We start from the raw sequence: 45630 nt of genomic DNA, 5'->3' as shown, positions 1-45630 counted from the left end.
CCCCGCGCGCGGTCGCCCACCCCCCGGTTCCGCGATAGCCAGGCGGGGTGTCCACGACGGCCCGCCGGTCGCGTCGAAAAACCTTCTCCTTGAAAGAAAACGGTCCCTGTCGCACACGCGCAGGTTCGCAGGCGAATCCACTTGAAGCGCTGCGGTGACCGAAGTCGACAGAAGGAATACCTGAGGCCGACATGACCACCATCGCACTCGAACTGGTTCCGCCCGACCTCGACGGCGGTGTGCAGAGGGCCGTTGAAGAGGGTCAGAAGATCGCCGAGCTCAGCCGCAACTCGGGGCTGACCGGCCGCATCGGACACGTGATGATCCCGGGGATCATCCAGGAGGACGGCGACCGCCCGGTCGACTTCCGACCCAAGATGGACACCATCGACTTCTGGCGCACGATCCGCCCGGAGCTCGGCGACCTGCGCGGTCTGTGCACGCAGGTCACCGCGTTCCACGACGAGCGCGCGCTGGCCGAGCGGCTGCAGGCGCTGCGCGACGCCGACATGGACGGCATCGCCTTCGTCGGCGTGCCCCGGAACATGGCCGACGGCGAAGGCCCCGGAGTACCGCCCACCGACGCGCTCACCAAGTTCCAGGACGTCGTCCCGCACCGCGGGTCCATCCTCATCCCGACCCGGGAAGGGGAGCAGGGCCGGTTCGGGTTCAAGTGCGAGCGCGGCGCCACCTACGGAATGACGCAGCTGCTGTACTCGGACGCGATCGTGGACTTCCTGAAGGAGTTCGCGCGCACGACGCCGCACCGCCCGGAGATCCTGCTGTCCTTCGGGTTCATCCCGGGCGTGGAGGGCAACAAGAAGCTCATCCAGTGGCTCATCCAGGATCCGGGCAACGCGGCGGTCGCCGCCGAGCAGGAGTTCGTCGCCCGCACCGCCGAGCTCGGGTTCGAGCAGCGCAAGCAGGCGGTCGTCGACCTGTACAAGCGGGTCGTCGACGGCGTGCACGACCTCGGCTTCCCGATCAGCATCCACCTGGAAGCCCCCTACGGCTACAACGCTCCCGCGTTCGAGACGTTCGCGGCGATGCTGGAGCACTGGGAGCCCGGCAAGTAGGCAGACCACCCGGCTGGGAATCACGCGACCCCGCCCCCGCAGCGCGACACGCCTGCGGAGGCGGGGTTTCGTGCTTTCCTGGGCAGCGTTCGAGTGAGAATCCGGCTGCTCCGCGGGTTCCGCTCCGGTGCTCGGCGTCATCGCTTCGTCCGTCGGGGCGGGATCAGCGGCGGCGCTGCATGCTTTCGGGTGATCGCCTGAGCGGCAACGGGCACCGAACGAAGTGATCAAAACTCTTCCGGGGTTCAACGCGGGCGATGTCGGTCGTTCTCAACCGATCATTTCTTCGCTAAGGTCGATGCACTCGTCAGCGGTTACGATGACGAATCGTGCAACGGCGCACCGGTACGTGAATAACGCTCGTGCGTCCAACCGAAAACCCTCATCGCTGCAGTGTTCGGTGCGCGCACGCCGATCGCCGACAGCACCGGAAGGAACCCGTCGATGTCGTCGCCACCAGCATGTTCGTGCTCGTTCGCAGGACTGCCGGTTCACCGGATCGTCGGATTGCGAACCGGATTCGGTTTGGTCCGCAATCGCGCCTCGCGGACCGATAAGAAACTGATGTGTAACGCGAATGACCAATTCATTGTTGACGGGAAATAAGCGATGAGCGCAACAGAGACGCCATCCAGAAGTGAACTCACGCCACTCGACTGGGCCTTTTTGTGCATGGAGCACGAGGACACGCCCATGCACGTCGGCGCCGTCGCGGTGTTCCGCTCCGAAGGCCCGGTCGACCGGGACCGGTTGCGGCGGCTGCTGGCCGAGCGCGCGCAGCGCATCGCCCGGCTGCGCATGCGGCTGGAGCGCTCGTGGCTGCAGCCGCACTGGCGCGAAGCCCGCGACTTCGACGCCGCCGAGCACGTCTACGACCACGAGATCCCCGCGCCGGGCGGCCGCGAGGAGCTGGCGATCCTGGCCTCCGAGCTGATCGCCGATCCGCTCGACCAGCGTCGCCCGCTGTGGGAACTGCACCTGATCACCGGGCTGGCCGACAACCGGTTCGCGGTGCTGATGAAGTTCCACCACTCGCTGGTCGACGGGCACGACGCGGTCGAGGTCGGGGTCCGGTTGCTCGACGAGTTCACCGACCTCACCGACACTCCCGCGACGCCGCCGCCGAACCCGCTGGACGAGGCGTTCGGGCTGATCCGCCGGCCGGAGAAGCTGGTCGGGGCGCTGCGCGGCACGCTGTCGAAGTCGAGCGAATCGCTGGGGATCGCGGCGTCGGTGATGCGCAACATGCGGATCCCGGTGCAGTCCTCGCCGATGCACGCCTCGACGTCCCCGGCCCGCCGGCTCGCGCTGGTGCCCATCGACCTCGCCGACATCCGCCGCATCCGCTCCCGGCACGGCGGCGGCACCAACAACGACGTCGTGCTCGCGGTGATCGCCGGAGCGCTGCGGATCTGGATGGCCGCGCGCGGCGAGGAGTCCGCCGAGGTCCCGGTGCGCGCGCTGATCCCGGTGTGCCGCAGGCGCAGCAACCAGCCCCGCACCGGCAACAACCAGCTCTCCGGCTACCTGTGCGAGCTGCCGGTCGACGAACCCGATCCGGCCACGCGGCTGGCGTCCATCCGCGCCGAGATGAGCGGCAACAAGAGCGCCGGACCGCTGCGCGGACCGGGGGCGTTCCCGGTGCTGGCGGGCCGGTTGCCGCAGGTGCTGCACCACGTGGCCACACCGCTGGTCGCGCAGGGCGCGCCGCTGCTGTTCGACACCATGGTCACCAACGTCCCGCTGCCGACCTTCCACGCCGCGCTCGACGGCGCCGAGGTCGCCGAGCTGTTCCCGCTCGCCCCGCTGGCCTCCGGGCACTCGCTGTCGATCGCGGTCTCGCAGTTCCGCGGCACGGTGCACATCGGCGTGCAGGCGAACCGGGCGGCGTTGCCCGACTTGGAGAAGCTCGCCGAGGCGCTGCCGCAGGCGGTCGCCGAACTCAGCGACGGGACGTGAGGATGGACTCTGGAAAGCCGCCTTCGTTATCGAACTTCGGCTGGTTATACGGGGGCGTCGACCTCATCGTTCGAACCGAGCACGGCGCCGTGCGCGGGACCTCCGACGGCGATGTCATGTCGTTCAAGGGGATTCCCTACGCGGCGCCGCTGGACGGTCCGCGCCGGTTCCAGGCACCGGTGGCGCCGCAGCGCTGGGACGGCCTCCGGGACGCCTCGGGCTACAGCGCCTCGGTGCCCCAGGCCGTGCTGGACCCCGCGCTTCCCGCGTGCTGGCGGCCCGGTGACTCGACCGATTGCCTGACCGTCAACGTCTGGACCCCCGATCGCGGCGGTCACCTGCCGGTCATGGTGTGGTTCCACGGCGGCGCGTACCTGGGAGGAACCGCCTCGACGGACGGTTTCGACGGGGCGAAGCTCGCGCGCGACGGCGTGATCGTGGTGACCGTGAACTACCGCGTCGGCTACGAGGGCTTCGGCTGGGTGGACAACGCCCCGTCCAACCGCGGGATCCTGGACCAGCTGGCCGCGCTGCGCTGGGTCCGCGACAACATCATCACCTTCGGCGGGAACCCGGACAACGTCACGATCTTCGGCGAATCGGCCGGCGCGGTCTCGGTGTCGACCCTGGTCGCGGGCTCCGCGCGGCGCGGGCTGTTCCGCCGCGCCATCGCGCAGAGCCCGGCGGCGATGTACTGCGACGAGGCGGAGAACCGCAAGATCGGTGAGCTGATCACCGGGCGGCTCGGCGTGCCCGCGACCACCGCGGCGCTCGCGGAGGTCCCGCCCGAAGACCTGCACGCGGCGCAGACCCACGCGATGGCGGAGATCAGCCGCAACCGCGCGGCCTGGACCAACAGCACGCCCTACAACGTCGTCCTCGACGGCGAAGTGCTCTCCGAGCTGCCGTGGGTGGCCATGCGCGGTGGCGCGGCCAACGGCATCGACGTGATCGCCGGCTTCAACCGCGACGAGGCCACCGGGTTCACCATCGACCTGCCCGCCGAGGCGCGCGACGTGCAGCGACTGGCCGATGACCTGCACCTGCCGTCGACGACGGTCGCCGAGTACCGGTCGGCGTTCCCGGGCGTGGCCGATCCCGACCTCCACACCGTGCTGCTCGGCGACAGGCTGTTCCGGATGCCCGCGGTGTGGATGGCCGAGGCGGTCGCGGCGGCCGGTGGGCGCGGCTTCCTGTACGAGTTCACCTGGGAGACCCCGCAGCGCGACGGCCTGCTCGGCGCGACGCACGGGCTGGACGTCCCGTTCACCTTCGGCAACCTCGACGACCCGCTGGCGCTGGCGATGCTCGGTGCCTCGCCCGCCGGGTTCGAGGAGCTGTCCGCCGCGATCCGCGGGGCCTGGACCTCGTTCGCCGCTACCGGCGATCCCGGCTGGCCCGGCTACCAGCTCACCGACCGGCAGACCCGGATCTTCGACGTTCCGGTCTCGCTGGCGTCCGATCCGATCAGCGGGTCCCGGCAGATCTGGGCGCACCGCTTCCCGGAGCTCGGGTGAGACCTCCCGATCCACGGCCTGTTCACGGAGTTAGTGTGTGGGCGGTTCGTGAAGTGGGAGGTCATCGATGGTGGACAACTCGGACAACGGGGCGTTGCGGGCACTGCGCTCGACCTTGCCGGACGAGGTGGTGCTGACCGATCCGGACTCCACCGGACGTTTCTCCCACGACGAGGCGGAGTGGGCGCCCTACGGGAAGCCGCTCGCGGTCGTGCGCGCCCGCAGCACCGAGGACGTCGTCGCCGCGGTCGAGGCCTGCGCCGAGCACGGGGTGCCCGTGGTGCCGCGCGGAGCCGGGACGGGACTGTCCGGCGGCGCGAACGCCATCGACGGCTGCGTGCTGATCTCCCTGGAGGGCATGAACGAGATCCTGGAGATCAACCCGCGCGAGCAGCTGGCCGTGGTCCAGCCCGGTGTCGTCAACGACGACCTGCGCGCCGCCTGCCGCGAGCACGGAGCCTGGTACCCGCCGGACCCGGCGAGCTCGCCGTGGTCGACCATCGGCGGCAACGTCTCCACCAACGCGGGCGGCGTGTGCTGCGTGAAGTACGGCGTGACCCGGGACTACGTGCTCGGCCTGGAGGCCGTCGTCGGCTCGGGCGAGGTCGTGCGGCTGGGCAGGCGCACGGCGAAGGGCGTCGCCGGGTACGACCTGTGCGGTCTGTTCGTGGGTTCCGAGGGCACGCTCGGCGTGGTCACCGAGGTGACCGTGAAGCTGCTGCCGGGCCTGCGCGCGCCGGAGCGCACCGTGGTCGGCTACTTCGACTCGCTGGTCGCCGCGGGTGAGGCCGTCGCCGCGGTCGCGGCGGCCGGGGTGGTGCCCTCGGCGCTGGAGCTGCTCGACCAGCACTGCCTGCGCGCGGTCGACGAGTGGAAGAACATGGGCCTGTCCGCCGAGGCCAACGTGCTGCTGCTCGGCCGCTCCGACGCGCCGGGCCAGGCGGGGGAGCAGGAGGTCGACACCCTCGTGCGCTGCTTCGAAGAAGCGGGCGCCACCTGGAGCGCGCGCTCCACCGACCAGCAGGAAGCCGACGCCCTGTTCTCGGCCCGCCGCCTGGCCTACCCGGCGCTGGAGCGGCTCGGCCCGCTGCTCACCGAGGACGTCTGCGTCCCGCGCGCCCTGGTCCCCGAGATGCTCGCGCGCATCGAGGCCGCCGCGGAGCGGCACGACACGCAGATCGCCAACATCGCCCACGCCGGCGACGGCAACCTGCACCCGCTGATCATCACCCCGCCCGGCGACGACGAGGCCCGCCTGCGCGCCCAGCGGGCCTTCGACGACATCGTCGCCGACGCCATCGACCTCGGTGGCACGGTCACCGGCGAGCACGGCGTGGGTCTGCTCAAGCGCAAGGGCCTGCACGCCGAGCTGTCGCGGAAGGTCATCGACATGCACCACGACATCAAGAACGCCCTCGACCCGGTTGGGATCTTCAACCCCGGCAAGGTCTTCGGCGACCCCTCCTGACCTCGGAGGTCACCGACGCGGCGCTCCGGTCAGGCTGTGAGGCGGGTGCGGACCGAGAGCGCCGCGAAGAGGACCACCGCCAGGGCCCCGAGGGCGGTGGGCCAGGTGAGGGGTTCGGCCAGCAGGAGAGCGGCCCAGAGGATGGTCATCACCGACTGGGTGAGCTGGATCTGGCTGACCTGGGCCATCGGGCCGATCGCCAAACCCCGGTACCAGGCGAGGAATCCGAGGTTCTGGCTGATCACCGCCAGGTAGGCGAAGGCCGCCCACTGCACCGGCGTCGCGCTCGGCGGGTGCTCGGCCACCTCGATGCCCGTGATCACGATCATCACGGGCGCGGCCAGCACGAGAGCCCACGAGACCGTCTGCCAGGCACCGAGCTCCCGCGCGAGCAGTCCGCCCTCGGCGTAGCCGATCGCCGCGGCGACGACGGCGCCGAACAGCAGCAGGTCAGCGAGGTGCAGTCCGCCCAGTCCCTGCAGCGAGGCGAAGGACACCGCCGCGACGGCCCCCAGACCGGCCATGATCCAGAACGCCTTCGGAGGCCGCTCGTGCCCGCGCAGCACCGCCATCACCGCGGTCGCCGCGGGCAGGACGCCGATCACGACCGCGCCGTGACTGGCCGGGGTGCTGGCGAGCGCGTACGAGGTGAGGAACGGGAACCCCACGACCACACCGCCCGCGACGACCGCCGCACGCGCCCACTGGGTGCCGCGCGGCAGGGCCTGCCGGGTGACCAGCAGCGCGACGACGGCCATGAGCCCGGCGACAGCGCCTCGACCGGCTCCGATGAACAGCGGCGAGAGGCCGTCGACGGCGATGCGGGTGAGCGGGAGGGTGAACGAGAACGCCACGACGCCGAGGAATCCCCAGGCCAGTCCTGCGTGAGGCGGGGATAGCACCGGTTCCCGGAACGCTGTAGCGCTACTATTGGCTGTCATGTCGGACGATAGCAGTTCGCGGATCGTCGCGGAACTCCGCGAGTGGATGGCCACGGCCCAGCCGGGCGCGAAACTGCCCTCCACGCGCGAGCTCGTCGCGGAACACGGGGCCAGCCCGGTCACCGTGCAGAAGGCGCTGCGCGCCCTCGCTTCTCGGGGCCTGGTCGAAAGCCGCCCAGGTGTCGGAACGTTCGTCCGCTCGGTTCGGGTCGCCCGGCCGAGCGACTTCGGCTGGCAGACCGCCGCGCTGGGGTCGCCGAAGAACATCCGCCCCAGGCTGTCCACCGCCATGCGGCCCGCGCCCAACGACGTGATCGCGCTGCACTCCGGGTACCCGTGCCGGGAACTGCTACCCGAGCGGCTGGTCCGGTCCGCGTTCACCCGAGCGGCCCGCAGCGACGCCGTCATCGACCGGCCCGCCACGGCCGGCGTCCCGGAGTTGCAGGCGTGGTTCGCCACCGAGCTCGGCACGGCGGTCCCGGGCGACGTGGTGATCTTCCCCGGCAGCCAGAGCGGGCTGAGCGCGATCTTCCGCGCGCTGGTGGGCGCCGGTCGTCCGCTGCTGCTGGAATCGCCCACGTACTGGGGAGCGATCGTGGCCGCCTCTCAGGTCGGCGTGCAGACGGTGCCGGTCCCGAGCGGACCGGACGGCCCCGACCCGGACCAGCTCGCCCGCGCCTTCGAGCGCACCGGTGCGCGCGCCTTCTACGCCCAGCCCAACTACGCCAACCCCACCGGCGTGCAGTGGTCCTCGCGCCTGGCCGAGGACGTGCTCGACACCGTTCGCCGCCACGTCGCCTTCCTGATCGAGGACGACTGGGCCCGCGATCTCGGCATCACCACCGACCCGGTCCCGGTGGCCGCCCGCGACGAGGACGGGCACGTGGTCTACCTGCGGTCGCTGACCAAGACCGTGTCGCCGTCGGTGCGCGTCGCCGGGATCATCGCCCGAGGCCCCGCGCGGGAGCGGATCCTCGCCGACACGCAGTCCGAGGCCGTCTACGTCAGCGGCATGCTCCAGGCCGTGGCCCTCGACGTGGTCACCCAACCGGCCTGGCGCACTTACCTGCGGGATCTCCGCAAGCAGCTCGCCGCCCGCCGCGACCTGATGGCCGAAGCCGTGCGGGAGCACGTTCCCGGGGTGCACCTGGACGTCCCGGCAGGCGGGCTCAACCTCTGGGTGCGGTTGCCGGACACCACCGATCTGCCCGCGCTCGTGCGCGACTGCGAAACCGCGGGGGTCGTCGTGGCCCCGGGCGACGAGTGGTTCCCCGCCGAACCGACCGGCCGCTTCCTGCGGCTGAACTACGCCGGCCCGAACCCCGGCGCCTACCCGCAGGCGGCCCGGCTCATCGGCGAGGCGCTCGTCAGCCGATCAGCTTGAGCGCCGCGGTCTCGATGGTGTCCTCGTCGAGCAGCACGTGGTAGGCCGCCGCGCCGAGCGGGATGAAGCTGTCCTCGCTGGTCACGCGAGCGATCCGGCCGCTGAACCCGGCGTCGACCAGCGCGGTGACGACGGGTTCGGAAACCCCTCCGCTGCGGCGGGTCTCGTCCGCGACCAGCACGGTGCCGGTCGCTTCGGCGGCCTCGAGCAGGTCCTCGACCGGGAGCGGGGCGAGCCAGCGCAGGTCGAGGACTCGGGCGTGCACGCCCTGCTGCCGGAGTCGTTCGGCGACGCGCAGGCTCATCGGGACTCCGTTGCCGAAGCTGACCAGCGTCAGGTCCTCCCCGTCGCCGTAGACCCGGGCGCGACCGATCGGCACGTGGTGCTCGCCCGGTGCGGGGTAGCGGGCCAGCCAGCCGTCGTCGCCGGATTCGTGCAGGTCACGGGTGTGGTAGAGGGCGATGGGTTCGAGGAAGGCGCAGACCCGGCCGTCTTCGCGGGCGGCGGCCGCGCAGGTGCGCAGCATCGCCGCCGCGTCGTCCGGCCGGGACGGCGAGGCCAGGACGACACCGGGCAGGTCGCGCAGGGCGGCGACGCTGTCGTCGTTGTGGAAGTGCCCGCCGAAGCCCTTCTGGTATCCGTAACCGGCGATGCGCACGACCATCGGGTTGGTGTAGCGGCCGTTGGAGAAGAAGCTCAGCGTGCTCGCTTCACCGCGGAGCTGGTCCGCCGCGTTGTGCAGGTAGGCCAGGTACTGGATCTCCGGGATCGGCACCAGACCCGCCAAACCCGCGCCCAACGCCGTGCCGAGAACGCTCTGCTCGTCCAGCAGCGTGTCGAAAACCCTGCTGCCGCCGAACTTCTTGCGCAGACCGCGAGTCACGCCGTAGACGCCGCCCTTGCGCGCGACGTCCTCGCCGAAGACCACGACTCGGTTGTCGCGCCCGAGCTCCTCGGCCAGGGAGCGGTTGATCGACTGCGCGAGCGTCAGCGGTCCCTCGTCCTCGGGTGCGGTGCCGAAGGTCGTGGCGCGGTTCGGCGGGGTGTCGGCGGTCCGCGCGGCGATGGCGTCGGGGGAGTGGGCGTGCACGGAGGCCATGACCTCCGCTGCGCTGCCGAGCTTGCGACGGCTCAGCGCGTCCTCGGCGACCTCGGCGACCTCCGCTCGGATCGCCTCGTAGCGGGAGCGGACTTCCTCCGGAGTGCGAACGCCTTGGGAGACCAGTGCTTTCGCCGTCGCCAGCAGCGGGTCGCGCTCGTGGTCGGCGGTGATCTCGGTGCGCGACCGGTACGCCGATTCGACGTCCGAGCCCGCGTGACCCATCAGCCGGACCGTGCGCAGGTGCAGGAACGCCGGTGCGCGGTGCTCGCGCACCCAGTCGGCGGCCTCCCGGGACACCCGCAGGCACTCGACCGGGTCGGCTCCGTCGGCGGTGAAGTAGCGGAGGCCGGGCCGGTCGGCGTAGGTCGAGGCGATCCAGCCCGCTGGCGTGCGCACGCTGATCCCGATCCCGTTGTCCTCGCACACGAGCAGCAACGGCAGCGGAAGTCCCTGAAAACCGCAGTGCAGCGCGGAGTTGATGGCGCCCGTGGCGGTCGAGTGGTTCGCCGAGGCGTCACCGAAGCTGCACACCACGACCGAGTCCGCGGGCCACTCCGCCGGCACCCCGAGCTTCGCGCCGCGCTCCAGCGCGAACGCCAGGCCCACCGAGCGCGGCAGGTGCGAGGCGATCGTCGAGGTCTGGGGGATGACCGACAGGTCGGCGTTGCCGAAGACCTTGTGCCGACCGGCCGAGATCGGTTCGTCCGCCGACGCGACGACGCCCAGCAGGACGTCCCTCAACGGGGTGCTCCCGGCGACCGCCCTGGCCCGCTGGAGGTAGAACGCCCCGGACCGGTAGTGCAGCAGCGCAGGGTCGCTCACCCGCAGCGCCGCCGCCACAGCGGCGTTCGACTCGTGCCCGGACGACCCGATGCTGTAAAAACCCACACCCCGTTTCCCCAGCTCACGAGCCTTGAAATCAAGGTGACGACTCCCGGCCTGGGAGTCGAACAACCCCACCAGATCCTCGCCCGAGACACCGGTCGACCCGATTTCAGTGGAACTCGGAGCTCCGATTTCCACTGAAGTCCGGTCATCGAGGTGGGTGAGCGACTGGAGGAAGTGGTCGTCGACGGGTTCGGTCATGGTTGCTCCCACTCGGATGCGACCGCTGTGCAGGACTTGGCGAGGAATTCCAGGGCGACCGGGAGCAGCGGGTTGGTGTTCTGCTTGCGGTAGAGGACCTTGACCCGCCGGTGCGGTTCGAACCCGATGATCCGGGCCACGCCCTGCTGCTCCCGGGGGATGGCGAGCGCCGGTAAGACGGCGACGCCGAGGTCCCGGCGCACCAGGTCGCGGATGACGGAGTAGTCGTTGCTGCGGAAGGTGATGCGCGGCGCGAAACCCGCCGCGGCGGCCAGCCGGACCAGCGAGCGGGCGCCCGCGGTGTCCTGGCGGGTGCAGATCCAGTTGTCGCCCGCCAGGTCCGGCAGTTCCACCCGGCCCCGGCCCGCAAGCCGGTGCGAGGAGGGCAGGACCACGCGGAGCGGTTCGGCCAGGAGCTCCTCCGCGCACAGCTCGATCGGCCACTGACGCGGGTCGAGGTCGTACTCGAAGACCAGGGCCGCGTCGAGAACCCCGTCCAGGAAGCCGTCGACGACCTCGTCGGGTTCGCCCTCGTCGAGCTGGACCTCGGCGTGGGGCCGCTGCGAGATCACGGCCGCGAGCACGTCCGGCAGCACGCGGGAGTTGGCGGTGGCGAACGACGCGAGGCGGAGGCTGCCCTCCTCGCCGACCACCATCGCCCGCACCTCGCGCTCCAGCGAGTCCAGCGCGCCGAGCGCGTCCCGGCTGCGGTCGGCCAGCCGCAGCGCGAGCGCGGTGCTGCGGGCCGACCGGGCCGAGCGCTCGAACAGCGGCGCACCGATCGCCCGCTCCAGCAGCACCATCTGCTGCGACACGGCCGAGGCCGTGTAGCCCAGCATCCGCCCGGCCTCGGCGAACGAGCCCGTGCGCACGCACTCCTGCAAGGTCCGCAGGTGAATGGGGTTGAGCACGCCGACTCCTCAGGTGGTTCAGGCCGGGACCGGCAGGCGGCCGCGCAGCCGCATCGCCTCGCGCACCCGCTGCTGGGCCATCTCCAGGGCGGCCGCGTGCGGGAGCGCCCCGGTCTCCGCCGCGGTGTCGAGCACCAGCAGGGTGTTGCGCCTGGTCCGGATCGCGACCTCGTCGAGGATCCTGGCGGGCTCGGGCCGGAACGCGGAATACCGCGCGTCCATCGCGAATCCGGCCGCGATGGCGCCACCGGCGTTGGCGATGAAGTCCGGCACGATCTCCACCCCTCGCGCGGCCAGCGCGGCGCGCGAGGCCGGACCGGTGGGCAGGTTGGCGCCCTCCACGACCAGCCCGGCGCGGATGCGGGACGCGACCGAGGAGTCGATGACGTCCTGGCGGGCGGCCGGGATCAGCACGTCGCAGTCCACGGTCAACTCCTCGCCGTGCGCGATGCGTTGCGCCGGTGCGGCTTTCGCGACGCAGGTGTCGCCGAACTCCGCCTTGGCGGCCAGCCACGCGGGCACGTCGAGACCGTTGGGGTCGTGCACCGAACCGTCCGCTGTGGACAGCGCGACCAGCTGCGCGCCCAGCTCGTGCAGCCGCGCGGCCGTGGCCGTCCCGACCGCTCCGAAGCCCTGCACCGCGATCCGGGCCCCGGAGACCGGCTTGCCCGCTCGCTCCAGCGCTGCCACCGCGGCCTCGGCGACTCCGTGCCCGGTCACGCCGAGCTGGTCGTAGGGAACCCCGCCCAGCGCCTCCGGGACGCCGACGGCCGCGCCGCGATCACCGAGCTCGTCCTGGATGATCGCCGCGTCGTGCTCGGTCATGCCCATGTCGAGCCCGGCGACGTAGCTGGCCGGGATCTGGTCGGCCAGGCGTCGCGCGAACGCGCGCACCACCGCTTCCTTGTCCGGCGAATCGGGATCGGCCGCGATGCCGGCCTTGGCGCCGCCGTGGAAGAGGTCGACCGCTGCCCACTTCCAGGTCATCACCCGCGCCAGCCGGGCGATCTCGCCGATGGTCACGCCCGGGGCCATCCGCGTGCCGCCCTTGCCGCTGCCGCGCGCGGTGTTGTCGATGACCAGCACGCCCCGCATCCCGGTGCGCGCGTCGGAGACGCAGACGACCTTCTCCGGGCCCCACTCGTCGATCTCCTGCAACAGATCAACCACGGTTGTCCCTTCCTACACGCAGTTGTGCTCGGGCCGGACCTCGGCGCCGTCGAATCGGCGCACGTCGAGACCGGAGACGTCGATGGGTGGTGTGCGACCCAGGACCAGGTCCCGCATCACCTCGCCGATCGCCGGGCTCTGCAGGAAGCCGTGCCCGGAGAACCCGGTCGCGTAGAAGAACCGGCCCACGTTGCCGACCAGCGCGTTGTGGTCCGGAGTGATCTCGTAGAGCCCGGCCCAGCCGTGCGCCACGCCCGCCTCGGCGACGCGGGGAGCGCGGTGCGCGACGGCCTCGCTGAGCCGCCCCAGCCAGCGGTCGTCGGTGCCCAGCCGGAACCCGAACTCCTCGTCGGGATCCGACATGCCCACCAGCAGGCCGGGGCCTTCTTCGTGGAAGTAGAAGCTGGTGGCGAAGTCGATGGTGAACGGCAGCCGCGTTGGCAGGTCCGGTATCGGCTCGGTGACCAGGATCTGCCTGCGCAGCGGACGCACCGGCAGCTCGACACCGGCGAACTCGCCGACCGCCGCCGACCACGCCCCGGCCGCGCACACCACCGTCGAGGTGCGCACGGTCCCGGCGTCGGTGCGCACGGCGCTGATCTCCCCGCCGGTCGTCTCGACACCGGTGACCTCGACGCCGCGCCGCAGCACCGCGCCGTGCTCGCGGGCCGCCCGCGCGTAGCCGCCGACGACGCCCTCGGGAGTGCAGTGCCCGTCGGTGGGCGAGTAGGCCGCCGCCAGCAAGCCCTCGGGCGAGACCAGCGGGGACAGCTCGCACGCCTCCTGCACCGTCAGCATCCGGCTCGGCACTCCCAGCGAGTTCTGCAGCGCCACACCGCCTTCGAAGGCGGCGACATCAGCGGGGTCCGACAGCAGGAACAGGTATCCCTGCTGCTTGAGGTCGATGTCGCCGCCCGGCCTTCGCGCGAAGTCCTCGAAGGCCCGCAGGCTGCGCTGCCCGAGCTCGATGTTGACGGGATCGGAGAACTGCGCCCGGACACCTCCGGCCGCCTTGCTGGTGCTGCCCGAACCGAGTTCGCCGCGTTCCAGCAACAGCACGTCCGCGCCGGCTTCGGCGAGGTGGAAGGCGGTGCTGACACCCACCGCCCCGCCGCCGACGACCACGACATCCGCTGCGGGCGGAAGCATTACTTCCCGCCGAGTTCCGGAGGCAGCCGGTAGTCCATCTCGGGCTCGACGGTGTCGACGTCCATCTGGGCCTTCTGCAGCTTGCCGGAGAAGTCCCAGTTCAACGACTGCCACCGGGTGAACTGGTCGAGCACCCAGATGCCCGACTGGCGACTTCCGTTGCCGGACTTGCCGTTCCCGCCGAACGGCAGGTGCGCCTCGGCGCCGGAGGTCGAGTTGTTCACGCTGACCATGCCCGCGCCGATGCCCTGCCGGAACCGGAACGCCTTGGCGGGATCGGTGGTGTAGATGGCCGCCGACAGGCCGTAGCCGGGCGCGTTGCCGAGCTCGATCGCCTCGTCGAGGGTCTCGTAGGTGGTGACGCCGACGATCGGCCCGAAGGTCTCGTTGCGGAAGATGTGGTCGTCGGTGCGCATCCCGTCCACCAGAACCGGGTGGTAGTACAGGCCCGCACCCGCATCGCCGTGAAAGCCCTTGCGCGGCTTGTCGTCGGTGATGCGCCCGACCGCATCCGAGCCGAGCGGCGTGTGGTGCGGCTGCAGGGTGTCGAGGATGGATTCGAAGTTGTCGGCGAACTTCGCATCGAGCATCGGCCCGTAGAGCACGTCGCCGCCGGGCTCGCCCACGGTGGCCGCGCGCAGCGCCGCGTCCAGTCGCGAGGTGAACTCGTCCTTGATGTCGCGGTGCACGATGAGGTTGCCCAGCGAGGTGCAGCGCTGACCGGCGGTTCCCCAGCCGGAGAACAGCGCGCCCTCCACGGCCAGGTCGAGGTCGGCGTCCTCGGTGACGATCATCGGGTTCTTGCCGCCCAGCTCCAGGCACGGGTTCTGCAGGTGACGTCCGCACAGCTCGCCGACCCGGGTGCCGACCGCGCTGGACCCGGTGAAGCCGACCTTGTTGACGGTGCCCGCCTGCAGCGAGGCCTCCAGGCCCTTGAAGGTCGCTTCGCCGTCGGTGTAGACGAGGTTGAGCACGCCCTTGGGCACGCCCGCCTTCCACGCGAGCTCGGCCACCGCGCGGGCCGCCCCGGCGGCGTACTCGGCCGGCTTCCACACGACCGCGTTGCCGCACAGCAGCGCCGGGACGAGGTACCAGGACGGCACCGCGACCGGGAAGTTGCCCGCGGTGATCACCACGGCCACCCCGACCGGCACGCGGAAGGTGAACAGCTGCTTGTCCGGCATCTCCGAGGGCACCGTCTGCCCGTAGAGCCTGCGGCCCTCGCCGAGGAAGAAGTCGCAGGTGTCGACGATCTCCTGCACCTCGCCGAGCGCTTCGGCGTAGGGCTTGCCGATCTCGCGGGTCACCAGCCTGGCCAGCGATTCCTTGTTGGCCTCGACCAGTCGTCCCAGGCCCGCGATGACGCGACCGCGCACCGGAGCGGGGACCTGCGCCCACTCCTTCTGGGCGCGATGGGCCTGCTCGGTCGCGGCCACCAGGGTCTCGGGGGTGCCCAGCGCGACCTTGGCGACGACGTCGTCGAGGTTCGCGGGGTTCTTCGAGAGGTACTCGCCTCCGCCGTCGATCACCTCCGGGGCGTGCGGACCGATCACGGAGCTCAACGTCGCCTGCACCGACATGCACCTCTTCCTGCTCGGGACCACGCTGAGATCACCGTAGAACGGCGGAGCGCGCTCTGTTGAGAATCAGAAGAGTGATTTCTTGTCGCGCTGAGACCCAGCGTCGCTGGGGCTGCCTTCCGATGGGCGAACGGATGTGCCAACGTCGGTGCGCATGGACCTCCTCAGCGACGCGGACGTGGCCGCCTCCCTCGACTACGACGCGGCGATCGCCTCGCAACGCCTGGCCTTCGAGTCCCTTGGCAGGGGAGAGGCGCAACAAGCTGCGAAAACAGCGATCCGCACGGGCGAGGACACGGCCCTGTCGTACCTGAGCCGGCTCTCGCCCCGGCACGGTCCGGTGGCCAAGCTCGTCTCGGTCAACCCCGGCAACGCCAATCGTGGCCTGGCGTCGATCAACGCCACGGTCCTGGTGCTCGACGCGGAGACCGGTGCGCTCACCGCGACCATGTCGGGCACGACCCTCACCGAGATCCGCACCGCCGCGGGCAGCGCGGTCGCCCTCGACGCCCTGGCACCCGCCGACGCGGACGTGCTGGCGGTGATCGGATCCGGCGTCCAGGCCCGAGCGCACGTCCGGGCCGTCTCCCGCGTCCGCCCGCTCGCCGAGATCCGCATCCACAGCCGCGACGCGGCCCGCCGCGAGTCGACCGCCGCTGAGCTCGCCGCCGAGCTCGGGCTCGACGTCCGAGCGGCAGGCACCCCGGCCGACGCGGTCCGCGACGCGGCGATGGTGGTCGCCTGCACCCTGAGCTCCGACCCGGTGGTCGCGACCGCCGACCTCGCCCCAGGCGTCACCGTGGTGAGCGTCGGGAGCTTCGAGCCCCACCGGCGAGAGGTCGACGGCGATCTCCTGCGCGCAGCGGACAGGGTCGTCGTGGACGACGTCGCCACGGCCACCCACCACGCGGGCCCGATCATGGCGGCCCTCGACACCGGCGACCTCGACCGGGACGCCCTGACCCCGCTCGGCGCGATCCTCACCGCCCAAGCCCCGGGCCGAAAGTCCGCCGAGGACCTCATCTTCTACAACAGCGTCGGCATCGGAGTCCAAGACGCAGCAGCAGCCCTCGCAGTCCTGCGCCTGCTCTGAGGTGTCCCGCGTGGCTCATGCGGGTGATGGCTTACCCAACATCGTGCATAAAACGTCCTGGAGCTTGATCAATCGCTTCAGCTGGTCGAATCATGGAGCCATGAAGCTATCCAAGGTTTCAGGATGCGAGAATGACAACTGTCCGGCTGTGTACGTCTCTGATGCGGGAACGGCAGTGGTGCAGGGGTTTCCGGTGCACTCTGCCGATGGCCTTGACCTCGGGAAGGGAGAGGCGGCCGTCGAAATTCCTCCGGAAATCGTCCTCGCGTCGGTTGAAGCACTCCAAGGAGTCAAGAAGTGATCCTTTCCGACCTGCTGCAGAGCTTTGAGGACTGCGAACGCACCGCATGGCGGTTCGAGTGCCAGCCGACCTATGCAATTCCCAGGGAGAACAGTGGCTTCGCCCTCTGGAAGGCGGGGGAACCCAAACCCGAGGGCCACAACTCTGCGTGGCACGAGCGAGTCAGGGGCTACCTAGGGGCTGGGAAGACCCTGGGTCGCGTCCGCGTCGTGCGCCGTCCGCTGACGGTTTACCAGCAGTATCAACTCGACTGGGGAATCCCAGGCAACATCGAGGCGGGGGAAGACATCCGCATCCTCGACATGACCGAGCTCGACCTGGACTTGCCGAACCAGGACTTCTGGCTCTTCGATGACGCGACGGTTGTCCATCTCAACTTTGAAGAAGATGGCACTATGATCAACGTGGAACAGCTGGAAGATCCAGACCTGCTGCAGTACCGAAAGTGGCGGGATACGGCACTTGCTCACGCAATGCCTTTCAGTGAGTTTGATGCTCGAACCTGACGATGAGCGACGTGGCCGCCGGGATCTGGCGGACACGCTGAAGCAGTTACGGAAGGCAGCCGGCCTCTCGGGGGAGAGGCTGGCCGCTCGGGCTGCGATGTCGCAGTCCAAGATCAGTCGGATCGAATCCGGCAGGTCGTTACCCAGCGTCTCCGATGTCGAGCGGCTCATGAAGGCGCTGGACGTGCCGCCGGACGCGCAGCAGGACATCCTGACTGTTGCCAGGGCTGCCAACGTCGATTACGTCTCGGTGCGGGCGTCAGCCCGCAAAGGCATCTGGCGTCGTCAAGCTGAAATCAAGGCGCTCTGCGAGTCGTCGAAGTCGGTTCGACATTTCCTGCCCGCCATCCCTTCCGGTCTTCTCCAGACAGCGGATTACGCCCGTGCAGCGCTAACCCCGGTCATCGAAGGAAACCCCGCGCGTGACATCGAGCGCGCGGTGAGGACCCGCTTAGATGCTCAGAGCGTGCTGGATGACGAGTCCAGGCAGTTCCACTTCCTGCTGACCGAACAAGCGGTCAGGATCAAGCGCGCTTCGTCGGCGGTCATGGTCGAGCAGCTCAGGCACTTGGCTGAGGTATCGCAGAGGCCGAACGTCGACCTGGCAATCGTTCCCAGCTCAGAGCTGGTTGGCGCCAGTCCGCTGAACATCTTCGTGGTTTACGACGAGCGTTTGGTGACCGTCGAAATCTTCTCCGGAAGCGTGGCGCTTCGGGACTATCGCGATATCTCATATCACTTGAACGTGTTCGACTACTTTCGGGAGCGAGCCGTTTCGGAAAATGATGCTCGGCGGCTCCTGAGTTCGGTGGCCGACGAGTTTATGCGAGGTCCTGACTAGAACTGGAATCGCATTATCCACTGCGTCAAATTTCGCTTCATGGTGATGTTGAGCGAGGGGCGGCCCGGTGCCGAACAGCCCCCGAGGTCGCCGGTTGGATGCGAAAAGCAGGAGCGCACAACGGTTCTCGTCGACGGTCGCAGCTGGTTGGTGTGCCCGGTCGGTGGACCGACGTGCTTCCGGGTAGTCGCGGACATGGATCAGATCGCCGAGGACGCGGTCGACTTCCACGCGGAGAACCACTTCCTGGCGTGCGGCTGTCCGTGCTGCGGGCGGTGAGCGATGACCCGCATTCCGTGCCAGTGGTTGTACCTCGGCGGGTTCACCTTCCGGTGGGGGAGAGGTGATCCGGCGATCGACGTGCTCCGAGGTGACACGGGCCCCGTCCACGGCAACGGCCTGCGCATCGAGGTGATCCCCGTTGATCAGTCGTGGAAGGACGTCCAGGACCTGCAGCAACGCGCCCGGGTCTGGTTGCGGGTGACCGCGGCGAAGCGGGCCGGGGTCCGCGATTGAAGGCGCTCGGTGTGCTTTCCTGGGTGGACACGGTGTTGAGGAGGTCATGGGTGGGGTACGCGGCGAGGTTCGAGGCGGAGCTGGCGGAGTTGGAACTTCCCGGGCGCGTGGGCATCGCGAGCTGGGACCTCCGCGAGAACGCGCCGGTGCTGCGAGGCGCCGAGGTCGAGGTGCACTCGGCCAGCACCATCAAGGTCCTGGTGATGATCACCGCGTTGCGGGCCGTCGCCGACGGGCGGCTCGACCTGGACGCGCAGGTGGAGCTGCCCGCCGACCGGACGAAGGGGACCGGCGTGCTGTTCGAGGTCCCCAGCGTGCCCCGGGCGTCGCTGCGCGACCTGATCAACCTCATGATCGTGATCAGCGACAACGCCGCCACCAACGCCGTCATCGATCAGGTGGGCTTCAGCGCGATCGCCGTGTGCACCGCCGACTTGGGCTGCACCGGCACCCGCATCGAGCGCCACATCATGGACACCGATGCGCCCGGCGTCCTGCAGACCACGGCGCTCGACCAGGCCCGCGTCCTGACCGCGCTCGCCGAGGGCACCGCGCTGCCGCCCCAGCTGACCGCGCACGCCCTCACGGTCCTGTCGCGGCAGCAGGTCGTCGACCGAATTCCGTTGCTGCTGCCCGAGAACGCGCGCTGCTGGAACAAGACCGGCGAGATCAAGGGACTCCGACACGACGTCGCGCTGCTGAGCACCGACGACACCCCGCAGGTCGTCCTCGCCGTGCTCGTCGACCAGCTCACCGATGCGGTGTCCAACAAGGGCTACCGAGGCGGCGAGGGCGTCGAAGCCATCGCCGCCATCGGACTCGCCGCGTGGCGGGCGATGAATCAGCCCAGCACCGGATCCCAGGGCGTCGACGGCGCGTAGAGCGAGCGGATCCCGCTCATGGGCGCGTTGTGCCGGAGCTCGGAGTCGCGGTAGCGGGCCACCTGCTCGTGCCAGTTGAGGATGCCGGACAGCCAGTCCTTGAGCTCCTCGGCGTGCTGGTTCAACGCCTCCTGAGCCTCCGGCGAGACCTCCCGCTCCTGGTACAGGGCGGGCAGTTCCACGTCGATGACGTGCAGGAATTGCTCCATCCGAGCGTTGAACAGCCCGTGCACGATCTCGAAGGCGCGGTCCTGGTCGCAGTCCAGGAAGTTCTGCACCACCAGGACGGCGTTGTGCACCTCGCCCTCGAACTCGATCTCCTTGCGGTAGGAGAAGACGTCGTTGAGCATCGTCGCGCAGTCGATCGCCGAGTTCTCCAGGTTCTGCACCGCTCGCGTCTCGTAGAGCTCCGGAGGCACCACGTCGCCGTGGGCGAAGCGGGCCAGGCTGATCGTCATGTCCGAACCGAAGGTGGCGCGGCGCATCTCGACGTAGTCCACCGGGTCCGGAACGTGGTTGAGCGCCTGGTTGTCCAGCTCCCACACCCAGCTGTCGATCATCACCTCCACGGCGCTGCGCAGCGACCGCCGCTCCCGGGCGTTCATCGGAGCCGTGGTGCGCCGCCACAGGTCGGCCAGGCCGCGCTCCATCATGTTCACCGGCACGATCCCCGGCTCACCCGTGTCGGTCATGACCTGCTTCAACCGCTCGTTCTGAGCCTTGGCGCCGGCCACGTCGCGGACGTGCCCGTAGCGCTGCGGGTACAGGTCGTCGCCGTAGGTGCCCCACACCAGCCAGTGCGAGGCCAGGTCCAGCTCCTCCAGCGAGGCGTCCGGATCCAGCCCGGCGGCGCACAGCGGCAGGTCGTTGAACCGGACCGCCGCCTCGTCCCACACCGGCGGGGCGTCGGCGAACATCCCCATCTCCCGCGACCAGTCCACCGCGTGCTCCCGGGAGACGTCCAGGTGCGGGCACAAGCGCAGCTCGAACGGCACCTCCAGCTCGGGCCGCTGAACCGGGCCGACCGGCTGGAACGGCACCCTCGTGAAGCTCCGAAGGCGTTGCGGCGCGGTCGAGATCAGCGACTTGGCGATGTAGGCGCCCGCGGTTCCCAGACCCGTGGGTCCACCCAGGACCGACGAGCTGCCACCACCCTCGGGATATCGCCCGGAGGCCATGTGCCACTCGTGCCCGCCGGACTGCCAGTCCTGAAGACCCTTGGCATAGCCCAGCACCGCCATCCGTCCGGCCGGGTCCACCCCGCGCTCGTCGAGCAGCCTCGGCACCTCGGTCAGGGCGGTGTGCTCGAACTGGTGCATCCGCGAGGTCAGCAGGTCGTTGACGGTCTCGGCGGCCTCCTGGGAATCGCAGCCCAGGAACCGCTCGAAGACCAGCACGCCGTTGCTCAGCTCGCCCTCGTCGGTGACTTCGCGCTCGTAGGAGAACAGGTCGTTGCGCAGGTGCACCGCGTCGGAGAACGTGTCGCGCAGGACCTTCAGCGGGCGGGTCGCGGCGAGCTCGGCCGGAACCTCCATCCCCACGGCGTGCTCGACCAGGTTCGCCGACCACGGAGCGCCGCCGACCTTGCGGCGCATCTCGATGTACTCGATGGGGTTGGAGAGCCGGTTCTCGCTGATGTTGTGCAGCTCCCACAGAGATTCGTCGAGCAGCGCCTTCGTGCTGTCGGCGAACCGGCGTCTCCAGTCGGCGCTCATCGACGGCACCGTGCGGCGCCACAGGTCCGCCAGGCCGGCCTCCACCGGGTTGGTCGGCTGCTCGGTGATCGGCTCGTCCACCGGCATGAAAGCCCGCAGCCGGTCGAGGTGTTCGCGGGCGGCGGTCAGGTCCGGGTCGCGCTTGTAGAGCTCGACGAAGTGGTCGTCGAAGTAGAACACCCACACGTACCAGTCGGTGACCAGGTCGAGCTCGTCGCTGTCGCAGTCGGGGTGGGTGTAGGCGCACAGCAGCGCGTAGTCGTCGCGGTCCAGGTCCGCTTCGGACCAGATCTCCTTGCCCCGCTGCGGGACGTCGATCATCTCCATCTGGCGGGCCCACGCCTTGCTGTGCTCGCGGGCGCGCTGCAGGTTCGGGTTCAACCGGGCGGGGTAGGACAGGTAGAACTCGGGCAGTCGGAACGACATGGGTCAGCGGCCTCCCAGAGGTGTGCACCGTCGCCAGCTGACGGAACCAGTCACCCGGGTCCTCGCCAATGCCTCGTCGGAGTTGGCACACGATCGGGCAACGACATCGCCCGCCCGGCCCAGCGCCGAGTTCACCGCTGGTGCACGAACTCCCCGTCGACCACCGTCAGATCCACCCCGCACCCGGCGATCTCCTCCGGCGGCAGCGCGAACGGGTCGGCGTCCAGCACCACCAGATCGGCCGCCTTGCCGACCTCGACGGAACCGGTGTGCTGCTCGACGTGGTTCACCCACGCGCTGCCGACCGTGTAGGCCGCCAGGGCGTCGACGAGGTCCAGCGCCTCCTCCGGCCCCAGCGGCTCGTCCGAACCGGGTTCGCGGCGGTTGACCGCCACGTGCACGCCCAGCATCGGATCGGCCTCCGACACCGGCCAGTCGCTGCCGGCCGCCAGCACCGCCCCCGCGGTCCGAAGCGAGCGGAACGGGTACTGCCAGGACGCCCGGGTGTGCCCGAGCTTGGGCACCGTCAGCTCGGTCATCGCCGCGTCGTTGACCGCCCAGCGGGGCTGGATCGTCGCCGCCACCCCGAGCTCCCGGAACCGCGCGATGTCACCCGGGTGCACCACCTGCACGTGGGCGATCTGGTGGCGGAGCTCGGGTCCGCTCCCGGCAACGGCGTCCAGGGCGTCGCGCACCGCGCGGTCGCCGACGGCGTGGAAGTGCAGCTGGAAGCCCTCAGCGGTCAGCTGCGGCACCGCCTTCGCCAGCTCCTCCGGGCCCACGAAGGACAACCCCCGACCGTCGGGGCCCAGGTAGGGCAGCCGCAACGCGGCGGTGGCGTTCTCGCACACCCCGTCCTGCATGATCTTGACCGTCTCGGCGCGGAACCGCCGCCCTCGCGCCCGCTTGCGGCGCTCCAGCAGGTCCGGGATCTGCTCGACGCCGCGATCGCGGTCCCACCACAGCGCTCCGCGGACCTTGCCGGTCAGCAGCCCGCGCTCGTCGGCGAGCAGGTAGGTCGACAGCAGGTCGTCGTAACCGAGGTAGCGGCCGACGATGGCGTCGTGCCAGGACGTGACGCCGCGCGCGTGCAGGTGGCGCTGCCCCGCTGCCAGGGCGTCGAGGTACTGCTCGGAACCGGCCGCCGGGAGCACGTGCTCCATCAGGCGGGTGGCCCCCTCGTGCAGGGTGCCGTCGGGACGCCCGGCCGGATCGCGCTCGATGCGCCCGTCCGGCGGATCGGGAGTGTGCCGGTCGATGCCGGCCAGGCGCAGCGCCACCGAGTTGACCCACGCCCCGTGGTGGTCGCGGTTGACCAGGTAGGCGGGTCGGTCGCCGGTCACCGAGTCCAGCGCGCGCCGGGTCGGCGTCCCGCCCGGGAACTGGGCCATGTCCCAGCCGCCGCCGAGCAGCCACGGCGAGTCCGGGAACTCGGTGAGGTGCTCGGAGATCAGCCGCAGGCAGTCGCCGGCGTCGGTGGCCTGCGACAGGTCGCAGCGCAACCGCAGCATGCCGCCGAACACCGGGTGCACGTGGGCGTCGTGGAAGCCCGGCAGAAGGAGGCGGCCGCGCAGCTCCACCACCTCGGTGCGGGGGCGGATCCTCTCGCGCACGGCCTCGCCGCCGACGGCCGCGATCCGGCCGTCGCGCACCAGCACCGCGTCGGTGAACGAGCGCGCGGCATCCATGGTGGCCACCGGGCCGCCCACGAACGCCACCTCATCCGCCATGAGCTGATTGTCGCAGGCGGCGGGCGTCCCGTTACCGAGCAGTTCTGGCCACATCGTCCGGTCTGAAGGGACGAAGAGGCGGGACGGCCGACACCGTCCCGCCTCCGGTAGTGCGCCTCTAGCGGCGTTCGCCTGTGATGACCGAGACGGCCAGCTCTCGCTGGGGCTCGGTGACCTCGGGGAGCTGGAAGCCGAGCGCTCTGATGTGGTTGAGCAGGTCGGGCTCCGGGGCCACCCCGTGCTGGCGCAGGTAGTAGGCCACCGCGCCCGGCCAGATCCAGCTGCCGTCGGTGTGGAAGGTCATCGGGACCGACGCCGTGCGCTGCGCGTCGAGGCGATCGTTGTCGTAGCTGCGCGCGGCCAGCACGACCGGTGCCTTCTCCAGGTAGTCGGCCACCCGTTCGGCCTCCGCGCGGCCGATCTCGGCACGCTCGGTGATCGGGTTGCCGCGGTCGTCGAAGACCTCGGCGGTGCGCAGCGACGGCTTCGACTGCTCCGGTTGCGCGGTCCCGGCGGCCAGCCACTGCGGCGTCGCCTCTGCCGGCCGGGGGTGCCTGCGCAGCTCTTCGGCGTAGGCCGAAGGCGGGGGAGGGGTCTGCCAGTCCGGCTCGTTGTCGCCGTTGAAGTCGACGGCGTAGCTCCCGGGGCGCTGCAGCCGGTAGACCGCGCTGACCCAGGTGCCCCGGTCGGGCTGGTGCATGCCGGACCGCAGCCGTCCGAACAGGTCGGAGACCTCCGGAGGCGCGGCGAGCGGGATCGCGCTGCCGTTGGGCGCGATCAGCCGGCACACCGTCTCGACGTGATCGCCGAGCGCGCGGTACTCCGTGGTGGACTCCTGCCAGCCGGGGGGCAGCGCGCGCACGATCACCCGGCCGATCTCCTGGATCAGCTGCTGCTGCGTGGCCGCGTCCAGCGATCCCGGCGGGTCAGGTTGACTCATGACTCCCATCCTTCCAGTCGTGCAGCGTGGTCGATGCACGCCGTTCCCCCTGCTCCGAGCCTCGCCGATTTTTCTGGAATGACGGTTTTCGAAGCGGCGGTGAAGGCATCACGAGGCCTTCGCGCAGAAGCTTAGAACCAACGCGCCCCCGGCGGGGCCGGGTGAGTTGATCTCGTTACGCACCAACCGGATAGGGCCGTTTTACCTGCCGTCATGCACCCGTTCCGACGCCGTAACGGTTGTCCGAACCGACGATTGTTGACAATCTCACTTCCCCGGCCTTAGCTTCGAGCCATTCCGGCCAACGCGGGAGGTGCTCATGCGAACCGAGATCAATCGACTTCCGCGTCCGGCCGGGTCCGTGGATCTTCTTCCCGCAATCGGACTCTTCGAGTTAGCACATATCTGATCGGGCTATTCCGACAACCAGGGCGGTAATCCCGCCCTATGTCGGCATAGCCCGATTGAGTTACCCCGCCTCGTATGCGCTCTGAAAGGAGGTATTCGCCCATGGGACTCGTCGGCGGCGAACCGCTCATGAAGGTGACTTGGACGGATCCGGTGACGGGAAGCAATGGCTTCCTGGTCGTGCACACCCTGGTGTCGGGTCTGGCCACCGGTGGGACGCGGATGCGTGCCGGTTGCACGATGGAGGAAGTCGAGCACCTGGCGCGCGGCATGGCCCGCAAGACCGCGGTGTTCGAGCTGCCCGTGGGCGGAGCCAAGGGCGGCATCGACTGCGACCCGAAGGACCCGCAGGCCAAGGGAGTGCTCCGGCGCTACCTCCAGGCGATGCGCCCGTGGCTGGACGCGCACTGGGTGACCGCCGAGGACCTGGGCGTGCCCCAGCACCTGATCGACGAGGCCTTCGAAGAGCTCGGAATGCACCAGTCCTACCACGCGGCGATCCGCCGGGCGCCGGACGCGGAGCGCACGCTGCGCCGGGTCCGGGCCGGGCTCAACGCGCCGGTGCCGGGTGGCCTGCTGCTCGGTGACGTGGTCGGCGGCTACGGCGTCGCCCAGTGCTGCCTGGGCGTGGTGCACGCCCGCGACTGGGCCGCGCAGGAGACCACCGTCGCGGTGCAGGGCGTGGGCACCATGGGCGGCGGCGCCGCCTTCTACCTGCACGAAGCGGGCCTGAAGGTGGTGTCCCTCGCCGATGCGGCCGGAACCCTCCACCACCCGGACGGCTTGGACGTCCCGGCTCTGCTGGAGACCCGCGACCGCTTCGGCGAGATCGACCGCGACCAGGTCCCGGCCGACGTCCAGCGGCTGCCGCGCGAGGCGGTGCTCTCGCAGGAGGTCGACGTGCTGATCCCGGCCGCGGTCTCCTTCGCCATCGGCACCAACCAGGTGCCGGACGTGGCGGCGCGGGTGATCGTCGAGGCGGCCAACAACCCGGTCACGCCCGAGGCCGAGGAGCTGCTGGCGACCCGCGGCATCCCGGTGATCCCGGACTTCGTGGCCAACGCCGGCGCCGCGGCGTGGGCGTGGTGGCTGCTGCTGGGCAGGGTGGACGCCGATCCGGTGCTGTCCTTCCAGGTGCTGCGCGAGGAGATGCTGGCCAAGATCCCGCTGCTGCTCGCGGCGTGGGACACCGAGGGGCACACCCCGCGCGACGCGGCGCTGATGCTGGCCGAGCGGCGGACCGAGCAGAACCGGGTCGCCGAGGAGAGCGGGCAGGCGCTGCTGAGCATCCCGTGACGGCACGTCGTGGTCCCCGGGTCGAGACCGGCCCGGGGGCCACGACGTCCGGCGGTTGAAAAGCGCTGCGGCGGACCGGATACGGTCTCATGTTGACTCGCTGCGATCAACGTGTGACAACCCGCAACCGTGGTGCTAGCGTGACTCGTGGTTGCGGTTTTGGTCCTTGCAGTACTGGAAAGAGTGCCTGCCAGAACGCAGGCGCTTTTTTTGTGCCGTGGTGCTCCGCGGGCTGCCGGTGATCAGCTCTGGCAACCAGGGGTCGGCGCAGTGTTGACCCTGGTCAGCAGAAACGGGAGAACAAGGAATGGCAAGCGGTACGGTCAAGTGGTTCAACGCCGAGAAGGGCTACGGGTTCATCACCCCCGACGGCGGTGGCGCTGACGTCTTCGCCCACTACTCCGCCATCGATGCCACGGGTTTCCGCACGCTGGAGGAGAACCAGCGCGTGGAGTTCGAGATCGCCCAGGGCCCCAAGGGTCCGCAGGCGGCCGGCATCCGCACGGTGTGACACTTCCTCCGTCTGGACGGGTGGCGGGTCGTGACCGTCGGCCCGCCGCTCGTCGCAGATGATCTTCCTCTCGCCGATCACCGGCGAGTTTCACCCGATGGGGCAAGGGGTTCCGGGGTAGCCTCAGGGCTCGCTGACGTTTGACCAGATGCGAGGTTCCGGGGAATGCCCCTGCGTGTGGTTGTCGCCGGTGCGACAGGTGTGGTCGGGAGGACGCTGCTGCCGCTGCTGCGGGAGCGCGGTCACCACGTGACGGCGCTGGCGCGCAAAGCCGACCGGTTGGAAGAGCTGTCCGTCGACGAGATCGCGGCGGTCGATCTCCTGGATCCTGATGCGCTGCGCATACAGCTGCGCCGCGCTGCTCCCGACGTCGTGATCGACCAGAGCTCCGCCTTCGGTGCCGCCGACCCGCAGGAAGCCCTGCAGCGCACGGCGAAACTCCGCGAGCGGGGTACCAAGAACCTGATGGACGCCGCCGTGTCCGCGGGCGCGCGCCGGTTCATCGCCCAGGGCATGACGGCCGCCTACCGCCCGCACGGCCACGACGTCCTCGAGGAGGACTCCCCGCTGTGGGTGGACGCCCCGGGCCGCTGGGGCGACCTGGTGCGGGCGCTGGCCTCCGTGGAGGAGGACCTGTTCAGCCGCTCCGGCATCGAGGGCGTGTCGCTGCGCTACGGCTCGCTGTACGGGCCGGACACCCACTACGCGCCCGGCGGTGACGTGCACGCCCGCGTGGTCGGCAGCGAGCTGCCGCTGGTCGGCGACGGGGTCGGGCTCACCTCCTTCACCCACGTGGACGACGCCGCCGGAGTGATCCTGGAGCTGCTCGAAGGCGGCGATCCGGGCGCCTACAACGTGGTCGACAACGAGCCGGCCGAGTCCAGCGAGTGGCTGCCCGCCTACGCCAGGATGGCCGGTGCGCCCGCCCCGGTCGCGCTGACGATGGAGCAGGCGAAGTCCCAGCTGGACTGGCTGACCGTGCACCAGCTCACCGAGCAGCGCGGGGCGAGCAACTTCCGGCTCCGCGAGACCCTGGGCTGGAAGCCCTCCTGGCCGAGCTGGAGGGAGGGCTTCGCCTCCCTCTTCGGCCTCTGGCCCGCCTGAGCCGCTGACGGGTGGTTGTGGTCCGAACCGTCCGGGCACAGCGGACATCGTTCATGGACGGTTAGACCACAACCGCCGGCCTAGCGCGGGCACCCGAAGACGGCGTCGTGGAGCAGTTCGACCGGGTGCTTGGCCTGGCGGCCGGTTCCGTGGGCGACCTGCTGGCGGCAGGAGACGCCGGTGGCGGCCACCGCCGCGTCGGCCGCACCCTCGATGGCGGGGAAGAGCCGCTGCCCGCCGATGCGCATCGACAGCTCGTAGTGCTCGGTCTCGAAGCCGAACGAACCGGCCATGCCGCAGCAGCCCGCGTCGAGCACGTCGACCTCGGAGAGGTACCCGAGCAGGCGGGAAGACGAGGTCGTGCCCAGCACCGCCTTCTGGTGGCAATGACCGTGGAACAGGACCTTCTCCGGACCCCGTGATGGCGCGAGGGCGCCGTCGTCCAAGGCCTCCAGGAGCAGGTCCTCGACGAGGCTCGCGCTGCCGGCCACCCGCGCGTCGCCCAGCAGCTTGGGGTGCTCGTCGCACAGCGTCGACACGCACGACGGCTCGCACCCGACGATCCGCACGCCCCGCTCGGCCTCCGGCGCGAGCTTGGCGACCAGCTTCCCGGCCACCTTCTTCGCCTGGGGCAGGAGGCCTTTGGAGATCTGCGGGCGCGCGCAGCACACCTGCGACTCGACCCGCACCCGCCAACCCGCGTGTTCCAGGAGGCGGATCGCCGCCTGCCCGATGGCCGGCTCGGTGTGGCTGGTGAACGAGTCGGCCAGGAACACTACGTCACCCCGCTCGCCCGGGGCGACTCCCGGCGCGGTCGGTGTGGCGGGACGGGACCGGTTCCAGCGCAGCAGGTCGTCCCGGCGGAAACCGGGTAGCGGGCGCCTGCTGTCGATCCCGGCGATCTTCTGCATCAGGGCCCGCACGGGCTTCGGCCGGGCGAGCGCGTTGGTCAGCGGCGCGGCCATCGCGCCCAGCCGGTAGAGCCGCCGGGTGGCGCCGAAGATCCGCGTCCGCAGGTCGGTCCCGTGCTGCGCGTGGTGGTGGGCCAGGGCTTCGCTCTTGAGCGTGGCCATGTCCACCGACATCGGGCATTCGTGCTGGCACGCCTTGCACTCCAGGCACAGGTCGAGCACCTCGTTGAGCCGGTCGCCGCCCAGCGCCGCCTTCGGGTCGGGCTCGGAGAGCGCGAGTACCAGGGCGTTCGCCCGGCCTCGCGTGGAGTGCTCCTCATCGCGGGTGGCCATGAACGACGGGCACATCACCCCGCCGGAGGTGTCGGGCTTGCGGCAGGCGCCGATGCGCTGGCAGCGCTCGGCTTCCCCGCGCATCCCGCCGTAGCGGGTGAAGTCGAAGTGCGTGTCCAGCGGCGCTGCCACCGGGATCGTCGGCTCGCGCAGGTTCTCGGTCATCGGCGGAGCATCGACGATCTTGCCGGGGTTCATGATGCCGTCCGGGTCGAACAGCGCCTTGACCTCGCGCATCGCCTCGTAGACGGTGTCGCCGAAGATCTTCCGGTTGAACTCGCTGCGCGCGTACCCGTCGCCGTGCTCGCTGGAGTTCACCCCGCCGTAGGACAGCGCGAGATCGCAGACCTGCTCGGCGACCTCGCGCATCGTGGCGACCTGGTCGGGGCGGGTGAGGTCCATGAACGGGCGCACGTGCAGGCAGCCGGCCGAGGCGTGCCCGTAGAACCCCGCGCGCAACCCGTGGCCGTCGAGGATCTCGGCGAACTTGGTCGTGTACTCGGCCAGGTGCTCCGGTGGCACGGCGGTGTCCTCGACGAACGCCACCGACCGCTCGGTGGAGTCGCCCGCGGCCATCAGCAGCCCGAGCCCGGACTTGCGCAGGGCGCGCAGCGGCGCGAGCTCGGCGTCGGTGGCGGCCAGCCGGGTCGCGTAGCCGTGCCCTTCGGCCTGCCACGCGGCCACGAGTCCTTCGGCCGCGGCGCGGGCCTCCTCGACGGTGTCGCCGTAGAACTCGGCGAACATCAGCGCGCGCGGATCTGCTTCCAACGCGCGGAAGAGGTGCTGGTGCTCCGGTGACCGGCGAGCGAGATCGAGGATGAAGTTGTCCACCATCTCGATCCCGGCGGCACCTGTGCGCATCGCCGCGTCGGTGCCCGCGATGCACGCGGCGGTGGAGTCGAAGTGCCCGACGACCATCACGGTCGCCTTCGGCTTCGGGGTGAGCCGCACCAGCGCTTCGGTGACGGTGACCAGCGTTCCCTCGGCGCCGACGACGAACTTCGCCAGGTCGAACGGCCCTTCGGCCAGCCGGTCCAGCCGGTAGCCGCCGGCCCGCCGCCAGAACTGCTGGGTCTGCTCGGCCAGCCCCGGACGTGCGGAGTCGACGATCTCCGGCAACCGCCGGTGAATCCGGCCCTCCAGGGTGTCCGAAGTGGACTTCGCCGCGAGCTCGGCGGCCGACAGCTCGCCCAGCGACACCGGGGTGCCGTCGGAGAGCACGACGTCCAGGCCTTCGACGTGGTCGATGGTCATGCCGTAGCGGGCCGAGCGGGAGCCGCAGGAGTTGTTGCCGATCATGCCGCCGAGCGTGGCGCGGTTGCTGGTGGAGGTGTCCGGGGCGAAGAACAGCCCGTGCGCTCCGGCGGCGAGGTTGAGCTCGTCCTGCACCACTCCGGGCTGCACCCGCGCGAGCCCGCGTTCCGGGTCGAGCTCCACGATCCGGTTCATGTGCTTGGAGAAGTCCAGCACCACGGCCTCGCCGACGGTCTGCCCGCAGTGGCTGGTCCCCGCACCGCGCGGAAGCACGGCGACACCGGCCTGGCGGCACAGCCGGACGGTGGTCGCGACGTCCTCGGCGTGGCGCGGGAAGACCACGCCGAGGGGCCGGACCCGGTACATGCTGGCGTCGGTGGAGTAGAGGTGGCGGGTGTAGTCGTCGAAGCGGACGTTGCCGTCCAGGCTCCGGGAGAGTTCGGTGGCGATCCCTGCGGTGGCGACGTTGCGCACTGGGTTTCCTTCCAGCGTTTTCCGGCCGATTTCGCGGCCGTGACCAGCTAGAACCGTTGTCAAGGGGGAAGTGAGCCACTTGACATGATCGGCTTGCTGTCTACAGAATTCAACCCGCCGAGACTTGGTTTTCACATGCCGGAAGAGCGTCCTCACCGTGGAGGAACGAATGTCCGTTGCCAGCAGTCGTCACTTCCTGCAGATCCCCGGCCCGACCAACGTTCCCGACCGGGTGCTGCACGCGATCGCCAAGCCCACCATCGACCACCGGGGCCCCGACTTCGCCGACCTCGCCCTGGAGGTCTTCGACAAACTCCGCGCCGTGGCAAGAACTTCTGCCGACGTCGTGATCTACCCGTCCTCCGGAACCGGGGCGTGGGAGGCCGCCCTGGTCAACACGCTCTCGCCCGGCGACGCCGTCCTGATGTGCGAGACGGGGCACTTCTCCGACCTGTGGTCCGAGCTCGCCGCCACGCTGGGCCTGCGGCCCGAGATGATCCCGGGGGACTGGCGCAGCGGTGCCGACCCGGGCGTCATCGAGCAGCGGCTGCGCGCCGACTCCGAGCACCGGATCAAGGCCGTGGCCGTGGTGCACAACGAGACCTCCACCGGAGTGGTCAGCGACGTCGAAGCGGTGCGCGCGGCCCTCGACGCGGCCGACCACCCGGCGCTGCTGCTGGTCGACACGATCTCCTCGCTCGGATCGGTGGACTACCGGCACGACGAGTGGGGCGTGGACGTCACGATCAGCTGCTCGCAGAAGGGCCTGATGCTGCCGCCGGGCATCGGCATCAACGTCATCAGCGCCAAGGCGCTGCTGGCCGCGCAGTCGGCGAAGCTCACCAAGTCCTACTGGGACTGGCAGCCGCTGCTCGATTCCGGCAAGCAGGGCTACTTCCGCTACACGCCGCCCACCAACCTGCTCTTCGGCCTGCGCGAAGCCCTGTCGATGCTGCTCGAAGAAGGGCTCGACGAGGTCTACGCGCGCCACGACCGGCACGCCGCGGCCACCCGCGCGGCCGTGCGCGCCTGGGGCCTGGAAGTCCTCTGCCGCGATCCCGAGACGACACCCGGAACCGACTACAGCAGCGCCCTGACCGCCGTGCTGATGCCGCCGGACCACGACGCCGACCACCTGCGCGAGGTCATCCTGGAGCGCTTCGACACCTCGCTCGGCGCGGGACTGTCCGCAGTGGCCAAGAAGGTCTTCCGCATCGGGCACCTCGGCGCCTTCAACGACGCCACCCTGCTCGGAACCCTCGGCGTCGTCGAAGCCGGGCTCACCCTGGCCGGAGTGCCGCACCAGCCGGGCGGCGTCACCGCCGCGATCGCCGAGCTGACCGGCAGATCGGGGGACTGAGCATGTCGCCCGAACTGATCTCGATCCTGGCGCTGGTGGCCATCTTCGTCATCACCGGCGTGTTCTCGGTCAACATGGGCGCGCTCGCCTTCGCCGCCGCGTTCCTCGTCGGCACCCTCGCCGGCGGGATGAGCTCCGACGACATCCTCGCCGGATTCCCGGGCGAGATCTTCATGGTGCTCGTCGGCGTCACCTACCTGTTCGCCATCGCCCGCGCCAACGGCACCATCGACTGGCTGGTCTACCGGTCGGTGCAGCTGGTGCGCGGGAGGTTGGCGCTGGTGCCGTGGGTGATGCTCGCGGTCTCGGCGCTGCTGACCGCCATCGGCGCGGTGCCGCCCGCGGCGGTCGCCATCATCGCCCCGGTCGCGATGGGGCTGGCGGCCAAGCACGGCATCAGCCCGCTGCTGATGTCGGTGATGGTCGTGCACGGCACGATGGTCGGAGGGTTCTCGCCGATCTCGGTGTTCGGCGTCATCGTCAACGGCGTCGTCGACGACAGCGGGTTGCAGGGCAGTCCGCTGTTCCTGTTCTTCGCCAGCTTCGCGCTCAACCTCGTCTTCGCCGCGGTCGCCTTCGTGCTGCTCGGCGGCCGCAAGACCGCCGAAGTCCCGGTGACGGCCGACGCGCCCGGCGCGGCGCGCGACGAGACGTTGCTGGCGCGGGTCGAGATGAGCTGGGACAAGGCGCTGACCCTGCTGGGCATCGTGACCATGGTCGTGCTGACCCTGTTCCTGGAGCTGGACATCGGGCTGGTGGCGATCACCGTCGCGGTCGTGCTCGGTGTCATCTCGCCGCAGGCGCACCGGGACGCGGTCAAGAACGTCACCTGGCCCACCGTGCTGCTGATCTGCGGTGTGCTCACCTACGTCAGCGTGCTGCAGGAGCTGGGCACGGTGGACTACGTCAGCCACGCGGTCAGCGGCATCGGCGTCCCGCTGCTGTCGGCGTTCCTGCTGTGCCTCATCGGCGCGGTCGTGTCGGCCTTCGCCTCGTCCACCGGTCTGCTCGGCGCGCTGATCCCGCTGGCGGTGCCGCTCATGGCCGCAGGCGAGGTCGGGATCGCGGGCATGGTCGCCGGACTGGCGATCGCCTCCACGGTGGTCGACATCAGCCCGTTCTCCACCAGCGGCGCCATCATGCTCGCCAACTCCCGCGAACCCGAGCGCGACTCGGTGTTCAAGGGCCTGGCCCTCTACGGCGTAGCCATGGTCGTCATCGCCCCGATCGTCGTCTGGCTCACCATGATCGCCCCGGGCATCAACTGACCCGAGAACCGAACCCCCCGGCAAAACCCGAGAACCCCGCCACCCCGGAACCCCGGGACCCGATTTCAGTGGAATTCGGGAACCGGATTTCGGTGGAACTCCCGGCACCGGATTTCAGTGGAAGTCGGGGACCGGATTTCAGTGGAAATCAGGGACCCGAGTTCCACTGAAATCCCGGTCCCGAGGGTGTGGGAGGAGTGGGAGGGGGAGAGCGGAGAAAATCACTCGGGGTGGGATCGGGGCGTTCGGCGGACTAGGTTCGCGGTGGTAGGACCTGTGTTCGAAGCCTGGGAGAGACGAGGCGATGATCTCCACCGACGCGCTGCGGGAGCTGCTGCCCGAGGGCCGTGTGTTCGACGATCCGGACGTGCTGGCCGCGCACAGCCGCGACCGGGCCACGTTCTGCCCGGCCGGAACCCCGGCCGCGCTCGTGCGGGCCTACGACACCGAGGACGTGGCGGCGGTGCTGAAGTGGGCCCACGAGAACCGGGTCCCGGTGGTCCCGCAGGGTGCGCGCTCCGGTCTGTCGGGCGCGGCCAACGCCCTGGACGGCTGCGTGCTGCTGTCGCTGGAGAAGATGGACGCCATCCTCGACATCGACCCCGACGAGCAGCTGGCCGTGGTGCAGCCCGGAGTCGTCAACGGCGTGCTGGCCGCCGCCGTCGCCGAGAAGGGCCTGTTCTACCCGCCGGACCCGGGTTCGCGCAGCATCTCCACCATCGGCGGCAACGTCTCCACCAACGCGGGCGGCATGTGCTGCGTGAAGTACGGCGTGACCGGTGACTTCGTGCGCGGCCTGGAGGTCGTGCTGGCCGACGGCAGGGTGATGCGGACCGGTCGCCGCACCGCCAAGGGCGTCGCCGGGTACGACCTGACCCGCCTGATGGTCGGCGCCGAGGGAACGCTCGGCGTGGTCACCGAGGTGACCGTCGCGCTGCGCCCCGCCAGCGCTCAGCCGCTGACCGCCGTCGCGTTCTTCCCCGAGGTCGCCGGCTCGGCCCGCACCGTCTCCGGCTACCTCGCCGAGGGCTACCAGCCGTCGGTGCTGGAGTTCATGGACGCCTCCTCGGTCAAGGCCGTCCAGCAGATCGCCGACCTGGGATTTCCCGAGGGCATGGCCGCGATGCTGCTGGTGCAGTCCGACCGCGGAGCCGACGCCCCTGCCGACCTGGCGGCCTTCGAGCGGGTGGCGCGCGCGATGGGCGCGGCGGAGGTCGTGGTCTCCGACAGCGCCGCCGAGGGCGAGATGCTGATGCAGGCCCGCCGCCTCGTCGGCGACGCGCACGAGAAGCTCGGCAAGGCGCTGCTCATCGACGACGTCTGCGTGCCCCGCCGTCACCTGGTCGACCTGGTGGAGGGCTTGCAGCGCATCGCCGAGGAGCACCGCGTGCAGGTGCTGTGCTCCGGGCACGCCGGTGACGGCAACATGCACCCGGTGGTCGCCTTCGACGACGGCGACGCCGACGAGACCGCACGCGCCCAGAAGGCCTTCGACGCGATCATGCAGCTCGGCCTGGACCTGGGCGGCACCATCACCGGCGAGCACGGCATCGGTCAGCTCAAGCGCGAGTGGCTGGGCCGCGAGCTCGACGACGCCGGGCTGTGGGCCTCGCGCGCGATCAAGGCCGCGCTGGACCCCCACAACGTCCTCAACCCCACCCGGGTCCTGCCGTGACGGCGACGCCGGGCCCCCGACCAGCGGGGACCCGGCGTCGCAGGACCGGTCAGCGGTCGTAGTCCTCCTCGACCGGCACCTCTCGGGACTGCTCGGAGAAATCGGCCGGATCGGCGTCCAGCGGCACTTCCGCAGGTACGGCCTCGTCCTCACCGGGCAGGTCCTCGGCTCGGCGCGACTGCTCGACGGCGTCGGCCTCGGGCGTCTCGGGATTCATCGAACCTCCAAGATGATGGGCTCGGGCACCCTCGACCGTAGCGCCGATCCGGCCCTCCTGTCGGTCAGTCCTCGGCCGGTTGGCCGCTGCGCTGACCGAGGTGCGCGTGCCTGCGGCCGTAGCCGAAGTAGATCAGCAGCCCCAGCGCCAGCCACACGGCGAACCGCAGCCAGGTCACCACGTCCAGGTTCGACATCAGGTACAGGCACGCCAGGGCGGTGATGACCGGCAGCACCGGCGACAGCGGCATCCGGAACGGGCGGTGCAGGTCGGGTTTGGTGCGTCGCAGCACCGGCACCGCCAGCGCCACGATCAGGAACCCGGACAGCGCGCCGATGCTGACCATGTCCGACAGCTCCGAGATCGGGATGAACCCGGCCAGCAGCATGATCACCACCGCGCCGCCGATGGTCATCCGGTGCGGGGTGCCCCACTTCGGGTGCACCTGCGACAGCTTCGGCGGCAGCAGGCCGTCGCGGCTCATCGCGAACCCGATGCGGCCGATGGTCACCAGCTCCACCATCATCACCGAGGTCAGACCGGTCACCGCGCCCAGCGAGATCAGCGCGGCCACCCACGGCTGGCCGACCGACTGGAACGCCGCCGACAGCGGGGCGCCCTCGTCGATCTGCTGGTAGTCGACCATCGCGGCCAGCACGAACGCCACCAGCACGTACAGCAGGGTGCAGACGATGAGGCTGCCCAGCAGGCCCACCGGCAGGTCGCGCCGGGGGCGCTTGGTCTCCTCGCCGAGGTTGGCCAGCGCCTCGAAACCGGTGTAGGCGAAGAACACGATGGCCGCCGCGGTGAGCACGCCGCCGAAGCCGTAGACCGACTGCTCCATGCCCAGCAGCGCCGACACCAGCGGCTGCTCCAGCACGCTCGACCCGCTCTCGGCGGGCTGCGCCGGCGGGACGAACGGGTCCAGGTTGGCGCCGTTGACGAAGAACAGGCCGGCGACGATGACCAGCACGCACACCGCGACCTTGACCACGACCAGCGCGTTGGTCAGCCACGAGGACTCGCGGATGCCGATGACCGCCACCGCGGTCAGCGCCGCGATGATCAGCATCGCGCCCACGTTGACGGTGGCGTCCTCGCCGAACCACGCCTGCGGGAGGCCCAGCAGGTTGGCGATGTAGCCCGACCAGCTCCGCGACACCACCGCCGCGCCGAGGGCGAACTCCAGCAGCAGGTCCCAGCCGATGATCCAGGCGAACAGCTCGCCCAACGTCGCGTAGGCGTAGGTGTAGGCGCTGCCCGCCGTGGGCACCGACGAGGCCAGCTCGGCGTAGGCGAGGGCCGCCAGCGCCGCCACGATGCCGCCGATGATGAACGACAGCACGACGGCGGGGCCGGCGTGGTCCTTGGCCTCGATCCCGGCGAGGGTGAACACGCCGGTGCCGATGATGATTCCGATGCCGAACCCGACGAGTTCCTTACCGGTGAGCCGGCGGACCAGGCCGCTGCGCTCGCCCCGGGTGAGGATGTCCTCGACGGGCATCGTTCGCAGAAAGTTCACGGAGCCGAACGTTAGAAGATGTCACCCGTGATGGCTCACCCCAACTCGCGGAGTGTGACACTACTGGTACTGAACGTGACGCTCGGTGCACGGCGGGGGCCCGCGAGTGATCCTCGCAGACCCCCCGAACTGTGCGAAAAGGACGGATCAGGCGGGCATCGAGGCGGTGTCGCGGTCCCACTCCCGGTGCTTGCCCAGGGCGGCGGCGAACTGCTCGACGAACCGGTCCGGCAGCGCACCGCCGGTGTTCGCGGCCAGCACCACGCCCGGGTCGGCGCCCTCGCTGTCGGTGCTGATGCCCGCTCGTCGCAGCACCTCCAGTCCCTCGTCGCTGGCGGCGACGGGTTTGTGGTGCTTGTAGGCCTCGGCGACGAAGTGCACGGCGTGCCCGTCGGCGGCCAGCGCCCGCGCGCTCTCGCCCCCGCCGGGAACGATCACGCCGTCGTAGACCACCGACATCGCGGTGCGCGCCGCCACGTCGATGTCCACTTCGGACCCGTCGGCACCGCGCGCCCGGCCGTCGTGGCTGGCGCCCAGCACCTCGGCGGTCGCGCCGCGCTCGGACAGGCCGCGCCGGATCTGCTCCACCTCGGTGGCGTCGACCCCGTCGGCGACCAGCACCGCGACCTTGCGGGTCGCGATCGAATCGGTGCGGGAGTTGGCCAGGCTCAACGCCGGGGAGCTCCGGCCGTGGTTCTCGGTCCCGCCCGCCGGTGGGTCGACGCCGATGCCGTGCGCGACGGCCACCGCCAGGTCGTGGTCGACGTGGTCGAGCTCGGCCACGACGCGCTCGCGGACGTGCCGGTGCCCGACCTTGCCCAGCTCGAAGCGGAACGCCTCGACGATGTGGTCCTTCTCCCACGTGGCCATGCTGTTCCAGAACAGCGTGGGCTGGCTGTGGTGGTCGGTGAAGCTCTCGCTGCGCTTGCGGATCTTGTCGCCGTCCACTCTGGTCTGGTAGTGGCGGAACACCTCCGCATCGGCGATCGCCGGGCATCCGCCGCTGAGGCTGTTGGGCGTGTAGCTCGTCTGACCCCGGTGGATGCGCTGCTGGCCGTACCCGTCGCGCTGGTTGGTCGAGACCTCCGAGACCGGCCGGTTGATCGGGATCTGCGCGAAGTTCGGCCCGCCCAGCCGGATCAGCTGGGTGTCCAGGTAGGAGAAGTTGCGGGCCTGCAGCAGCGGATCGTTGGTGAAGTCGATGCCGGGAACCACGTTGGCGGTGTGGAAGGCGATCTGCTCGGTCTCGGCGAAGAAGTTGTCCGGGTTGCGGTCGAGCACCATCTTGCCCACCGGCCGCACCGGCACCTGCTCCTCGGGGATGATCTTGGTGGCGTCGAGCAGGTCGAAGTCGAAGGCGAACTCGTCGGTCTCGTCGACCAGCTGCACGCCCAACTCCCACTCCGGGAACTGGCCCGCCTCGATGGCGTCCCACAGGTCGCGCCGGTTGAAGTCGGCGTCCGCGCCGGCGATCTTCTGGCACTCGTCCCACACGAGGGAATGGCTGCCCAGCAACGGCGTCCAGTGGAACTTCACGAACGTGCCCTTGCCCTGGGCGTTGACCAGCCGGAACGTGTGCACGCCGAAGCCCTGCATCATCCGGTAGCTGCGCGGCAGCGCCCGGTCGGACATCAGCCACATCACCGTGTGCAGCGTTTCCGGTTGCAGCGACACGAAGTCCCAGAACGTGTCGTGCGCCGAGGCGGCCTGCGGGATCTCGTTGTGCGGTTCGGGTTTCACCGCGTGCACGAAGTCCGGGAACTTGATCCCGTCCTGGATGAAGAACACCGGGAAGTTGTTGCCGACCAGGTCGTAGTTGCCCTGCTCGGTGTAGAACTTGGTGGCGAACCCGCGCACGTCGCGCACGGTGTCGGCCGACCCGCGCGAGCCCGCGACGGTGGAGAACCGCACGAACAGCGGAGTGCGCACGTTCGGGTCGGTCAGGAACTTCGCGACCGTGTGCTCGCCCAGCCAGCCGTCGTAGGGCTGGAAGTGCCCGTAGGCACCCGCGCCTCGCGCGTGCACCACCCGTTCGGGGATCCGCTCGTGGTCGAAGTGGGTGACCTTCTCCCGGAAGTGGAAGTCCTCCAGCAGTGTCGGGCCGCGCTCACCGGCCTGCAGCGAATCGTCGGTGTGGTCGACCCGCACGCCCTGCTGCGTGGTCAGCTCGGTGTCGGTGAGATCGGCGCGGACCCCGTCCAGCTGCTCGTGCTTGGCATCGCCGTTGGCCATCGAGATCGGCTCCCCTCGTGTCGAAACGCGGACCGATCCGTGGTTTCCCCTCGCGCGGCCGAACTATGCGCGCGCCACCTCTTCGGGTCAGGAACCCAGCCAGCTCACCAGTTCGGGCGCGCCCGCCACGATGAGGAAGTGCCCGATGCGGCCGACCAGGCTCGCGGCGAGGTAACCCAGCAGGGGGAGTCCGGCGGCGCCGGAGAGCAACGACATCAGGCTGAACGGCGGGATGCCGGGCACGGCGCTGATCGCCAGCACGGTCATGCCCCACCAGGGGTGCTCCTGGGTGCGCTGGTGGAACCGCTCGACCCAGGCCGCCCAGTGCCCGGTGCGCTCCTTCTGGACCCGCTTGCTCAGCCGCTCGCCGAGCGCGAAACCGCCCTTGCCGGCGAGGTAGAACAGCGTCTTCGCGGCGACCTGTCCGATCGCGGCGGCCAGTGCGAACGCCCACCACGGCACGCTCTGCACGGTGGGGACCACGCCGAGCAGGTAGAGCTCGATGTTCACCAGCGGGAAGACCGCGCCCAGGGCAGCGGTGCCCGCCGTGCCCAACAACCACCCGATCACCGAAGCGCTGACCCCCACGAGAGAAACCTGCGGCAGCCTATCGGGTGAAGCCGCGATCAGCCCTCGGGGTCCCAGTCCAGCAACCGCACCCGGCTGACCGTGCGCAGGTGGCGGGCCATGGCCGAGGCGGCGGCCTTGGCGTCGCCGTTGCGGATCGCCTCGGCGATGCGTTCGTGCTGGGCCAGCGATTTGAGGGGCCTGCGCGGCTGCCGCAGCGACTCGTTGCGGCTCTCGGCGATCTCCGCGGCGATGGTGCGCATGAACTCGGCCAGCAGCGCGCTGTGCGCGGCGGCGGTCACCGCGGCGTGGAACCGCCGGTCGCCGTCCTGGCCGATCTCGCCGTCCTCGATCTCGGCGCGCATCGCGGCCAGCGCGGCGTCGATCTCGGCCATGTCCTCGTCGGTGCGCCGCTGGGCGGCCAGCTCCGCCAGCTTGGTCTCCATGCCCTCGCGGGCGTCGAGGACGTCGGGCAGCCGCCGCTTGCGCTCGACGAGCTCCTCGACCGGCTCGATCTCCAGCGACTCGCGCAGCAGGTAGGTCCCGCCGCCGTGCCGGACCTCGACGAGACCCTGCACCTCCAGCACCACGATCGCCTGCTTCACCGACGCCCGGCTCACGCCGAGCTGTTCGGCGAGGGTGCGTTCCGGTGGTAGCCGGTCGCCCGTGCGCAGGCCGGAGTCCGCCACGTGCTCGCGCAACCGCTGGACGACCTGCTCGTAGAGGCGAGGTCGGTTCAGCGGACGGAGGGAATCGGACACCGGCGCGCTCCTGAATCCGAAAGAGGCAAACTGGCTGAGCCAATTCTGCCACATTTCCTTGACTCGTTTCGTCCCAGACGGCAAAAGTTGGATGAGCCAGTGGACCACTGCCGACCCGGCTCGCCGGGCGGTGCGGGTCCGCCGGTGAGAAATTGCCCGGTGAGGACCCGGAGGTGGCCATGGCCGACCAGGTGCTGTTCCCGAAGTTGCGCGAACCCGACGACACCGAGGCGCTGCGTTTCGGCGCGCGGGCCCTGACATACCGGGAACTGGCCGGTCTCGCCGGTGCGATCGCCGAGCGCGTCGCCGGGAAGCGCCGCGTCGCGGTGTGGTCCACCAACACCATGGAGACCGCCGCCGCCGTCATCGGCGGCCTGAGCGCCGGTGTCGCCGTGGTGCCGATCAACCCGAAGGTGGGGGAGCGGGAGCTCGCCCACATCCTCGGCGACAGCGAACCGGAACTGCTGCTCGCCGAACCCGGCTTCACCCCGCCCGCGGGCCTCGGCGACGTCGAGGTCGCCGAGATCGACCTGACCGCGCGCGGCGGCGATCTGCCCGCCGAAGCCGATGGCGACGCGCCCGCGCTGATCGTCTACACCTCCGGCACGACCGGCCCGCCCAAGGGCGTCGTGCTGCCCCGCCGCGCGCTGAGCGCCAACCTCGAAGCCCTGTCGGAGGCGTGGGAGTGGACCTCGGCCGACGTGCTGGCGCACGCGCTGCCGCTGTTCCACGTGCACGGCCTGATCCTGGGCACCCTCGGCCCCGTCCGCCTCGGCGGAACCGTCCACCACCTGGGCAAGTTCTCCTCGAAGGCCATCGCCGAAGAGCTCTCCGGCCCGGCCACGATGATGTTCGGCGTCCCGACCATGTACCACCGGCTGGCCGAGGACGCCGAGAACGACCCGCAGATCGGTCAGGCCGTCGGCAAGGCCCGCCTGCTGGTGTCGGGCTCGGCGGCGCTGCCCGCGGTGGAGCACGAGCGCATCGAGCGGCTCACCGGCCAGCGCGTCGTCGAGCGCTACGGCATGAGCGAGACGATCATGAACTGCGGTGTGCGCGCCGACGGCGACCGCCGCCCCGGCTACGTCGGCAAGCCCTTCGCGGGCGTCGAGCTCAAGCTCGTCGACGAGCAGGGCGCGGAGATCACCACCAGCGACGACGAGACCGTCGGCGAGATCCTGGTGCGCGGCGCCAACCTGTTCAGCGGCTACCTCAACCGCCCGGACGCCACCGAGGCCGCCTTCGCCGACGGCTGGTTCCGGACCGGCGACATGGCCACCCGCGCTCCCGACGGCTACATCCGCATCGTCGGCCGCAAGGCCACCGACATCATCAAGAGCGGTGGCTACAAGATCGGCGCGGGCGAGATCGAGAACTGCCTGCTGGAGCACCCCGCGGTCGCCGAGGTCGCCGTCACCGGAGAGGCCGACGCCGACCTGGGTGAGCGCATCATCGCCTGGGTCGTGACCGCGCCCGGCCATCAGGTCGCCGACGCCGAGCTTGTCGACCACGTGGCCCGGCTGCTCACCCCGCACAAGCGCCCGCGCGAGGTCCGCTTCCGCGACGCGCTGCCGCGCAACGAGATGGGCAAGGTCCAGAAGAAGGCCCTGCAACAGGGGCCGGGGAATGGCTGAGCACAGCGCGGTGCGCGCGCTGGTCGAGGGCATCGGCCAGGGCTTCGTGGAGTTCGAGCCGCCAACGCGGCGCACCAGCGCCGACGGCCCGCTCGACTGGCCCGGCTACGCCGACCAGCGCGCCCGCGCGTCCGGCCGCTCCGACACCGACGAATCGGTGCTGTGCGGCCGGGCCGGGCTCGGCGAGCGTGAAGCCGTCCTGATCGCCTTCGACTTCGCCTTCCTGGGCGGTTCGGTGGGCGAGGACACCGGCGCGCGCATCGTGGCCGCCTTCGAGCACGCCCGCGAGCAGCGGCTCCCGGTGATCTCGCTGATCGCCTCCGGCGGGAGCCGCATGCAGGAGGGCATCCGCGCGCTGCAGCAGCTCCAGGCGATCACCCGCGCCTGCCGACTCGCCGGGCAGGACCGCATCCCGCACATCGCGGTGCTGCGCGATCCGACCACCGGCGGCATGTGGGCCGCGATGGGCGCGGCCGCCGACGTCGTGCTGGCCGCACCCGGTGCCCGCATCTCCTTCGGCGGCGCGCGTGTGCGCTCGGCGGGTGACGATGGCGAGGACTTCCGTGCCGAGGGCAAGTTCGCCGACGGGCAGGTGGACCGCGTCGTCGAGGAGGCGGACCTGCCGCGGGTGCTCGCCGAGCTGGCGGCGCTGCTGCACCCGGCCCGGCTGGCCGGTCCGGAACCCGCTCCGCTCCCGGCGGCGCTCGGCGCGGACCGGCTGCCGGAGACGGGCATGCAGGCCGTCGAACGAGCGCGCGCAGCCGATCGGCCCCGCGCCGGTGAGTACCTGGACTCCTACTTCAGCGCCCGGTTCGAGATCAGCGGTGACCGCGCGGGTGGTCGCGACGAGGGCATGATCTGCGGTGTCGGCGATCACGACGGGCGCGTGGTGGCCTTCGCCGCGCAGACCGGCGGCCCCAACTCCCCGGCCGGCTTCCGCACGGCCGCACGCCTGATCCGGCTCGCCGACAAGCTCGGCATCCCGGTGCTCACCCTGGTCGACACCCCCGGTGCCGCCAACGACGCCGAGGCCGAGCGAGCGGGTGTGGGTCCGGCCATCGCCGAGGTCTTCGGCGCCGTCGCCGACGCGAGCGTGCCGGTGACGACGCTGGTCATCGGGGAGGGCGGCTCCGGCGGCGCGCTGGCGCTGGCGGCACCGGAGAGCACCTGGGTGACCGCCGACGCCTACTTCGCGGTGATCGCCCCGGAGTCCGCCGCGGCGATCCTCAAGCGCGAGCCCTCCGAGGTTCCCGAACTCGCCGAACACCTCAGGCTCCGCCCGCAGGACCTGGTGGAACTCGGCTTCGCCCGCGGAATCGCCCGCTGATCCACCGGGTCGTCCGGTCTGCGCCGTTGCTCCCGTGCGAGCAGCGGATTCGCCCGATGACCGTGCGTCGTCGGTGATCAATGCCACCTCAATGGCGGGAGATTCGCGTCCGGTTCATGTTCTAAACTCAGGCTCGCCTGACGAAGGTTAGGCTAGCCTCAGTTGAGTGAAGGGCGAGATGAACCGCACGGGAATCAGCGGCAAGGTTGCCATCGTGACCGGCGCCGGCCAGGGTATCGGTGCCGCTGTGGCGAGAGCGTTCGCCCAGATGGGAGCCGATGTCGCGGCAGTCGACCGCAACGGGGACAAGGCCGACGCGACGGCCGAGAAGCTCGTCGCCGAAGGGCACCGGGTGCGCGCCTACCGCGCCGACGTGGCCGACCCGGCCGCGGTCACCGAGGTGGTCACGCACGTCGAAGCCGAGCAGGGCCCCATCGACGTGCTCGCCAACGTCGCGGGCGTGCTGCAGGTCGCGACGGTGCAGGAGCTCACCGACGCCGAGTGGCAGCGCACCTTCGCGGTCAACACCACCGGTGTGTTCAACGTGTGCCGGGAGGTGTCCAAGCACATGATCTCGCGGCGCCGCGGATCCATCGTCACCGTCGGCTCCAACGCCGCGGGCGTGCCGCGCCACTCGATGGCCGCCTACGCCGCGTCCAAGGCCGCCGCCACGATGTTCACCAAATCGCTGGGCCTGGAGCTGGCCGAGTACGGCATCCGCTGCAACATCGTCGCGCCCGGCTCCACCGACACCGACATGCAGCGCGGGATGTGGACCGACGGCAACGGCCCGGACCGGGTCATCGCCGGCTCGCTGGAGACCTACAAGGCCGGCATCCCGCTGCGCAAGCTCGCCACCCCGGACGACATCGCCAACGCGGTGGTCTTCCTCGCCTCCGACGAGGCCGGGCACATCACGATGCACGACCTGTACGTCGACGGCGGCGCCACGCTGCGCGCCTGACCTCCGCGATTCGCCGAAAGGTTGTCATGACCACGATCGAGACCGACGGGCGCATCGACGCCGTCGACGACGCACTCGCCGACGACGCCGCCGCCCGCCTGCTGGCCGCCTACGAGCAGGGCCAGTCCTTCCTGTTCTCCAGCCCGCGCGGGGTGCTGCTGACCCGAGGCGTGGCCGCCACCATGTCCAAGACCCAGTGCGCGCGCTCGGACTTACCCGCCCGGATGCAGGAATTCCTCGACGGCGCGGTCGAGTTCGGCCGCCGCAACCCGATGGTGGTCGGGGCGGTGCCCTTCGGCGGCACCCTGCCCGCGCACCTGGTGCTGCCCGAGGAGGTCGTGCGCGCCGAACCGCTGAACGTGCTGGTGCCGCAGCAGAAACCGGTCTCCGCCCCCGCGTGCTCGGTGCGACCGGTCCCGGAACCCGAGGAGTACGAGCGCGGTGTCGCGCGAGCGCTGCGCCGCATGGAGCACGGTGACCTCACCAAGGCCGTGCTGGCGCGCAGCCTGGAGCTGACCTCGGCGGAATCGATCGACGTCCGCGAGGTGCTGCGCAACCTGGCGATGGCCGACCCCGCCAGCTACACCTTCGCCGTCGATCTGCCGCGTCGCGGCGAGGACGGGACCCGCGACAGCTACGGCCCGCAGCCCCCGCTGGAGCGCACCTTCCTGGGTGCCAGCCCCGAGCTGCTGGTGTCCCGGCGCGGCAACGAGGTCCGCTCCAACCCGATGGCCGGATCGCGCCCGCGCAGCACCGACCCGGACGAGGACAAGCGCCGCGCCGCCGAGCTGGCCGCGTCGGAGAAGGACCATCGCGAGCACGCCGTGGTGGTGGAAGCCGTGGCCGAGGCGCTGCGCCCGTTCTGCACCGAGCTGCACGTGCCGCAGGCGCCGACCGTGGTCAGCACCAACGCGATGTGGCACCTGGCCACCGAGATCACCGGCGAGCTGCGCGACGGCTCGACGACCTCGCTGCACCTGGCCGACGCGCTGCACCCGACCCCGGCGGTGTGCGGTACCCCGATCGACCGCGCCCGCGAGGTCATCGCCGAGACGGAGCCGTTCGAACGCGGCTACTACGCGGGAATGGTGGGCTGGTGCGACGCCGCCGGTGACGGCGAGTGGGTGGTGGCCATCCGCTGCGCGGAGGTGGAGGACCAGGAGATGCGGCTGTTCGCCGGTGCCGGGATCGTCCCGGGCTCCGACCCGGCCGACGAGCTCGCCGAGACCTCGGCGAAGTTCCGCACCGCGCTCACCGCCATGGGCCTGAACCAGGCAGTCTGAGGGGAAAGCAGCCGATCATGATCGCACATCTGCCCGGTGTCACGCTCTGGCCGGACGAGTTCGCCGAGCGCTACCGCGCCGCGGGGTACTGGCAGGGCTACACCTTCGGCCAGCTGCTGCGGGTGCGCGCCACCAAGCACCCCGACCGCGTGGCCGTCGTCGAAGGCGAACGCCGGATCACCTACGGCGAACTCGACCGCCGCGCCGACCGGCTGGCCGCCGGGCTGCGCGAGCGCG

37 protein-coding genes (1 of these 37 cut by a window edge) are annotated in these 45630 nt (G+C 70.5%); 22 read left to right on the top strand and 15 right to left on the bottom strand.

Features of this window, described 5'->3' with window-relative positions:
• Positions 1-191 precede the first annotated feature (191 nt).
• From KBO27_RS10695 to KBO27_RS10680, 4 genes are all read left to right on the top strand, one after another.
• Complete coding sequence (locus KBO27_RS10695; protein ID WP_132673617.1) at positions 192-1076, top strand: mycobacterial-type methylenetetrahydrofolate reductase; 885 nt, start codon at positions 192-194, stop codon at positions 1074-1076.
• 609 nt (positions 1077-1685) lie between these two features.
• A complete protein-coding gene (locus tag KBO27_RS10690) occupies positions 1686-3035 on the top strand; it encodes a wax ester/triacylglycerol synthase family O-acyltransferase (RefSeq protein WP_210969777.1) in 1350 nt (449 codons plus the stop codon).
• Positions 3036-3037: 2 nt separating this feature from the next.
• Positions 3038-4552, top strand: coding sequence for a carboxylesterase/lipase family protein (locus KBO27_RS10685; protein WP_210969776.1), 1515 nt, complete (start codon positions 3038-3040; stop codon positions 4550-4552).
• Positions 4553-4619: 67 nt separating this feature from the next.
• Positions 4620-6020: an FAD-binding oxidoreductase gene (locus KBO27_RS10680; RefSeq protein ID WP_210969775.1), complete on the top strand. Its 1401-nt coding sequence runs from the start codon at positions 4620-4622 to the stop codon at positions 6018-6020.
• A gap of 29 nt (positions 6021-6049) precedes the next feature.
• Here KBO27_RS10680 and KBO27_RS10675 read toward each other — a convergent pair whose 3' ends face one another.
• On the bottom strand, positions 6050-6961 hold the full coding sequence (locus tag KBO27_RS10675) for a DMT family transporter (protein ID WP_246536636.1): 912 nt from the start codon (positions 6959-6961) through the stop codon (positions 6050-6052).
• Here KBO27_RS10675 and KBO27_RS10670 point away from each other — a divergent pair.
• Positions 6960-8345: an aminotransferase-like domain-containing protein gene (locus KBO27_RS10670; protein ID WP_210969774.1), complete on the top strand. Its 1386-nt coding sequence runs from the start codon at positions 6960-6962 to the stop codon at positions 8343-8345. The two genes, KBO27_RS10675 and KBO27_RS10670, sit on opposite strands and share 2 nt — an antisense overlap.
• On the opposite strand, the gene KBO27_RS10665 is transcribed toward KBO27_RS10670, so the two are convergent.
• Genes KBO27_RS10665 through KBO27_RS10645 form a run of 5 tightly spaced genes read right to left on the bottom strand, consistent with a single transcriptional unit; the run spans position 8329 to position 15343 of the window.
• On the bottom strand, positions 8329-10533 hold the full coding sequence (locus KBO27_RS10665; protein WP_210969773.1) for a thiamine pyrophosphate-dependent enzyme: 2205 nt from the start codon (positions 10531-10533) through the stop codon (positions 8329-8331). The genes KBO27_RS10670 and KBO27_RS10665 overlap by 17 nt on opposite strands.
• Positions 10530-11444 carry a LysR family transcriptional regulator gene (locus KBO27_RS10660; protein WP_210969772.1) on the bottom strand — a complete coding sequence of 305 codons (915 nt, stop codon included), beginning with the start codon at positions 11442-11444 and terminating at the stop codon, positions 10530-10532. The genes KBO27_RS10665 and KBO27_RS10660 overlap by 4 nt, the downstream gene beginning before the upstream one ends.
• Before the next feature lie 18 nt (positions 11445-11462).
• Positions 11463-12614 carry a Glu/Leu/Phe/Val family dehydrogenase gene (locus KBO27_RS10655; protein WP_210969771.1) on the bottom strand — a complete coding sequence of 384 codons (1152 nt, stop codon included), beginning with the start codon at positions 12612-12614 and terminating at the stop codon, positions 11463-11465.
• 12 nt (positions 12615-12626) lie between these two features.
• A complete protein-coding gene (locus KBO27_RS10650) occupies positions 12627-13763 on the bottom strand; it encodes an NAD(P)/FAD-dependent oxidoreductase (protein ID WP_210969770.1) in 1137 nt (378 codons plus the stop codon).
• Positions 13763-15343, bottom strand: coding sequence for an aldehyde dehydrogenase family protein (locus tag KBO27_RS10645; protein ID WP_210969769.1), 1581 nt, complete (start codon positions 15341-15343; stop codon positions 13763-13765). The genes KBO27_RS10650 and KBO27_RS10645 overlap by 1 nt, the downstream gene beginning before the upstream one ends.
• Positions 15344-15497: 154 nt before the next feature.
• Between KBO27_RS10645 and KBO27_RS10640 the strand changes: the two genes are divergently transcribed.
• The 6 genes from KBO27_RS10640 (at position 15498) to KBO27_RS10615 (ending at position 19481) form a co-directional block, all read left to right on the top strand.
• On the top strand, positions 15498-16436 hold the full coding sequence (locus tag KBO27_RS10640) for an ornithine cyclodeaminase family protein (protein WP_210969768.1): 939 nt from the start codon (positions 15498-15500) through the stop codon (positions 16434-16436).
• Positions 16437-16536: 100 nt separating this feature from the next.
• On the top strand, positions 16537-16737 hold the full coding sequence (locus tag KBO27_RS10635; RefSeq protein ID WP_210969767.1) for a hypothetical protein: 201 nt from the start codon (positions 16537-16539) through the stop codon (positions 16735-16737).
• Positions 16734-17243 carry a DUF6879 family protein gene (locus KBO27_RS10630; protein ID WP_210969766.1) on the top strand — a complete coding sequence of 170 codons (510 nt, stop codon included), beginning with the start codon at positions 16734-16736 and terminating at the stop codon, positions 17241-17243. Before KBO27_RS10635 ends, KBO27_RS10630 begins: the two co-directional genes overlap by 4 nt.
• Entirely contained in the window at positions 17230-18084 is an 855-nt protein-coding gene (locus KBO27_RS10625; protein WP_210969765.1) for a helix-turn-helix domain-containing protein, read from the top strand. Before KBO27_RS10630 ends, KBO27_RS10625 begins: the two co-directional genes overlap by 14 nt.
• A 282-nt stretch (positions 18085-18366) precedes the next feature.
• On the top strand, positions 18367-18600 hold the full coding sequence (locus KBO27_RS10620) for a hypothetical protein (RefSeq protein ID WP_210969764.1): 234 nt from the start codon (positions 18367-18369) through the stop codon (positions 18598-18600).
• Between the two features lie 50 nt (positions 18601-18650).
• Positions 18651-19481, top strand: coding sequence for a serine hydrolase (locus KBO27_RS10615; RefSeq protein WP_210969763.1), 831 nt, complete (start codon positions 18651-18653; stop codon positions 19479-19481).
• On the opposite strand, the gene KBO27_RS10610 is transcribed toward KBO27_RS10615, so the two are convergent.
• The 3 genes from KBO27_RS10610 to KBO27_RS10600 all read right to left on the bottom strand — a co-directional run bounded on the left by KBO27_RS10610 (position 19442) and on the right by KBO27_RS10600 (position 24292).
• Positions 19442-21622 carry a terpene synthase family protein gene (locus KBO27_RS10610; RefSeq protein ID WP_210969762.1) on the bottom strand — a complete coding sequence of 727 codons (2181 nt, stop codon included), beginning with the start codon at positions 21620-21622 and terminating at the stop codon, positions 19442-19444. The genes KBO27_RS10615 and KBO27_RS10610 overlap by 40 nt on opposite strands.
• Before the next feature lie 131 nt (positions 21623-21753).
• Positions 21754-23352 carry an amidohydrolase gene (locus tag KBO27_RS10605; RefSeq protein WP_210969761.1) on the bottom strand — a complete coding sequence of 533 codons (1599 nt, stop codon included), beginning with the start codon at positions 23350-23352 and terminating at the stop codon, positions 21754-21756.
• A 118-nt stretch (positions 23353-23470) separates the two neighbouring features.
• Positions 23471-24292: a hypothetical protein gene (locus KBO27_RS10600; protein ID WP_210969760.1), complete on the bottom strand. Its 822-nt coding sequence runs from the start codon at positions 24290-24292 to the stop codon at positions 23471-23473.
• Between the two features lie 510 nt (positions 24293-24802).
• Between KBO27_RS10600 and KBO27_RS10595 the strand changes: the two genes are divergently transcribed.
• The 3 genes from KBO27_RS10595 to KBO27_RS10585 all read left to right on the top strand — a co-directional run bounded on the left by KBO27_RS10595 (position 24803) and on the right by KBO27_RS10585 (position 27611).
• A complete protein-coding gene (locus KBO27_RS10595) occupies positions 24803-25996 on the top strand; it encodes a Glu/Leu/Phe/Val family dehydrogenase (RefSeq protein WP_210969759.1) in 1194 nt (397 codons plus the stop codon).
• Between the two features lie 307 nt (positions 25997-26303).
• Positions 26304-26507 (top strand): cold-shock protein, encoded by a 204-nt coding sequence (locus KBO27_RS10590; protein WP_093422519.1) that lies wholly within the window; start codon positions 26304-26306, stop codon positions 26505-26507.
• 165 nt (positions 26508-26672) lie between these two features.
• Positions 26673-27611: an NAD-dependent epimerase/dehydratase family protein gene (locus KBO27_RS10585; protein ID WP_210969758.1), complete on the top strand. Its 939-nt coding sequence runs from the start codon at positions 26673-26675 to the stop codon at positions 27609-27611.
• Between the two features lie 80 nt (positions 27612-27691).
• Here KBO27_RS10585 and KBO27_RS10580 read toward each other — a convergent pair whose 3' ends face one another.
• On the bottom strand, positions 27692-30583 hold the full coding sequence (locus tag KBO27_RS10580; protein ID WP_307870337.1) for an FAD-binding and (Fe-S)-binding domain-containing protein: 2892 nt from the start codon (positions 30581-30583) through the stop codon (positions 27692-27694).
• Positions 30584-30752: 169 nt separating this feature from the next.
• On the opposite strand from KBO27_RS10580, the gene KBO27_RS10575 reads away from it, so the two are divergent.
• The 3 genes from KBO27_RS10575 to KBO27_RS10565 all read left to right on the top strand — a co-directional run bounded on the left by KBO27_RS10575 (position 30753) and on the right by KBO27_RS10565 (position 34886).
• Positions 30753-31943 carry a pyridoxal-phosphate-dependent aminotransferase family protein gene (locus tag KBO27_RS10575; protein ID WP_210969757.1) on the top strand — a complete coding sequence of 397 codons (1191 nt, stop codon included), beginning with the start codon at positions 30753-30755 and terminating at the stop codon, positions 31941-31943.
• 2 nt (positions 31944-31945) lie between these two features.
• Positions 31946-33211 carry an SLC13 family permease gene (locus tag KBO27_RS10570; protein ID WP_210969756.1) on the top strand — a complete coding sequence of 422 codons (1266 nt, stop codon included), beginning with the start codon at positions 31946-31948 and terminating at the stop codon, positions 33209-33211.
• A gap of 304 nt (positions 33212-33515) precedes the next feature.
• Positions 33516-34886 (top strand): FAD-binding oxidoreductase, encoded by a 1371-nt coding sequence (locus KBO27_RS10565; RefSeq protein ID WP_210969755.1) that lies wholly within the window; start codon positions 33516-33518, stop codon positions 34884-34886.
• Between the two features lie 49 nt (positions 34887-34935).
• Here the strand turns inward: KBO27_RS10565 and KBO27_RS10560 are convergent, their stop codons facing one another.
• The 5 genes from KBO27_RS10560 to KBO27_RS10540 all read right to left on the bottom strand — a co-directional run bounded on the left by KBO27_RS10560 (position 34936) and on the right by KBO27_RS10540 (position 40185).
• On the bottom strand, positions 34936-35103 hold the full coding sequence (locus KBO27_RS10560) for an Rv3202a family protein (protein WP_165944003.1): 168 nt from the start codon (positions 35101-35103) through the stop codon (positions 34936-34938).
• Positions 35104-35167: 64 nt separating this feature from the next.
• Positions 35168-36607: an amino acid permease gene (locus KBO27_RS10555; protein WP_246536857.1), complete on the bottom strand. Its 1440-nt coding sequence runs from the start codon at positions 36605-36607 to the stop codon at positions 35168-35170.
• Between the two features lie 165 nt (positions 36608-36772).
• Positions 36773-38857: a catalase gene (locus KBO27_RS10550; RefSeq protein ID WP_210969753.1), complete on the bottom strand. Its 2085-nt coding sequence runs from the start codon at positions 38855-38857 to the stop codon at positions 36773-36775.
• Between the two features lie 87 nt (positions 38858-38944).
• Complete coding sequence (locus tag KBO27_RS10545) at positions 38945-39445, bottom strand: VTT domain-containing protein (RefSeq protein WP_307870336.1); 501 nt, start codon at positions 39443-39445, stop codon at positions 38945-38947.
• Positions 39446-39483: 38 nt separating this feature from the next.
• The gene (locus tag KBO27_RS10540) at positions 39484-40185 is read right to left on the bottom strand and encodes a FadR/GntR family transcriptional regulator (protein ID WP_210969752.1); all 702 of its coding nucleotides are present in this window, start codon (positions 40183-40185) and stop codon (positions 39484-39486) included.
• 179 nt (positions 40186-40364) lie between these two features.
• Between KBO27_RS10540 and KBO27_RS10535 the strand changes: the two genes are divergently transcribed.
• The 5 genes from KBO27_RS10535 to KBO27_RS10515 all read left to right on the top strand — a co-directional run.
• Entirely contained in the window at positions 40365-41819 is a 1455-nt protein-coding gene (locus KBO27_RS10535; protein ID WP_210969845.1) for an acyl-CoA synthetase, read from the top strand.
• Complete coding sequence (locus tag KBO27_RS10530; protein ID WP_210969751.1) at positions 41812-43146, top strand: carboxyl transferase domain-containing protein; 1335 nt, start codon at positions 41812-41814, stop codon at positions 43144-43146. Before KBO27_RS10535 ends, KBO27_RS10530 begins: the two co-directional genes overlap by 8 nt.
• A gap of 178 nt (positions 43147-43324) precedes the next feature.
• On the top strand, positions 43325-44110 hold the full coding sequence (locus KBO27_RS10525; protein WP_210969844.1) for a 2,3-dihydro-2,3-dihydroxybenzoate dehydrogenase: 786 nt from the start codon (positions 43325-43327) through the stop codon (positions 44108-44110).
• A 26-nt stretch (positions 44111-44136) separates the two neighbouring features.
• Positions 44137-45393, top strand: a complete 1257-nt coding sequence (dhbC, locus tag KBO27_RS10520) for an isochorismate synthase DhbC (RefSeq protein ID WP_210969750.1) — start codon at positions 44137-44139, stop codon at positions 45391-45393.
• A gap of 17 nt (positions 45394-45410) precedes the next feature.
• On the top strand, positions 45411-45630 hold the start of the coding sequence (locus tag KBO27_RS10515) for a (2,3-dihydroxybenzoyl)adenylate synthase (protein WP_210969749.1). 1406 nt of this gene lie beyond the right edge of the window; 220 of the gene's 1626 nt are visible here — the first part of the coding sequence; its start codon is at positions 45411-45413; its stop codon lies beyond the right edge, outside the window.

The sequence above is a fragment of the Saccharopolyspora endophytica genome (assembly GCF_018070075.1).
GTDB lineage: Bacteria > Actinomycetota > Actinomycetes > Mycobacteriales > Pseudonocardiaceae > Saccharopolyspora > Saccharopolyspora endophytica.
Note: the sequence above shows the minus strand (reverse complement) of the source record. Positions and strands in the feature narration are given on the sequence as shown.

What these genes read in the sequence shown, in the direction of transcription:
- KBO27_RS10695 (WP_132673617.1), top strand. Translation starts at nt 192, where the DNA reads ATGACCACCATCGCACTCGAACTGGTTCCGCCCGACCTCGACGGCGGT.
- KBO27_RS10690 (WP_210969777.1), top strand. Translation starts at nt 1,686, where the DNA reads ATGAGCGCAACAGAGACGCCATCCAGAAGTGAACTCACGCCACTCGAC.
- KBO27_RS10685 (WP_210969776.1), top strand. Translation starts at nt 3,038, where the DNA reads ATGGACTCTGGAAAGCCGCCTTCGTTATCGAACTTCGGCTGGTTATAC.
- KBO27_RS10680 (WP_210969775.1), top strand. Translation starts at nt 4,620, where the DNA reads ATGGTGGACAACTCGGACAACGGGGCGTTGCGGGCACTGCGCTCGACC.
- KBO27_RS10670 (WP_210969774.1), top strand. Translation starts at nt 6,960, where the DNA reads ATGTCGGACGATAGCAGTTCGCGGATCGTCGCGGAACTCCGCGAGTGG.
- KBO27_RS10675 (WP_246536636.1), bottom strand. Translation starts at nt 6,961, where the DNA reads ATGACAGCCAATAGTAGCGCTACAGCGTTCCGGGAACCGGTGCTATCC.
- KBO27_RS10665 (WP_210969773.1), bottom strand. Translation starts at nt 10,533, where the DNA reads ATGACCGAACCCGTCGACGACCACTTCCTCCAGTCGCTCACCCACCTC.
- KBO27_RS10650 (WP_210969770.1), bottom strand. Translation starts at nt 13,763, where the DNA reads ATGCTTCCGCCCGCAGCGGATGTCGTGGTCGTCGGCGGCGGGGCGGTG.
- KBO27_RS10645 (WP_210969769.1), bottom strand. Translation starts at nt 15,343, where the DNA reads ATGTCGGTGCAGGCGACGTTGAGCTCCGTGATCGGTCCGCACGCCCCG.
- KBO27_RS10640 (WP_210969768.1), top strand. Translation starts at nt 15,498, where the DNA reads ATGGACCTCCTCAGCGACGCGGACGTGGCCGCCTCCCTCGACTACGAC.
- KBO27_RS10635 (WP_210969767.1), top strand. Translation starts at nt 16,537, where the DNA reads ATGAAGCTATCCAAGGTTTCAGGATGCGAGAATGACAACTGTCCGGCT.
- KBO27_RS10625 (WP_210969765.1), top strand. Translation starts at nt 17,230, where the DNA reads ATGCTCGAACCTGACGATGAGCGACGTGGCCGCCGGGATCTGGCGGAC.
- KBO27_RS10620 (WP_210969764.1), top strand. Translation starts at nt 18,367, where the DNA reads ATGACCCGCATTCCGTGCCAGTGGTTGTACCTCGGCGGGTTCACCTTC.
- KBO27_RS10610 (WP_210969762.1), bottom strand. Translation starts at nt 21,622, where the DNA reads ATGTCGTTCCGACTGCCCGAGTTCTACCTGTCCTACCCCGCCCGGTTG.
- KBO27_RS10605 (WP_210969761.1), bottom strand. Translation starts at nt 23,352, where the DNA reads ATGGCGGATGAGGTGGCGTTCGTGGGCGGCCCGGTGGCCACCATGGAT.
- KBO27_RS10600 (WP_210969760.1), bottom strand. Translation starts at nt 24,292, where the DNA reads ATGAGTCAACCTGACCCGCCGGGATCGCTGGACGCGGCCACGCAGCAG.
- KBO27_RS10595 (WP_210969759.1), top strand. Translation starts at nt 24,803, where the DNA reads ATGGGACTCGTCGGCGGCGAACCGCTCATGAAGGTGACTTGGACGGAT.
- KBO27_RS10590 (WP_093422519.1), top strand. Translation starts at nt 26,304, where the DNA reads ATGGCAAGCGGTACGGTCAAGTGGTTCAACGCCGAGAAGGGCTACGGG.
- KBO27_RS10585 (WP_210969758.1), top strand. Translation starts at nt 26,673, where the DNA reads ATGCCCCTGCGTGTGGTTGTCGCCGGTGCGACAGGTGTGGTCGGGAGG.
- KBO27_RS10575 (WP_210969757.1), top strand. Translation starts at nt 30,753, where the DNA reads ATGTCCGTTGCCAGCAGTCGTCACTTCCTGCAGATCCCCGGCCCGACC.
- KBO27_RS10570 (WP_210969756.1), top strand. Translation starts at nt 31,946, where the DNA reads ATGTCGCCCGAACTGATCTCGATCCTGGCGCTGGTGGCCATCTTCGTC.
- KBO27_RS10565 (WP_210969755.1), top strand. Translation starts at nt 33,516, where the DNA reads ATGATCTCCACCGACGCGCTGCGGGAGCTGCTGCCCGAGGGCCGTGTG.
- KBO27_RS10560 (WP_165944003.1), bottom strand. Translation starts at nt 35,103, where the DNA reads ATGAATCCCGAGACGCCCGAGGCCGACGCCGTCGAGCAGTCGCGCCGA.
- KBO27_RS10555 (WP_246536857.1), bottom strand. Translation starts at nt 36,607, where the DNA reads ATGCCCGTCGAGGACATCCTCACCCGGGGCGAGCGCAGCGGCCTGGTC.
- KBO27_RS10550 (WP_210969753.1), bottom strand. Translation starts at nt 38,857, where the DNA reads ATGGCCAACGGCGATGCCAAGCACGAGCAGCTGGACGGGGTCCGCGCC.
- KBO27_RS10535 (WP_210969845.1), top strand. Translation starts at nt 40,365, where the DNA reads ATGGCCGACCAGGTGCTGTTCCCGAAGTTGCGCGAACCCGACGACACC.
- KBO27_RS10530 (WP_210969751.1), top strand. Translation starts at nt 41,812, where the DNA reads ATGGCTGAGCACAGCGCGGTGCGCGCGCTGGTCGAGGGCATCGGCCAG.
- KBO27_RS10525 (WP_210969844.1), top strand. Translation starts at nt 43,325, where the DNA reads ATGAACCGCACGGGAATCAGCGGCAAGGTTGCCATCGTGACCGGCGCC.
- dhbC (WP_210969750.1), top strand. Translation starts at nt 44,137, where the DNA reads ATGACCACGATCGAGACCGACGGGCGCATCGACGCCGTCGACGACGCA.